This is a genomic window from Ottowia sp. (genome assembly GCF_046348305.1).
In the GTDB taxonomy this organism is placed as follows: domain Bacteria; phylum Pseudomonadota; class Gammaproteobacteria; order Burkholderiales; family Burkholderiaceae_C; genus Ottowia.
Map to the genome: position 1 here is coordinate 1 of NZ_JAXMEM010000013.1, position 55,646 is coordinate 55,646.

Annotated in this window: 52 protein-coding genes and 1 pseudogene (1 of these 53 running past the window's edge); 35 read left to right on the plus strand and 18 right to left on the minus strand. The window is 68.1% G+C overall.

Annotated features, from left to right (window positions below):
- The 11 genes from U1F38_RS15050 to U1F38_RS15100 form a co-directional block, all read left to right on the plus strand.
- Positions 1–923 (plus strand): molybdopterin-dependent oxidoreductase (locus U1F38_RS15050; RefSeq protein ID WP_409987887.1); only part of this gene is annotated, 923 nt, incomplete at its 5' end.
- Positions 920–1,996, plus strand: a complete 1,077-nt coding sequence (nuoH, locus tag U1F38_RS15055) for an NADH-quinone oxidoreductase subunit NuoH (RefSeq protein WP_409987888.1) — start codon at positions 920–922, stop codon at positions 1,994–1,996. The genes U1F38_RS15050 and nuoH, both read left to right, overlap by 4 nt.
- 18 nt (positions 1,997–2,014) lie before the next feature.
- On the plus strand, positions 2,015–2,524 hold the full coding sequence (gene nuoI, locus U1F38_RS15060) for an NADH-quinone oxidoreductase subunit NuoI (protein ID WP_409987889.1): 510 nt from the start codon (positions 2,015–2,017) through the stop codon (positions 2,522–2,524).
- A 24-nt stretch (positions 2,525–2,548) separates the two neighbouring features.
- Positions 2,549–3,220 carry an NADH-quinone oxidoreductase subunit J gene (locus tag U1F38_RS15065; protein WP_409987890.1) on the plus strand — a complete coding sequence of 224 codons (672 nt, stop codon included), beginning with the start codon at positions 2,549–2,551 and terminating at the stop codon, positions 3,218–3,220.
- Positions 3,217–3,525 carry an NADH-quinone oxidoreductase subunit NuoK gene (gene nuoK, locus U1F38_RS15070; protein WP_409987891.1) on the plus strand — a complete coding sequence of 103 codons (309 nt, stop codon included), beginning with the start codon at positions 3,217–3,219 and terminating at the stop codon, positions 3,523–3,525. The genes U1F38_RS15065 and nuoK overlap by 4 nt, the downstream gene beginning before the upstream one ends.
- A gap of 8 nt (positions 3,526–3,533) precedes the next feature.
- On the plus strand, positions 3,534–5,555 hold the full coding sequence (gene nuoL / locus U1F38_RS15075) for an NADH-quinone oxidoreductase subunit L (RefSeq protein WP_409987892.1): 2,022 nt from the start codon (positions 3,534–3,536) through the stop codon (positions 5,553–5,555).
- A gap of 22 nt (positions 5,556–5,577) precedes the next feature.
- Positions 5,578–7,056: an NADH-quinone oxidoreductase subunit M gene (locus tag U1F38_RS15080; RefSeq protein WP_409987893.1), complete on the plus strand. Its 1,479-nt coding sequence runs from the start codon at positions 5,578–5,580 to the stop codon at positions 7,054–7,056.
- A gap of 10 nt (positions 7,057–7,066) precedes the next feature.
- On the plus strand, positions 7,067–8,554 hold the full coding sequence (gene nuoN, locus U1F38_RS15085) for an NADH-quinone oxidoreductase subunit NuoN (RefSeq protein WP_409987894.1): 1,488 nt from the start codon (positions 7,067–7,069) through the stop codon (positions 8,552–8,554).
- Positions 8,554–8,862: a DUF2818 family protein gene (locus U1F38_RS15090; protein ID WP_409987895.1), complete on the plus strand. Its 309-nt coding sequence runs from the start codon at positions 8,554–8,556 to the stop codon at positions 8,860–8,862. Before nuoN ends, U1F38_RS15090 begins: the two co-directional genes overlap by 1 nt.
- A 4-nt stretch (positions 8,863–8,866) precedes the next feature.
- Positions 8,867–9,451, plus strand: a complete 585-nt coding sequence (locus U1F38_RS15095) for an NUDIX domain-containing protein (protein WP_409987896.1) — start codon at positions 8,867–8,869, stop codon at positions 9,449–9,451.
- A gap of 16 nt (positions 9,452–9,467) precedes the next feature.
- On the plus strand, positions 9,468–9,950 hold the full coding sequence (locus U1F38_RS15100; RefSeq protein WP_409987897.1) for a DUF1178 family protein: 483 nt from the start codon (positions 9,468–9,470) through the stop codon (positions 9,948–9,950).
- A gap of 26 nt (positions 9,951–9,976) precedes the next feature.
- Here the strand turns inward: U1F38_RS15100 and fnr are convergent, their stop codons facing one another.
- A complete protein-coding gene (gene fnr, locus U1F38_RS15105; protein ID WP_409987898.1) occupies positions 9,977–10,696 on the minus strand; it encodes a fumarate/nitrate reduction transcriptional regulator Fnr in 720 nt (239 codons plus the stop codon).
- 155 nt (positions 10,697–10,851) lie between these two features.
- On the opposite strand from fnr, the gene hemN reads away from it, so the two are divergent.
- Together hemN and U1F38_RS15115 are read left to right on the plus strand one after the other, a co-directional pair.
- Positions 10,852–12,234: an oxygen-independent coproporphyrinogen III oxidase gene (gene hemN, locus U1F38_RS15110; protein ID WP_409987899.1), complete on the plus strand. Its 1,383-nt coding sequence runs from the start codon at positions 10,852–10,854 to the stop codon at positions 12,232–12,234.
- Positions 12,234–12,917 carry a sulfite exporter TauE/SafE family protein gene (locus U1F38_RS15115; protein WP_409987900.1) on the plus strand — a complete coding sequence of 228 codons (684 nt, stop codon included), beginning with the start codon at positions 12,234–12,236 and terminating at the stop codon, positions 12,915–12,917. The genes hemN and U1F38_RS15115 overlap by 1 nt, the downstream gene beginning before the upstream one ends.
- A 69-nt stretch (positions 12,918–12,986) precedes the next feature.
- Here the strand turns inward: U1F38_RS15115 and fdhD are convergent, their stop codons facing one another.
- Complete coding sequence (gene fdhD / locus U1F38_RS15120; RefSeq protein ID WP_409987901.1) at positions 12,987–13,907, minus strand: formate dehydrogenase accessory sulfurtransferase FdhD; 921 nt, start codon at positions 13,905–13,907, stop codon at positions 12,987–12,989.
- Positions 13,908–14,137: 230 nt separating this feature from the next.
- Here fdhD and pssA point away from each other — a divergent pair, with 230 nt between their 5' ends.
- Complete coding sequence (gene pssA, locus U1F38_RS15125; RefSeq protein ID WP_409987902.1) at positions 14,138–15,004, plus strand: CDP-diacylglycerol--serine O-phosphatidyltransferase; 867 nt, start codon at positions 14,138–14,140, stop codon at positions 15,002–15,004.
- A 208-nt stretch (positions 15,005–15,212) separates the two neighbouring features.
- Positions 15,213–16,751, plus strand: coding sequence for a 2-isopropylmalate synthase (locus U1F38_RS15130; protein ID WP_409987903.1), 1,539 nt, complete (start codon positions 15,213–15,215; stop codon positions 16,749–16,751).
- Here U1F38_RS15130 and U1F38_RS15135 read toward each other — a convergent pair.
- Positions 16,748–16,897, minus strand: a complete 150-nt coding sequence (locus tag U1F38_RS15135; protein ID WP_409987978.1) for a hypothetical protein — start codon at positions 16,895–16,897, stop codon at positions 16,748–16,750. The genes U1F38_RS15130 and U1F38_RS15135 overlap by 4 nt on opposite strands.
- On the opposite strand from U1F38_RS15135, the gene U1F38_RS15140 reads away from it, so the two are divergent.
- Entirely contained in the window at positions 16,872–18,119 is a 1,248-nt protein-coding gene (locus U1F38_RS15140; RefSeq protein WP_409987904.1) for a serine hydrolase, read from the plus strand. The two genes, U1F38_RS15135 and U1F38_RS15140, sit on opposite strands and share 26 nt — an antisense overlap.
- 46 nt (positions 18,120–18,165) lie before the next feature.
- On the opposite strand, the gene U1F38_RS15145 is transcribed toward U1F38_RS15140, so the two are convergent.
- From U1F38_RS15145 to U1F38_RS15160, 4 genes are read right to left on the minus strand one after another with little or no spacing between them, the layout of a single operon-like run.
- Positions 18,166–18,951 (minus strand): IclR family transcriptional regulator, encoded by a 786-nt coding sequence (locus tag U1F38_RS15145; protein ID WP_409987905.1) that lies wholly within the window; start codon positions 18,949–18,951, stop codon positions 18,166–18,168.
- 26 nt (positions 18,952–18,977) lie between these two features.
- Entirely contained in the window at positions 18,978–19,736 is a 759-nt protein-coding gene (locus U1F38_RS15150) for an arginyltransferase (RefSeq protein ID WP_409987906.1), read from the minus strand.
- Positions 19,733–20,500: a leucyl/phenylalanyl-tRNA--protein transferase gene (gene aat / locus U1F38_RS15155; RefSeq protein WP_409987907.1), complete on the minus strand. Its 768-nt coding sequence runs from the start codon at positions 20,498–20,500 to the stop codon at positions 19,733–19,735. Before aat ends, U1F38_RS15150 begins: the two co-directional genes overlap by 4 nt.
- A gap of 58 nt (positions 20,501–20,558) precedes the next feature.
- Positions 20,559–21,122, minus strand: a complete 564-nt coding sequence (locus tag U1F38_RS15160) for an NUDIX hydrolase (protein WP_409987908.1) — start codon at positions 21,120–21,122, stop codon at positions 20,559–20,561.
- Positions 21,123–21,255: 133 nt separating this feature from the next.
- Between U1F38_RS15160 and U1F38_RS15165 the strand changes: the two genes are divergently transcribed.
- The 9 genes from U1F38_RS15165 (at position 21,256) to U1F38_RS15205 (ending at position 30,585) form a co-directional block, all read left to right on the plus strand.
- Complete coding sequence (locus U1F38_RS15165) at positions 21,256–21,915, plus strand: OmpA family protein (protein WP_409987909.1); 660 nt, start codon at positions 21,256–21,258, stop codon at positions 21,913–21,915.
- Between the two features lie 21 nt (positions 21,916–21,936).
- A complete protein-coding gene (gene maiA, locus U1F38_RS15170) occupies positions 21,937–22,572 on the plus strand; it encodes a maleylacetoacetate isomerase (RefSeq protein ID WP_409987910.1) in 636 nt (211 codons plus the stop codon).
- 141 nt (positions 22,573–22,713) lie between these two features.
- The gene (pgeF, locus tag U1F38_RS15175) at positions 22,714–23,523 is read left to right on the plus strand and encodes a peptidoglycan editing factor PgeF (protein WP_409987911.1); all 810 of its coding nucleotides are present in this window, start codon (positions 22,714–22,716) and stop codon (positions 23,521–23,523) included.
- A 167-nt stretch (positions 23,524–23,690) separates the two neighbouring features.
- Entirely contained in the window at positions 23,691–25,442 is a 1,752-nt protein-coding gene (locus U1F38_RS15180) for a PHA/PHB synthase family protein (RefSeq protein ID WP_409987912.1), read from the plus strand.
- Between the two features lie 69 nt (positions 25,443–25,511).
- Entirely contained in the window at positions 25,512–26,693 is a 1,182-nt protein-coding gene (locus U1F38_RS15185; protein WP_409987913.1) for an acetyl-CoA C-acetyltransferase, read from the plus strand.
- A 137-nt stretch (positions 26,694–26,830) separates the two neighbouring features.
- Complete coding sequence (gene phbB, locus U1F38_RS15190; protein ID WP_409987914.1) at positions 26,831–27,571, plus strand: acetoacetyl-CoA reductase; 741 nt, start codon at positions 26,831–26,833, stop codon at positions 27,569–27,571.
- Positions 27,572–27,699: 128 nt separating this feature from the next.
- Positions 27,700–28,701, plus strand: coding sequence for a tRNA dihydrouridine(20/20a) synthase DusA (dusA, locus tag U1F38_RS15195; protein ID WP_409987915.1), 1,002 nt, complete (start codon positions 27,700–27,702; stop codon positions 28,699–28,701).
- Positions 28,702–28,764: 63 nt separating this feature from the next.
- A complete protein-coding gene (locus tag U1F38_RS15200) occupies positions 28,765–29,310 on the plus strand; it encodes a GNAT family N-acetyltransferase (RefSeq protein ID WP_409987916.1) in 546 nt (181 codons plus the stop codon).
- Positions 29,311–29,412: 102 nt separating this feature from the next.
- The gene (locus U1F38_RS15205) at positions 29,413–30,585 is read left to right on the plus strand and encodes a trans-sulfuration enzyme family protein (protein ID WP_409987917.1); all 1,173 of its coding nucleotides are present in this window, start codon (positions 29,413–29,415) and stop codon (positions 30,583–30,585) included.
- 206 nt (positions 30,586–30,791) lie between these two features.
- Here U1F38_RS15205 and U1F38_RS15210 read toward each other — a convergent pair whose 3' ends face one another.
- From U1F38_RS15210 to U1F38_RS15230, 5 genes and pseudogenes are all read right to left on the minus strand, one after another.
- The gene (locus U1F38_RS15210; RefSeq protein ID WP_409987918.1) at positions 30,792–31,178 is read right to left on the minus strand and encodes a hypothetical protein; all 387 of its coding nucleotides are present in this window, start codon (positions 31,176–31,178) and stop codon (positions 30,792–30,794) included.
- Complete coding sequence (locus tag U1F38_RS15215; protein ID WP_409987919.1) at positions 31,153–31,362, minus strand: hypothetical protein; 210 nt, start codon at positions 31,360–31,362, stop codon at positions 31,153–31,155. The genes U1F38_RS15210 and U1F38_RS15215 overlap by 26 nt, the downstream gene beginning before the upstream one ends.
- Before the next feature lie 88 nt (positions 31,363–31,450).
- Positions 31,451–31,972 (minus strand): zinc ribbon domain-containing protein, encoded by a 522-nt coding sequence (locus tag U1F38_RS15220; RefSeq protein ID WP_409987920.1) that lies wholly within the window; start codon positions 31,970–31,972, stop codon positions 31,451–31,453.
- A 13-nt stretch (positions 31,973–31,985) separates the two neighbouring features.
- Positions 31,986–32,192, minus strand: a pseudogene (locus U1F38_RS15225) (IS481 family transposase); the annotation flags it as partial.
- Between the two features lie 67 nt (positions 32,193–32,259).
- A complete protein-coding gene (locus tag U1F38_RS15230; protein WP_409987921.1) occupies positions 32,260–33,423 on the minus strand; it encodes an L-lactate dehydrogenase in 1,164 nt (387 codons plus the stop codon).
- Positions 33,424–33,552: 129 nt separating this feature from the next.
- Here U1F38_RS15230 and U1F38_RS15235 point away from each other — a divergent pair, with 129 nt between their 5' ends.
- Both U1F38_RS15235 and U1F38_RS15240 read left to right on the plus strand, forming a co-directional pair.
- Positions 33,553–34,887, plus strand: a complete 1,335-nt coding sequence (locus tag U1F38_RS15235; protein WP_409987974.1) for an MATE family efflux transporter — start codon at positions 33,553–33,555, stop codon at positions 34,885–34,887.
- Between the two features lie 110 nt (positions 34,888–34,997).
- A complete protein-coding gene (locus tag U1F38_RS15240) occupies positions 34,998–36,659 on the plus strand; it encodes an L-lactate permease (RefSeq protein WP_409987922.1) in 1,662 nt (553 codons plus the stop codon).
- Positions 36,660–36,884: 225 nt separating this feature from the next.
- On the opposite strand, the gene U1F38_RS15245 is transcribed toward U1F38_RS15240, so the two are convergent.
- The 5 genes from U1F38_RS15245 to U1F38_RS15265 all read right to left on the minus strand — a co-directional run bounded on the left by U1F38_RS15245 (position 36,885) and on the right by U1F38_RS15265 (position 47,687).
- On the minus strand, positions 36,885–37,403 hold the full coding sequence (locus U1F38_RS15245; protein WP_409987923.1) for an OsmC family protein: 519 nt from the start codon (positions 37,401–37,403) through the stop codon (positions 36,885–36,887).
- Positions 37,404–37,454: 51 nt separating this feature from the next.
- Positions 37,455–37,595, minus strand: a complete 141-nt coding sequence (locus tag U1F38_RS15250) for a hypothetical protein (protein ID WP_409987924.1) — start codon at positions 37,593–37,595, stop codon at positions 37,455–37,457.
- Between the two features lie 147 nt (positions 37,596–37,742).
- Positions 37,743–39,134 (minus strand): glutathione-disulfide reductase, encoded by a 1,392-nt coding sequence (gene gorA / locus U1F38_RS15255; protein ID WP_409987925.1) that lies wholly within the window; start codon positions 39,132–39,134, stop codon positions 37,743–37,745.
- 84 nt (positions 39,135–39,218) lie between these two features.
- Entirely contained in the window at positions 39,219–41,579 is a 2,361-nt protein-coding gene (locus U1F38_RS15260; RefSeq protein ID WP_409987926.1) for a transglycosylase domain-containing protein, read from the minus strand.
- A 153-nt stretch (positions 41,580–41,732) separates the two neighbouring features.
- Positions 41,733–47,687, minus strand: coding sequence for an alpha-2-macroglobulin family protein (locus U1F38_RS15265; RefSeq protein WP_409987927.1), 5,955 nt, complete (start codon positions 47,685–47,687; stop codon positions 41,733–41,735).
- Positions 47,688–47,817: 130 nt separating this feature from the next.
- On the opposite strand from U1F38_RS15265, the gene U1F38_RS15270 reads away from it, so the two are divergent.
- Positions 47,818–48,093 carry a type II toxin-antitoxin system Phd/YefM family antitoxin gene (locus tag U1F38_RS15270; protein ID WP_409987928.1) on the plus strand — a complete coding sequence of 92 codons (276 nt, stop codon included), beginning with the start codon at positions 47,818–47,820 and terminating at the stop codon, positions 48,091–48,093.
- On the plus strand, positions 48,093–48,434 hold the full coding sequence (locus U1F38_RS15275) for a type II toxin-antitoxin system RelE/ParE family toxin (protein WP_409987929.1): 342 nt from the start codon (positions 48,093–48,095) through the stop codon (positions 48,432–48,434). The genes U1F38_RS15270 and U1F38_RS15275 overlap by 1 nt, the downstream gene beginning before the upstream one ends.
- Before the next feature lie 24 nt (positions 48,435–48,458).
- Here U1F38_RS15275 and argH read toward each other — a convergent pair whose 3' ends face one another.
- Entirely contained in the window at positions 48,459–49,907 is a 1,449-nt protein-coding gene (gene argH / locus U1F38_RS15280; RefSeq protein ID WP_409987930.1) for an argininosuccinate lyase, read from the minus strand.
- Positions 49,908–50,005: 98 nt separating this feature from the next.
- On the opposite strand from argH, the gene U1F38_RS15285 reads away from it, so the two are divergent.
- The 6 genes in view from U1F38_RS15285 to U1F38_RS15310 are tightly spaced (at most 36 nt apart) and all read left to right on the plus strand, a layout consistent with a single transcriptional unit that may run on beyond the window.
- Positions 50,006–51,061 (plus strand): sensor histidine kinase, encoded by a 1,056-nt coding sequence (locus U1F38_RS15285; protein WP_409987931.1) that lies wholly within the window; start codon positions 50,006–50,008, stop codon positions 51,059–51,061.
- Positions 51,058–51,798: a LytR/AlgR family response regulator transcription factor gene (locus U1F38_RS15290; RefSeq protein ID WP_409987932.1), complete on the plus strand. Its 741-nt coding sequence runs from the start codon at positions 51,058–51,060 to the stop codon at positions 51,796–51,798. The genes U1F38_RS15285 and U1F38_RS15290 overlap by 4 nt, the downstream gene beginning before the upstream one ends.
- A gap of 36 nt (positions 51,799–51,834) precedes the next feature.
- Positions 51,835–52,740 carry a hydroxymethylbilane synthase gene (gene hemC, locus U1F38_RS15295; RefSeq protein ID WP_409987933.1) on the plus strand — a complete coding sequence of 302 codons (906 nt, stop codon included), beginning with the start codon at positions 51,835–51,837 and terminating at the stop codon, positions 52,738–52,740.
- 14 nt (positions 52,741–52,754) lie between these two features.
- Positions 52,755–53,570, plus strand: coding sequence for a uroporphyrinogen-III synthase (locus U1F38_RS15300; RefSeq protein ID WP_409987934.1), 816 nt, complete (start codon positions 52,755–52,757; stop codon positions 53,568–53,570).
- Positions 53,567–54,655 carry a uroporphyrinogen-III C-methyltransferase gene (locus U1F38_RS15305; RefSeq protein ID WP_409987935.1) on the plus strand — a complete coding sequence of 363 codons (1,089 nt, stop codon included), beginning with the start codon at positions 53,567–53,569 and terminating at the stop codon, positions 54,653–54,655. Before U1F38_RS15300 ends, U1F38_RS15305 begins: the two co-directional genes overlap by 4 nt.
- A 6-nt stretch (positions 54,656–54,661) precedes the next feature.
- Positions 54,662–55,646: the 5' portion of a heme biosynthesis protein HemY gene (locus tag U1F38_RS15310; RefSeq protein WP_409987936.1), read on the plus strand. 302 nt of this gene lie beyond the right edge of the window; the window shows 985 of its 1,287 coding nt (coding positions 1–985); its start codon is at positions 54,662–54,664; its stop codon lies beyond the right edge, outside the window.

Consider the following 55,646-nt stretch of genomic DNA (forward strand, 5'->3'; position numbering starts at 1 on the left):
CGGCGGTGACGGCCGTCACCTCGCCCGCCTTGTTGCGCCAGCCGGACGCCTGGGCCATGCCGCTGGCAGCTACTGCGTTGGGCGAACCCGGCCAGTGGCCGCAACTGCTGGCTGACGTGGCCGCGGCGGTCGCAGCTGCCAAGGGCGCGGCTGCGCCGGCACCCGGGACGGCCAGCGATACGGCCCAGGCGACCGCCAAGACCCTGTTGTCGGGCGAGCGCAAAGCCGTTCTGCTGGGCAATGCCGCCGCCCAGCACCCCGCGGCCGGCAGCTTGCTGGCGCTGGCGCAGTGGATTGGCGAGCAGACCGGCGCCAGCGTCGGCTACCTCACCGAAGCGGCCAACACCGTGGGCGCCCAGCTGGCGCAAGCGCAGCCGGGCGCGGGTGGGCTGAACGCGCGCCAGATGCTGACAGGCGGCCTGAAGGCGGCGCTGCTGCTGAACTGCGAGCCCGGCCCCGACACGCGCGGGGTTCCGCTGACCGGCTGCGACATGGTGGTCACGCTCAGTCCCTTCAAGGCCAATCTGGACGTCAGCGACGTGCTGTTGCCCATTGCACCCTTTACCGAAACCTCGGGCAGCTTCGTCAACGCCGAAGGTCGTGTGCAGAGCTTCCACGCCGTGGTTCCGCCCTTGGGCGACACGCGCCCGGCCTGGAAGGTGCTGCGCGTGCTGGCCGACATGCTGCAGGTGGTGCAACCGGCCTACCAGACCTCGCAGGAGGTGCTGGCCGAGGCCCTGGGCGGCGCGGTGACGGAGTTCGTCGCCGCCGAGCGTCTGAGCAACCGCACGCAGGCGCCGATCAGCGTCGCCGCGACACCGGTCGATCTGGCGCCGGTGGGCATCTACCAGCTCGATGGCCTGGTGCGCCGCGCCCCATCGCTGCAACAAACCACCGACGCACGTGAAGGAGCGCCGGCATGATTGACGCCATCTACAACGCCGGCCTGGGGCTGTTTGCCAGTGCTGCCTGGTCGGGCATCGTCTGGCCCGTGATCTGGGCGCTGATCAAGATCGTGGTGGTGCTGGTGCCGCTGCTGGTGGCCGTGGCCTACCTGACGCTGTGGGAGCGCAAGCTGCTGGGCTGGATGCAGGTGCGCATCGGCCCCAACCGGGTGGGCCCCTGGGGCTTGCTGCAGCCGATTGCCGACGCCGTCAAGCTGCTGACCAAGGAAATCATCCAGCCCACGGCGGCCGCCAAGGGCTTGTTCCTGCTCGGCCCCGTGCTGGCCATCATGCCGGCACTGGCCGCCTGGGTGGTCATCCCGTTCGGGCCCGAACTGGCGCTGGCCAACGTCAACGCCGGCCTGCTGCTGGTGATGGCCATCACCTCGATCGAGATCTACGGCGTCATCATCGGCGGCTGGGCGTCCAACTCCAAGTATCCGTTCCTGGGCGCGCTGCGCGCCTCGGCGCAGATGGTCAGCTACGAGATCGCCATGGGCTTTTGCTTCGTGATCGTGCTGATGGTCTCCGGCAGTCTGAACCTGACCGACATCGTGATGGGGCAGGGCAAGGGCATGGCCGCCAGTGCCGGCTGGACCTTCCTGTCCTGGAACTGGCTGCCGCTGCTGCCCATCTTCGTCGTCTACCTGATCTCGGGCGTGGCCGAGGTCAACCGCCACCCCTTCGACATGGCCGAGGGTGAGTCCGAGATCGTCGCCGGCCACATGGTCGAGTATTCGGGCATGGGCTTTGCCATCTATTTCCTGGCCGAATACGCCAGCATGTGGCTGGTGTCCATCCTGGCCGTGATCATGTTCCTGGGCGGCTGGATGGCGCCGGTGGTGTGGCTGGACTTCATCCCCGGCTGGATCTGGCTGGGCGCCAAGACCTGCGTGGTGGTGTCCATGTTCATCTGGTTCCGCGCCACCTTTCCGCGCTTTCGCTACGACCAGATCATGCGCCTGGGCTGGAAGGTGTTCATTCCCGTGACCCTGGTCTGGCTGCTGCTGGTGGGCGCGTGGCTGCACAGCCCGCTCAACATCTGGCATTGAGCGGGGGAGATTCGAATCATGGCTTCCGTTACCGCATCCCCGTTTTCCGTTCGCGATTTCTTGCGCAGCTTCATGCTCGTGGAGCTGTTCAAGGGCATGGTCCTGACCGGGCGCTACGCCTTGGCGCGCAAGGTGACCATCGAGTATCCCGAAGAGAAGACACCGTTGTCCCCGCGCTTTCGCGGACTGCACGCGCTGCGCCGCTACGACAACGGCGAAGAGCGCTGCATCGCCTGCAAGCTGTGCGAGGCGATCTGCCCGGCCATGGCCATCACCATCGAGTCGGCCGAGCGCGAAGACGGCTCGCGCCGCACCACGCGCTACGACATCGACCTGGCCAAGTGCATTTTCTGCGGCTTCTGCGAAGAAAGCTGCCCGGTTGATTCGATCGTCGAGACGCACATTCTCGAATACCACGGCGAAAAGCGTGGCGACCTGTACTACACCAAGGACATGTTGCTGGCCATTGGCGATCGCTACGAACCCGAGATCGCTGCCGCCCGCGCGGCCGACGCCCCCTACCGCTGAAGGCGCCCAACCCCGCACAAGACCATGGACGTCCCAACCGCTTTTTTCTACCTGTTCTCGCTGGTGATGCTGTTTTCGGCATTCCGCGTGATCACCGCGCGCAACCCCGTGCATGCGGTGCTGTTTCTGATGCTGGCCTTCTCGCAGGCGGCTGGCGTGTGGCTGCTGCTGCAGGCCGAATTTCTGGCCATCACGCTGGTGCTGGTTTACCTGGGCGCGGTGATGGTGCTGTTCCTGTTCGTGGTGATGATGCTGGACATCCACATCGACAGCCTGCGTCAGGGCTTCTGGCGCCACTTTCCGCTGGCGCTGGTGATCGGCGCGGTCATTTCGCTGGAGATGGCGGCGGTGCTGTTTGGCGGCTTCCGTGCCAGCGACGCGCGTCCGATGCCCGAGTTGCCCGCGGTGGCCGGCCAGGTCGCGCAATACTCCAACACCAAGGCGCTGGGTGTGCTGATGTACACCAAGTACCTCTATCCGCTGGAGATCGCCGCCGTCATCCTGCTGATTGCCATGATCGCGGCCATCGCGCTGACCCTGCGCGAAAAACGCAAGGACAACAAGGCCATCGATCCTTCGCTGGCCGTGCGCGTGCACGCGCGTGATCGCGTGCAGCTCGTCAAGTTGGCCCCCACCCAGGCGCCGGTTGCCGCGCCCGCGCCCGCTGCGGCGCCTGCCGAGGAGGTGAAGAAATGACCTTGTCACTGGCTCACTATCTGACCTTGGGCGCCATCCTGTTTGCGCTGGCCATGGTCGGCATCTTTCTCAATCGCAAGAACCTGATCGTGCTGCTGATGTCCATCGAGCTGATGCTGCTGGCCGTCAACATGAACTTCGTCGCCTTCTCGCACTACCTGGGCGACATGAACGGACAGGTCTTCGTGTTCTTCATCATGACCGTCGCGGCGGCCGAGTCGGCCATCGGCCTGGCCATCCTGGTGCTGCTGTTCCGTGCGCGCAGCACCATCAACGTCGACGAGCTCAACTCGCTGAAAGGGTGATGCAAGCCATGAGTCAAACCCTTTCCGCGTCCACCCTGCTGATCGTGCCGCTCGCGCCGCTGGCGGGTTCGCTGATCGCAGGCATTCTGGGCACCGCCTTCGGCGGCAACCGCATCGGCCGTACCGGCTCGCACAGCGTCACCATCCTGGGCGTGCTGATCGCCTTCATCGTCTCGGCCTTCGTGCTGCGCGATGTGGTGAATGGCGCCAGCTTCAACGCCACCCTCTACGAATGGATGACGGTGGGCAAGCTGAAGATGGAGATCGGCTTTCTCATCGACAGCCTGACGGCCACCATGATGTGCGTGGTCACCTTCGTGTCGCTGATGGTGCACATCTACACCATCGGCTACATGGCCGACGATGACGGCTACAACCGCTTCTTCTCCTACATCTCGCTGTTTACCTTCTCGATGCTGATGCTCGTCATGAGCAACAACTTCCTGCAGCTGTTCTTTGGCTGGGAGGCGGTGGGCCTGGTGTCCTATCTGCTGATCGGCTTCTGGTACCAAAGACCCACGGCCATCTTCGCCAATCTCAAGGCCTTCATGATCAACCGGGTGGGTGACTTCGGCTTCATCCTCGGCATCGGTCTGGTGGTGGCCTATGCCGGCACGCTCAACTACGGTGAGACCTTTGCCCAGGCCAAGGCCCTGGGGACCATCATCTTTCCGGGCACCGACTGGCTGATGATCACCGTGATGTGCATCTGCCTGTTCATCGGTGCCATGGGCAAGTCGGCGCAGTTTCCGCTGCACGTGTGGCTGCCGGACTCGATGGAAGGCCCCACGCCGATCTCGGCACTGATCCACGCGGCCACCATGGTGACGGCGGGCATCTTCATGGTGGCGCGCATGTCGCCGCTGTTCGAGCTGTCGGACACGGCGCTCAACTTCGTTCTGGTCATCGGCTCCATCACGGCTCTCTTCATGGGCATCCTGGGCATCGTCCAGAACGACATCAAGCGCGTGATTGCGTATTCCACGCTTTCGCAATTGGGCTACATGACGGTGGCGCTGGGCGCATCGGCCTATTCCGCCGCCATCTTCCACCTGATGACACACGCGTTCTACAAGGCGCTGCTGTTCCTGGGCGCCGGCTCGGTCATCCTGTCCATGCACCACAACCAGGACATCCGCTGGATGGGCGGCCTGCGCAAGTACATGCCCTGGACCTGGATCACCTTCCTGGTCGGCACGCTGGCGCTGATCGGCACGCCGTTCTTCTCGGGCTTCTACTCCAAGGAATCGATCATCGACGCGGTGCACGCCAGCAATCTGCCGGCCTCGGGCTTTGCCTACTTCGCGGTGATGGCGGGCGTGTTCGTGACCTCGCTGTACTCGTTCCGCCTGTACTTCCTGGTGTTCCACGGCCCCGAACGCTACGACCAGAACCCGGACGCCCACCACGACGACCACGGACACGACCATGGCCACGGACACGACGCCAAGCCCAAGGAGCAACCCTGGGTGGTGTGGGTGCCGCTGGTCTTGCTGGCCATTCCGTCGGTGGTGATCGGTGCCATGACGATGATGCCGATGCTGTTTGGCGACTTTTTTGCCAAGGCGATCGCCGTGGATGGCGCGCGTCACCCGGCCATGGCCGAACTGGCCCACGAAATCCATGGCTGGATGGACATGGGCCTGCACGGGTTCCTGGCGGTGCCGACCTGGCTGGCGCTGGCCGCAGCGGCACTGGCCTACTACCTGTACATCATCAACCCGGCCATGCCGGCGCGCATCAAGGCCCTGTTCGGCCCGATCTACACGTTGCTGGACAACAAGTACTACATGGACTGGGTGTGGATCAAGGCGATCGCCGGCAGCTTGCGCGGTCTGGGCGTCGGCCTGTGGAAGGGCGCCGACGCGGGCCTGATCGACGGCGCGGTGGTCAACGGCTCCTGGCGCCTGGTCGGCTGGAGCGCGGGGGCGTTGCGCTGGTTGCAGTCGGGCTATCTGTATCACTACGCCCTGGCCATGATCGTGGGCATCTTCGTGCTGATGACGTACTTCGTCTGGCTCGCCCAATAAAAGCAGGAACGGGAAAAGAAACATGGGTTGGTTGAGCCTCTCCATCTGGACGCCCATCGTCATCGGTGCGCTGCTGCTGCTGTTTGGCAAGGACAGTCAGGCCACGCTGGTGCGCTGGCTGGCGCTGATCGGCTCGGTGATCAGCTTTCTGGTCACGCTGCCGCTGTACAGCGGCTTCAAGCTGGGCACGGCCGAGATGCAGTTCGTCGAGAACGTGCCCTGGATCGAGCGCTTCAACGTCAACTACCACCTGGGCGTCGATGGCCTGTCGGTGTGGTTCGTGCTGCTGACGGCCTTCATCACCATCATCGTGGTGATCGCCGGCTGGGAGGTGATCCAGCGCAAGGTCAACCAGTACATGGCGTCCTTCCTGATCCTGTCGGGCATCATGATCGGCGTGTTCTGCGCCCTCGACGGCATCCTGTTTTACTTCTTCTTCGAGGCCACGCTGATCCCGATGTACCTGATCATCGGCGTCTGGGGCGGGCCCAACAAGATCTACGCGGCGTTCAAGTTCTTCCTGTACACGCTGATGGGCTCGTTCTTCATGCTGGTGGGCTTCATCTACATGTACGCCAAGTCGGGCGGCAGCTTTGACCTGGCCACCTGGCAGCAGTTGCCGCTGTCCGGCACGGCGCAGACCCTGCTGTTCTTCGCGCTGTTTGCTGCCTTTGCCGTCAAGGTGCCGATGTGGCCGGTGCACACCTGGCTGCCGGATGCCCACGTGGAGGCGCCCACTGGCGGCTCCATCGTGCTGGCGGCCATCATGCTGAAGCTGGGCGCTTATGGCTTCGTGCGCTTTTCGCTGCCCATCCTGCCCGACGCCTCGCGCCAGTGGGCCTGGTTCATGATCGCGCTGTCGTTGATCGCGGTGATCTACGTCGGCCTGGTGGCGCTGGTGCAAAAGGACATGAAAAAGCTCGTCGCCTACTCATCGGTGGCGCACATGGGCTTTGTCACCATGGGTTTTTTCCTCTTCAACGACCTGGGGATCTCCGGCGGGCTGGTGCAGATGATCGCGCACGGCTTCGTCTCGGGCGCCATGTTCCTGTGCATCGGCGTGCTGTACGACCGTTTGCACACCCGCGAAATATCGGCCTACGGCGGCGTCATCAACGTCATGCCGCGCTTTGGCGCCTTTGCGCTGCTGTTCTTCATGGCCAACTGCGGCTTGCCGGGCACGGCCGGCTTCGTGGGCGAGTGGATGGTGATCCTGGCCAGTGTGCGCACCAATTTCTGGCTGGGCTTGCTACTGGCCACGGCCCTGATCTCGGGCGCGGGCTACAGCCTGTGGATGTTCAAGCGCGTGTATTTCGGCGCCGTCGGCAACGACAACGTGCGCACCAAGATGCCCGACATCAACTGGCGCGAATGCACCGCGCTGGCGCTGCTGGCCATCGCCGTGCTGTGGATGGGCGTCTACCCAAAACCCTTTACCGACGTCATGGACGCTTCGGTGGCCAACCTGGTCAAGCAGGTGGCGATTTCCAAGCTGAACTGAGACCCCGAACATGATTGACCGATTCAGTTGGATGGCCATCTATCCGGAGATCGTGCTGCTGGCCATGGCCTGCGTGATCACGCTGGTGGACCTGCTCGACCGAGGCCAGCGCCGCATGGCCGCCTATTGGCTGTCGTGCCTCACCCTGGTGGTGCTGGTGGTGCTGACCGCGATGTATGCGATGAACGGCCAGACCGTGTACGGCTTTGGCGGCATGGTGGTGAGCGACGTGATGGCCAACTGGCTCAAGTGCTTCTCCGCCGTTGCGGTGCTGGTGATCTTCATCTACAGCCGCACTTACGTCACCGAGCGCGGCATGCTGCGCGGCGCCGAGTGGTACGTGCTGAGCCTGACCTCGCTGCTGGGCGTGTTCATCATGTGTTCGGCCAACAACTTCCTGCTGATCTTCCTCGGCCTCGAATGCATGGCGCTGTCGGCGTATGCGCTGATCGCCCTGCGGCGCGACCACCCGGTGTCGATCGAGGCGGCCATGAAGTACTTCGTGCTCAGCGCCATGGCCTCGGGCTTTTTGCTCTACGGCCTGTCCATGCTTTACGGCGCCACCGGCACGCTGGATATCGGCGGCGTCTTCAAGGCCGTCGCCTCGGGGCAGATCAAGCACCAGGTGCTGGTGTTCGGCGTGGTGTTCCTGGTGTCCGGCATGGCCTTCAAGTTCGGCGCCGTGCCGTTCCACATGTGGATTCCCGACGTCTACCAGGGCGCGCCCACCTCGGTCACGCTGATCATCGGCAGCGCGCCCAAGCTGGCCGCCTTTGCCATGGCCATCCGCCTGCTGGTGGAGGGCCTGCTGCCACTGGCGGGAGACTGGCAACCCATGCTGGCGGTGCTGGCGGTGGCCTCGCTCATCATCGGCAACGTGGCGGCCATCGCGCAGACCAACCTCAAGCGCATGCTGGCGTACTCCACCATCTCGCACATGGGCTTCGTGCTGATGGGCCTGCTGGCGGGGGTGGTCAATGGCAATGCGCAGCTGGCGGCCAACGCCTACAGTTCGGCCATGTTCTACGCCGTCATCTACGTGCTGACCAACCTGGTGAGCTTCGGCATCATCTTGCTGCTGGCGCGCGAAGGTTTCGAGGCCGAAGAGATCACCGACTTGGCTGGCCTGAACCAGCGCAGCCCGTTCTATGCCGGCCTGATGGCGATCTGCCTGTTCTCGCTGGCCGGCATTCCGCCGCTGGTGGGGTTTCAGGCCAAGCTGTCAATTTTGCAGGCGCTGATCAGCACGCAGTTGCCGGCCCTCATCGGTCTGGCGGTGTTTGCCGTCATCATGGCCCTGGTGGGCGCCTTCTACTACATCCGCGTGGTCAAGGTCATGTACTTCGACGCGCCGGCCAGCACCGAGCCCATCCGCGCGCCGCTGGACATGCGCGCTACGCTTTCGGTCAACGGCGCCTTGCTGCTGGTGCTGGGCCTGGTGCCCGGTGCGCTGATGGCCTTGTGCGCGCAGGCCATCGTGCAGATGCTCAGCACCTGATGTCGCCGGATGTCAGCATCTGGCTGCTGATCGCCTTGGCGTTCGTGGCAGCCAACCTGCCGTTTGCCAACAACCGCCTGCTGGCCGTGGCGCCACTGCGCGGCGGGCACAAGGGGTTGGGCCTGCGCCTGCTCGAGCTGGTGCTGTGGTACTTCGTGGTGGGCGGCATCGGTCTGGCGATGGAAAAATCGGCCGGGCAGATTTACCCGCAAGGCTGGGAGTTCTATGCCGTCACCGGCGCGCTGTTCCTGACGTTCGCGTTTCCCGGCTTCGTCTATCGCTATCTGGTGTTGCGCCACCGCGGATGAGGCCATGGACCTGACCGAACACCGGGTGGATGGCCGCGAGCTGTTCAAGGGCCATTTCCTGCACGCGCTGTGCGATCAGGTCCGACTGCCCGACGGACGTGTGGCCGAACGCGAATACGTGGTGCATCCCGGCGCCGTCATGGTCGTCCCGCTGCTGGAGCGTGCGGGCGGGGTGCTGGAGGTGGTGCTCGAGCGCCAGTACCGCTACCCCGTGCAGCGCACGCTGATCGAGTTTCCGGCCGGCAAGCTGGACGCGGGCGAGTCGCCCCTGGATTGCGCGCGCCGCGAGTTGCGCGAAGAGACGGGCTACACGGCACGCCAGTGGGCGCGCGCCGGGCTCTTGCACCCGGTGGTCGCGTATTCGACCGAGGTGATCGAAATCTGGTTTGCCCGGGAACTCCGCGGTGGCGCACGCCAGCTCGACGAAGGCGAGTTTCTGGAGGTTTTCAGCGCCACGCCGGCGCAGCTGCACGACTGGTGCCGCAGCGGCGCGGTGACCGACGCCAAGACCCTGGTGGGCGCGCTTTGGCTGCACAATGTGCTCGGTGGCGCCTGGACACTGGACTGGCGCGCCGATTCCGACACCTGATGCACAAGGCCGATTCATGAAAGTCCTCAACCTCGAATGCATGCATGGCCATGCCTTTGAAGGCTGGTTTGCGTCCGAGGATGAGTTCCAGAGCCAGCGTGAAGGCAGTTTGATCGCCTGTCCGCTGTGCAGCGACACGGCGGTGACCAAGCGGCTGAGCGCGCCGCGCCTGAACCTGGGGCGCGGCGGAGGCGCGCCGGAGCGGGCGAATTCGGGAGTGGCGCCCGAGTCCGATGGCGGCGCGGCATCCGAGGTGGCCGCCCTGCCGCGCCAAGCCATGCAGGCTGCCTGGATGCAGATGGTGCGCCGCGTGATGGCACAGACCGAGGACGTGGGCGAGCGCTTTGCCGAGGAAGCGCGCCGCATTCACTATGGCGAAGCCACCGAGCGCGGCATTCGCGGCCAAGCCACGGCCGAGCAAACCGAGGCCTTGCTGGACGAGGGCATTGCCGTCATGCCACTGCCCATCCCCGATGGAATGAAAAACACGCTGCAATGAGCCCGCGGGTCACCCGCGGATCGACATCAATTGCAATTGGGCGCGTTGACCAGGGCTTGCAGCGCCTCGATGTCGAGGATTCGCACGTGGCGGTGCTTGACCTCGATCAGCCCGTCCTCGGCAAACTTGGAGAAGGTGCGGCTCACGGTCTCCAGCTTCAGGCCCAGGTAGCTGCCGATCTCCTCGCGCGTCATGCGCAACACCAGCTCCGAGCGCGAGAAGCCCCGCGCATGCAGGCGCTGCACCAGGTTCAGCAGGAAGGCTGCCAGGCGCTCCTCGGCGCGCATGCTGCCCAGCAGCAGCATCACGCCGTGCTCGCGCACGATCTCGCGGCTCATGATCTTGTGCACGTGCGTTTGCAAGGCCGGCACCTCGCGCGAGAGTTCCTCGATGCGCCCGTAGGGCATCTCGCACACCTCGGCATCTTCCAGCGCCACCGCGTCGCAGCTGTGGCGATCGCCCACGATGCCGTCCAGGCCGATGATCTCGCCGGCCATCTGAAAGCCCGTCACCTGATCGCGTCCGTCCTCGGTGGTGATGCGCGTCTTGAAAAAGCCCGTGCGGATCGCATACAGCGCGTCAAAGCGGTCGCCGTTGGAAAACAGCGCATCGCCGCGCTTGATCTTGCGGCGCGTGGCCACCAGCGTGTCGATCTTGTCCATGTCGGAATCGTCGAGATCGACCGGCATGCACAGCTCGCGCAGATTGCAGTTGGAGCAGGCGACTTTGATGGCTTTGGGCGTCATTGGGTAGGGATATCCAACGTCATAGCGTCGTTCGGGTTAATACTGAATTCTAGGCGACGCCCCAATCCTTGCAGTCTCCTTGATGATCGTCAAGGACAATTTTGCATGCACGCCGGACAGTACAGCCTGCTGTCTTGTTTTTGTTTGCTCTCGAAATGCCTGCCATCACCCCCGAGTTGCTGACCCGATTTGACGTTGCCGGGCCGCGCTACACCTCTTATCCAACGGCCGATCGTTTCGTCGAGGCGTTTGGCGAGGCGCAATACGTGAGCGCGCTGCAGCAACGGGGTGCCGGCTCGGTGCAGGCCAGCAAGCCGCTGTCGCTGTACGTTCACCTGCCGTTTTGCGAGTCGCTGTGCTACTACTGCGCCTGCAACAAGATCATCACCAAACACCACGACCGCACCGGGCCGTACCTGCGCTACCTCAGCCGCGAGGTCGATCTGCACGTGCAGCACCTGGGCAGCCAACAGGTGGTCAGCCAGCTGCATCTGGGCGGGGGCACGCCGACGTTTTTGAGCGACGGCGAGTTGGGCGAGCTGATGGCGATGCTCCAGCGCAACTTCAGCTTTGTGCCCGGCGGTGAGTACTCCATCGAGATCGATCCGCGCACCATTGACGCCACCCGTCTGGGCACGCTCAAGCGCCTGGGCTTCAACCGCCTGAGCTTTGGCGTGCAGGACTTCGACCCGCTGGTGCAGAAGGCGGTGCATCGCGTGCAGCCGGCCGAGCAGGTGTTTGCGCTGGTGGCCGCGGCACGCCAGATTGGCTTCGACTCCATCAACGTCGATCTCATCTACGGCCTGCCGCAGCAAACGCCCGAGTCGTTCGATCGCACGCTGGCGCAGGTGGTTGAGCTGCGCCCCGACCGCATCGCGCTGTATGGCTACGCGCACCTGCCCGAGCGCTTCAAGCCGCAGCGGCGCATCAACGCCGTTGACCTGCCCCAGGCCGGCGGCAAGGTGGCCATGCTGGCGCGCTCGCTGGCGGCTTTCGAGCAGGCGGGCTATGTCTACATCGGCATGGACCACTTTGCGCTGCCCGAGGACGCGCTGGCGGTGGCCAAGCGCCAGGGCCGCTTGCACCGCAACTTCCAGGGCTACAGCACCCAGCCCGATGCCGACCTGATTGCCCTGGGCGTATCGGCGATCGGCAAGGTGGGGGCCACCTACAGCCAGAACGCCAAGGACCTGATCGAATACCAGGATCGGCTCGACCACGGTCAACTGCCCGTGGTGCGCGGCCTGGCGGTGTCGCGCGACGACCTGTTGCGCCGCGCCGTCATCATGTCGCTCATGTGCCAGGGCCGCGTGCAATTCGAAGCAGTCGAGCTGTCGCATCTGATCGATTTCAAGCGCTACTTCGCCGGCGAGCTGCAGCGCCTGGCGGCGATGCAGGATGACGGCCTGGTGACGGTAACCGACAGCAGCATCGAGGTGAGCGCGATGGGCTGGTTCTTCGTGCGTGGCGTGGCCATGGTGTTCGACAAATACCTGCAGGCCGACCGCACGCGCGCGCGCTTTTCTAAAATCCTCTGATGACCTTGTCATTGGCCGCCACCGCCGTGCTCATGGGGCTGGCGGGCGGCCCGCACTGCATTGCCATGTGTGGGGCCGCCTGCGCCGGCATGGGGCAGGCCGCGGCGCCGCGCAGCGGCCTCGGCATCGGTCTGTTTTTGCTCGGCCGGCTGGCGGGGTACACGCTGCTGGGCGCGCTGGCAGCCGCGTCCATGCAGGGCCTGGGTTGGCTCACCGTGCAGTCGGCCGCACTGCGCCCGGTGTGGACCATGGTGCATGTGGCGGCGTTGCTGCTGGGGGCGATGCTGTTGCTGTGGGCGCGCCAGCCGCTGTGGCTCGATGTCGGCGCGCGCCGCGTGTGGGCGCGCGTGCGCTCGGCCACGCAACGCCTGGGCCTGGTGGCGCCGCTGGGCGTGGGCGTGGCCTGGGCGCTGCTGCCCTGCGGGTTGCTGTATTCGGCTGCGATGGTGGCGGCCCTGGCCGGCAGCGTGGCCGGCGGGGCGGCCGTGATGGCGCTGTTTGCCCTGGGGTCGGGCGCCACGTTGTGGCTGGGCCCCTGGCTGCTGTTGCGCCTGGGCCGCAGCGGGCAGGGCGCATGGGGCATGCGGCTGGCCGGCTTGGCGCTGCTGCTGACCTCGGCCTGGGGCCTGTGGATGGGCCTGATGCACGACCAGGCGCCCTGGTGCGTGGTGCCCGCAGCCTAGACAACTATCAAAATGATAGCGATTTTCGCCCGTCCATAAAGCGTTTCGACCGATTTGATCAAGATGTTGTCAAATCGACACCGGCTTGTCGATGCGATCGACCAAGCCGTCCGTGGGCGCGTTGCCACCGGCATACAGCACGCCGCGCGGCGTGCGGCACAGGCCCCACAGACGAATGCCCGACAGCTCGGCCATGCGCACGCCCATGACCGTCGGGGCCGACACGGTGGCCAGCGCTCCGATGCCGACGCGCGCGCACTTGCGCACCAGCTCGTGGCTGCCGCGGCTGGTCATCACGACAAAGCCGCTCTCGTGCAGGCGGCCATTGCGGGCGCGCGCGCCAATCAGCTTGTCGAGCGCGTTGTGGCGGCCCACGTCTTCCGTCACCTCGGTGACGTCGCCGTCGATGTTGGCCCATGCGGCGGCGTGCAGCGAGCCGGCCTTGGCGTTGATCTGCTGGCGCGGCGCCATTTGCGCCAGCGCCTTGAGCACGGTGGGCAGGTCGATGCGCTCGATCCAGTCGCGGTGCATTGCGGGCGGCGGCGACAGGTCGAGTGCGGCCATGCTTTCGACGCCGCATACGCCGCAGCCCGTGCGCCCCGTGAGACTGCGGCGGCGGCCCTTGAGGCGCTCGAAGCAGGCGCTGGCGATGTCCAGTTGCACCTCAACGCCTTGCACGCCCTCCGGCAGGCCCGCCGCTGCGTCGCTGATCATCGCCACGTCAATGCCATAGCAGTCGTCAGCGCTGTCCACAATGCCTTCGGACAGTGCGAAGCCGAGGGCAAAGTCCTCCAGCTCCTGCGGTGTTGCCATCATCACCGCGTGCGAGATGCCGTTGAAGACCAGCGCCACCGGCACCTCGGTTGCCACAAGGTCGTCACGCACCCTTCCGTGGGGCGGCGCACCCGCCTCGCCGACCACGCGCACCTGCAGTTCATGCAGCGGTGCCAGCACCTCGGCAGCGGTGGTGTTGGCCGTGTTGTCGGACATGCGCATGCAGGAAGTCTATGCCACGCGCCGCGCGAGGGGAGCCGGCCGCTTGCGCTTGGCCATCAGTCGCCGAGTGCCGGCGATGCATCCTTCGGGCTGACAATGGCATTGCAAAATCGGTGCATGCCCTGGGCGGCTTGCAGGTTCCGGCCCGATTCAGGAAGGGCAGCCGTTACACTGGCCGTGACCGACCGCTGATTTGTCGCCGGGTGTCGGTTGGATTTGCATTGATGTCCGATCACGATCTTTCTCCCAATACGCCTGTGGCCCGAGCGCGCCGCAAGGGCATCTATGCGCTGCCCAACATGATCACGCTGGCGGCGCTGTTCGGCGGGTTCTACGCCATCGTCATGGCCATGAACGGGCAATTCGGCCTGGCCACCGCGGGCATCTTTGCCGCCATGGTGCTCGATGGCCTGGACGGGCGCGTGGCACGCATGACGAACACCCAAAGCGCATTTGGCGAGCAGATGGATTCGCTGTCGGACATGGTCAGCTTTGGCGCCGCCCCCGCGCTGGTCGCCTACATGTGGGCTCTGCAGCCGCTGGGCCGCGCCGGCTGGCTGGCCGCCTTCGTGTACTGCTCGTGCGCGGCGCTGCGCCTGGCACGCTTCAACGTCAATACCAGTGTGGTCGACAAGCGCTACTTTCAAGGCTTGCCGTCGCCGGCGGCAGCGGCACTGGTGGCGGGCTTCATCTGGCTCACCAGCGCCATGTTCGAGGCGCACCGCGACGTGTCCCTGTTTCGGCAGCTGATCTCGGCGCTGGGCGGGCAGCGCGTGGCGCGCGGCGATTTTTCATGGCTGATGTTCGGCATCACGCTGTTTGCCGGCCTGTCGATGGTCACCAACACGCCGTTCTACAGCTTCAAGGACATGCGCGGGCGGCGCAGCGTGCCCTTCGTGGTGCTGGTGGCGGCCGCGCTGCTGATCGCCGTCATCAGCATCGAGCCGGCCACCATGCTGTTTCTGGTGTTCGTGGGTTACGCGCTGTCGGGCTATGTCATCTACATCTGGCGCCGCGCCAAGGGTGAGCCCGTGAGCATCGTCAGCACCTCGACCGACGAGCCCGAAGAGCGCGGCTTGCATCGCGATTGACCACCGCCGGGCGCTGGCTATGCTATATTTTGTGTCCATGAACCAATCGCTTGCGCTACGACTACTGGCCGTGTCCAACGGGCAGGTGCGATAGCGCACGCGATTTTTCCAGCAAAGGCCCGTTTGCACCCGCAGCGGGCCTTTTTGTTTGGCGCAGACATTTTGCTCGCGGGTGCTCCCACCCAGTCCCCGACCCGGAGAATCTTCTATGACCGACAAACTCATCATTTTCGACACCACCTTGCGCGACGGCGAGCAGTCGCCCGGCGCCAGCATGACCCGGGACGAGAAGCTGCGCATCGCGCGCCAGCTCGAGCGCCTGAAGGTGGACGTGATCGAGGCCGGCTTTGCCGCCAGCAGCAACGGTGACTTCGAGTGCGTGCAGGCGATTGCGCGCGCCATCAAGGACTCCACGGTCTGCTCGCTGGCGCGCGCCAACGACCGCGACATCGCCCGCGCCGCCGAGGCCCTGAAAGACAGCGGCAACGCGCGCATCCACCTGTTCATCGCGACCAGCCCGCTGCACATGGAGAAAAAACTGCGCATGACGCCCGACGAGGTGTTCGAGCAGTCCGTGCTGGCCACGCGCTTTGCCCGCAATCTGCGTGACAACGTGGAGTTCAGCGCCGAGGACGGCTACCGCAGCGACATCGACTTCCTGGCGCGCGTGTGCGAGGCGGTGATCAAGGAGGGCGCCACCACCATCAACATCCCCGACACCGTGGGCTACGCCATTCCCGAGCTGTACGGCCAATTCATCAAGACCTTGCGCGAGAAGGTGCCCAACAGCGACAAGGCCATCTGGTCGGTGCACTGCCACAACGACCTGGGCATGGCCGTGGCCAACAGCCTGACGGGCGTGAAGATCGGCGGCGCGCGGCAGGTGGAGTGCACCATCAACGGCCTGGGCGAGCGCGCAGGCAACTGCTCGCTCGAAGAGGTGGTGATGGCCGTGAAGACCCGCAAGGACTATTTCGGCCTGGAGTTGGGGATCGACACCACGCAAATCCTGGCGGCCAGCAAGATGGTGAGCTCCACCACCGGCTTCGTGGTGCAGCCCAACAAGGCCGTCGTCGGCGCCAACGCCTTTGCGCACGCCAGCGGCATCCACCAGGACGGCGTGCTCAAGGCGCGCGACACCTACGAGATCATGCGCGCCGAGGACGTGGGCTGGAGCACCAACAAGATCGTGCTGGGCAAGCTCTCGGGCCGCAACGCCTTCAAGCAGCGCCTGCAGGAGCTGGGCGTGGAGCTGGAGTCCGAGGGCGAGGTGATGGCGGCGTTTGCCAAGTTCAAGGAGTTGGCCGACCGCAAGAGCGAAATTTTCGACGAGGACATCCTGGCCCTGGTCAGTGACGAAAGCGTAACCGCCGAGAAAGAGCACTACGGCTTCCTCTCGCTGGCGCAGCGCAGCGAAACCGGCGAAATGCCGCACGCCGAGATCGTCTTTACCGTCGCCGGCAAAGAAGTGCGCAGCCAGGCCGACGGCAACGGGCCGGTCGATGCCTCGCTCAAGGCCATCGAGTCGCACGTCAAGAGCGGCGCCGAGATGGTGCTCTACTCGGTCAACGCCATCACCGGCAGCACCGATGCGCAGGGCGAGGTCACGGTGCGCCTGCAAAACGCCGGGCGGGTGGTCAACGGCGTGGGCGCCGACCCCGACATCATCGTCGCGTCGGCCAAAGCATATCTGAGTGCTCTCAACAAGTTGCACAGCAAATCGGATCGAATTGCAGCGCAAGGCTAGGGTTTTTGCCGAGCATTTTTCTTCACTTCAACAAAGAGACGCAAGCCAATGATATTGCGTCTCTTTTTTTGTTTTTGTACACTTGCGCCCGGTTTTGCTTTTTTAGTCAGGGGTTCAACGATGCGTGCATGGGTGGCGAGCGGCAAGGCGGCAAGATGGCTGCGCGGTTTGACGGGGGCCGCGGCGCTTGCCTTGCTGGCCCTGCAACCATTTGCAACCGCACACGCGACCGCGGCAAAAAAGGGTTCGGCCGCTGCGCATCGGCCGGCTCCGGCGGCGCAACGTGCCAAGGCCCATGCTCCCAAGGCCGCAGCCCGCAAGGCCGACACCAAGTCCGTGACCGCCAAGGCCACCGCGCGCAAGAGCGAGAAGCAGGCCAGCCGCAACGGCCGCCGCGTCACGGCCCAGTTGCCCGCGCGTGAGAAGGTGGCGCAAGGCCGAGGGGCCGCCCGGATGCACGGCGCGGCCAGGGTACAGACGGCGTCCCGGGGCAACCGGCTGTCTCCGCACCGCCTGGTGCAAGCGGTGCAGCACGAGGCACCCGTGCGCCTGTCCTTCGGACAGATGGCCGGCTTGCACGCGGCGGCCGACCCGCTCGAGCTGAAGTCCAGCGTCGCGCTGGTGCTTGACCAGGACACGCGGCAGGTGCTGTTCTCCAAGAACGATCACGCCGTGCTGCCGATCGCCTCGCTCACCAAGCTGATGACCGGGATGATCGTGTCCGAGGCGAACCTGCCCCTGGACGAGAGGATCACCATCACCGACGAGGACGTGGACACCGAGAAGAACAGCCGCTCGCGCCTGACGGTCGGCACGGAGCTGACGCGCGGCGAGCTGCTGCACCTGGCCCTGATGTCCAGCGAAAACCGCGCTGCGCATGCCCTGGGACGCACCTTTCCGGGCGGGCTCAACCGCTTTGTCGCCCTGATGAACGCCCGCGCCCAGCAGCTGGGCATGCACGACACGCGCTATGTGGAGCCCACGGGCCTGTCCAGCGCCAACCAGTCCAGCGCGCAAGACCTGGCGGTGCTGGTGGGGGCGGCCTATCAAAACCCGCAGCTGCGCCAGTTGACGACTTCGCCCAGCCATGAGGTGGAAATCGGCCGGCGCACCCTGCAGTTCAACAACACCAATGGCCTGGTCAAGAGCCCCGAATGGAACATCGGCCTGCAAAAGACGGGCTACATCTCCGAGGCCGGGCGTTGCCTGGTGATGCAGGCGCGCGTGGCCGGGCGCAAGCTGATCATGGTGTTCCTCGATTCCGCCGGCAAGTACAGCCGCATTGCCGATGCCGAGCGCGTTCGCCGCTGGGTCGAGACCCTGCCGCACGTGAGCACGGTGGCGGGGCACGGAACCTATCCGGGATGAACCGGCCAGAGCGCGAGCGGGGCGCGCAGCCCCGCCCGCGCGTCGCTCAAGCGCGATGATTGGCGAAACCCAGGGCGGTTGAAATTTCCTGCGCCGTCTGCTTGAGCCTGGACAGCCAGGCTTCGTCCAGGCGGTCGGCCGGCGCCGAGATGGACAGGCCGGCAATCAGGTTGCCCTGGTCGTCGTGAATGCCGGCCGCCATGCAGCGCACGCCCAGCTCCAGCTCTTCGTTGTCGTAGGCCACGCCTAGCTGGCGTGCCTTGCCGAGCTCGCGCTCGAGCTGGGGCAGTTGCGTGATGCTGTTGCGCGTGTGGCCCGGCAGCCCCGTGCGGGTGGCGTAGGCCCGCACGCGCTGCGCGTCCTCGGTGGCCAGGAACAGCTTGCCGGTGGAGGTCAGGTGCAGCGGCGCGTGGCCGCCGATGGCGCGCACCACCTGCATGCCCGAACGCTCGCTGAGCGCGCGCTCCACATACACGATCTCGTCGCCCTGGCGCACGCTCAGGTTCACCGGTTGCTGCGTCAGGCGGTGCAGCTCGCGCATGGGGCCCAGGGCCGCGTCGCGCACCGACAGACGCGCCTTGACCAGGTTGCCCAGCTCCAGCAGGCGCATGCCCAGGCGGTAGGTGCCGGCTTCGGGGCGATCGACGAAACGCCCGCAGGTCAGGTCGTTCAGGATGCGGTGCGTGGTGGACGGGTGCAGGCCGGCGCGTTCGCTGATGTCCTTCAGCTGCATGGCTTCCTCGCGCGAGGCCAGCACATCGATCAGCGTGAACATCCGCTCGATCACCTGGATCGTCGGGGTCTGGTGGGCATCGAGCTTGGGTTTGCGCATGGGGCCGGTGGGATGGAGGCCGCAGCTTACACCGCGCGCGGCGCCGGCGCGGCCGGCTCGCGCCAGCGGCCGTCCACCCGGTGCTCGAGCGGGCGAAAGCGCGCCTTGTAGGCCATCTTGGGACTGCCGGCGATCCAGTAGCCCAGGTACACGTAGGGCAGGCCCAGGCGCGCGGCCTGCTCGATCTGCCACAGCACGCCCCAGGTGCCGTAGCTGGCGCGGGCATCGGGGTCGAAGAAGGTGTAGACGGCCGACAGCCCGTCGCCGAGCAGATCGACGATGGAGACCATGCGCAGCACGCCCGGCTGTCCGCCGGCGCCCGGCTCGCGGAACTCGACGAGCCGCGTGTTCACGTGGCTTTGCAGCAGAAACTGGGTGTACTGTTCAATGCTGTCGTGGTCCATGCCGCCGCCGGTGTGGCGGCGCATCTGGTAGCGCAGGTACAGCTGGTAGTGGTCGGACACGTAGCCCAGCGGCAGCACGCGTGCCTGCAGGCCGGCGTGGCGCGCACGGGCGCGGCGCTGGCTGCGGTCGGGCCGGAAGTCGGCCACGCGCACGCGCACCGGCACGCAGGCGTTGCACGCGTCGCAATACGGGCGGTAGGTGAACAGGCCGCTGCGGCGAAAGCCCTGGCGCACCAGGTCGGAATAGGTCTGGCTGCTGATCAGGTGGCTGGGCGTGGCCACCTGCGAGCGTGCTTGCCGGCCTGGCAGGTAGCTGCACGGATAGGGGGCCGTGGCATAAAACTGCAGCGTCTGCAGCGGCAGATCCTTGAGGTGCGTCACCGTTGTTCGCAGCCGGAATTCATCAGTTCGGTCCAGTATACGGGCTCGAAGCGCCAGGGCGGGGGCGCTTGCCCGACCAGCGCTTTCAGCGCGTGCAGGAACCCGGCGCGCGGGATCGGCGCGGCGCCCAGCGAGGCCAGGTGCTCGGTTTGCTGCTGGCAATCGATCAGCGGAAGCTGGTGGTGGCGGCACCAGGCGACCAGCGCGGCCAGCGCAATCTTGGAGCCGTCGGTCACGGTGGTGAACATGGATTCGCCGAACACCGCGCGCCCGATGCCTACGCAGTACAGGCCGGCCACCAGGCGCTTGTCCACCCAGACCTCCACGCTGTGCGCCTGGCCCGCGGCGTGCAGCGCTTCGTAGGCCGCGCGCATGGACGGGCCGATCCAGGTGCCCGCCTGGTCGCGCCGCGGCGTACTGGCGCAGGCCGCCATGACCTGGGCAAAGGCGTGGTCCATGCGGATTTCGCAGCGCGGATCGCGCATGAACTGCTGCACCCGCCGGCGCAGCGAGCGGTGCAGGCGAAACCGCGCCACCGGCAGCACCATGCGCGGGTCGGTGCTCCACCACAGGATGGGCTCGCCCGCACTGAACCACGGGAAGATGCCGGCGCTGTAGGCCGCGCGCAGGGTGGGCACGTCCAGCGCGCCGCCGACGGCCACCAGGCCGGGCGCGGGCGACTGCTCGGGCCAGGCCTGATCGGCCGGCGGAAAGGGCGCGCCCGGCGCCAGCAGGGGCAGCGCCGGTGCCGGTGGCCGGGTCACGCGGCGGGCCCCCGCGCAGCGCGCTGCGGGATTCGTGCTGATGAGGAGCCCAACCCGCTCATGCCTTGGGCGGCCAGGGAATGCTGGACTCGTGCACGCCGAAATGGCCTTGCCTGAGGTCGGCAAAGAAGTGCTCCAGCGTCTGGCGCACCGTCAGGAAGGCCATTTCCTCCCACGGGATTTCGGATTCGGCAAACATCCGCGTCTCCAGCGTCTCGCTGCCGGGGTCGAAGCGCTCGTCCAGCAGGCGCGCAAGATAGAAAAAATGCACCTGGCCCACGCGCGGAATGCTGATGGCGCTGAAGAAGGCTCCCATCTCGATGTGCGCGCCGGCTTCTTCGTCGGTCTCGCGCGCCGCGCCCTCGGCCATGGTTTCGCCCAGCTCCATGAAGCCCGCCGGCAGCGTCCAGAAACCCAGGCGCGGCTCGATGGCGCGCTTGCACAGCAGAACCCTATCGCCGACGTAAGGCACGGTGCCCACCACGATCAGCGGGTTGACGTAGTGGATCTTGCCGCAGGCAGGGCAGACGGCGCGCTCGCGCGTGTCGCCGTCATCGGGAATGCGGTAGACCACGGCGGTGCCGCAGCGCTGGCAGTGCTTGATGGGTTCGACGTTTTTCACCCGATCAGTGTAGCCATGGTGCGGTGCGGGGCATCGAGGCAACCGGCGCGGCTTTCGTGTCTAATCGAATGGCATCGACCGCCCCGGCGGCGTGCGGTTTCAACGCAGGACCAACATCAAAAAGGACACTTCCATGAATCCAGTTCATTCTTCATTCACGCGCGGTGCGTTGCTGTCGGCCACGGCGGCCGCCTTGCTGTTGACGGGTTGCGCCAACATGAGTGAAACCCAGCGCAACACGGCCATCGGCGCGGGCGTCGGGGCCGTGGCCGGCGGGTTGATTGGCGGCAATGGCACCGGCGCCGTGGTGGGCGCGGGCGTGGGCGCCCTGGGCGGCTATGCCTGGTCGCACTACATGGAAAACAAGCGCGCGCAGATGCAGCAGGCCACCGCCGGCACGGGCGTGCAGGTGACGCAGACGGCGGACAACCAGCTCAAGCTGAACGTGCCCAACGACATTTCCTTTGCCACCAACAGCGCCGCCATCGAGCCGCGCCTGCGCCCCATTCTCGACCAGTTCGCGCAGGGCCTGGGCCAACAGCCGGGCATGCAGGTGTCGATCGTGGGCTACACCGACTCCACCGGCAACGACGCCATCAACAACCCGCTGTCGCTGGAGCGCGCCAACAGCGTGCGCGACTACCTGGCCGGGCGCGGCGTGAACCCCGGCATCGTCCGCACCGAGGGGCGCGGCTCGCATGATCCCATCGCCAGCAACGCCACCGAGGCGGGGCGCGCGCAGAACCGGCGCGTCGAGATCTATCTGGCGGAGCGCGCCACGGCCAATCGCTGACCACCCAGCCCGGGTGCCCGCATGAAGCTCTACAACTACTTTCGCTCCTCGGCGTCGTTTCGGGTACGCATCGCCTTGCAGCTCAAGGGCCTGGCCTACGAGTACGTGCCCGTGCACCTGGTCAAGGGCGAGCAGCGCAGCGCCGATCTGGCGGCGCTGGCGGCCGAGCACCTGGTGCCGGTGCTGGAGCTTGAGGACGGCCGGCGTCTGACGCAGTCGATGGCCATCATCGAGTACCTGGACGAGACGCACCCGCAACCCGCCCTGCTGCCCGGCGATGCGATCGGCCGGGCGCGGGTGCGCGCGCTGGCGCAGATCGTCGCCTGCGAGGTGCATCCGCTCAACAACCTGCGCGTGCTCAAGTACCTGGTGCACGAGCTGAAGGCCGACGAACCGGCCAAGAACGCCTGGTACCGCCATTGGGTGGGCGTGGGCCTGCAAGCCTACGAGGCGCACCTGGCCGAGCAGCCCGGCGCGTTCAGCCACGGCGACGCGCCGACGCTGGCCGACTGCTGCCTGGTGCCGCAGATCTTCAATGCCCAACGCTTCGACTGCGACCTGTCGGGCCTGCCGCGCACCATGGCCGTGTTCGACGCCTGCATGAAGCTGCCCGCCTTCCAGCAGGCCCAGCCTTCGGCTTGCCCTGATGCCGCGTGAAGTGAAACACCCCCAGTCTTCACTCGCTGCGCGATGTTTCGACCGGGAGGATCCCGGCCACGGCGCTCGCGCGCTTGGCCTGCCCCGCGGCCGTTCGGCTCTTTGGGTGGCATGGCCTGCGGACGGCTCGCAGGATTGCGGATGAGTGAGATCGCGCTGCTCACGCCCGACTGGCCCGCGCCGCCCGGCGTGCACGCCCTGTTCACCCTGCGCGGGCAGGGCGCGGGCGAGGGTGCTTCGCGCGGCGCGCACGGGGCTTTCAACCTGGGCGATCACGTGGGCGACGAGCCGGCCGCCGTTCAGGCCAACCGCGCGCGGCTGACCGAGCAATTGCAGGCGCGCCCGGTGTTCCTGCGCCAGGTCCATGGCTCGCAAGCCATCGAGCTGGACGCAGGCACGCCGGACGGCGCCAGCGCCGACGCCGCGCTGACCGACGCGCCGGGCCTGGCCTGCACCGTGCTGGTGGCCGACTGCCTGCCGATCCTGCTGACCGACACGGCGGGCCGCCGCGTGGCCGCTGTGCATGCCGGCTGGCGCGGACTGGCCGGCGGTGTGCTCGAGCGGTGTCTGGAGCAATTTGAGGCTCCAGCGCTTGATGGGTGTGCGCAAGATGCTCCTCAAATCAGAGCAGACGAAGTGATGGCCTGGCTTGGCCCCTGCATCGGCCCGCAGGCGTTTGAAGTGGGCGACGAGGTTCTGGCGGCCTTTACGGCGGTCGATGCCCGGGCCGGCATGTGCTTTGTCCCGCTGGGCGCGGGCAAGCATCGCGCGGACCTGGCTGCCCTGGCGCGCCAGCGGCTGGAGCGGCTGGGCGTGGCGCGCGTGTACGGCAACGACAGCAGCGCCGCTTGGTGCACCGTCGGCAACCCGCAGCGGTATTTTTCCTTTCGGCGCGACCAGCAGCGACTGGGCGGCAGCGGCCGCATGGCCGCGTGCATCTGGCGCACGTAAAAAAGTTTGGCGGATCGGTTGCAGATCAACCCGCACGCTTATATTGGTGGTCCGTCCTGTGCCATGATGGCGCCGGGCGCCCCGCAAAACCCTTCGTGCGCTCAAGGGCGCGTGAGCGGGTGCTTGTTCGAACCAGACGAATCAACGGCGATGCAAGGAGACAAGTCATGACCCCCGATCAGCCATTTGCCGCGTGGCAGCAATGGATGGGCTCCAGCCCCTTCCCCGGCGTGCCCGGCATGGAAGCCAGCCTGCGCGAAGGCTGGAGCAAGGCGCTGGAGCAGTTGCAGAACTTCGATGCCACGGAGCTCGGTGTGACAGGCGCCGCGATGCGGCAAGCCCCGCAAATCCGCTTTGCGCCCGAGAAATTGCAGCAATTGCAGCAAGACTACCTGCGTGAGGCCACCGAGCTGTGGAACCAGTCGCTGCAGTCCAGCCTGAGCCTGGCCGACAAGCGCTTCAAGGACGACGCCTGGGAGCGCAACCCCATGTCGGCGTTTGCCGCGGCCGTCTACCTGCTCAACGCCCGCACCCTGCTGACGCTGGCCGAGGCCGCCGAGAGCGACCCCAAGACCAAGGCACGCCTGGTGTTTGCCGTCGAGCAGTGGATGGCCGCCAGCGCGCCCAGCAACTTCCTGGCCTTCAACCCCGAGGCCATCAAGAAGGCCGTGGCCACCAAGGGCGAATCGCTGGCCCGCGGCGTGCAGAACATGCTGACCGACATGCGCCAGGGCCACGTGTCGATGACCGACGAGAGCCTGTTCGAGGTCGGCAAGAACGTGGCCACCACCGAGGGCGCGGTGGTGTTCGAGAACGACTTTTTCCAGCTCATCGAATACAAGCCGCTCACCGCCAAGGTGCACGAGCGGCCCTTCCTGCTGGTGCCCCCGTGCATCAACAAGTTCTACATCCTCGACCTGCAGCCCACCAACTCCTTCATCCGCTACGCCGTCAGCCAGGGCATGCGCACCTTCGTGGTGAGCTGGCGCAATCCCGACGCGTCGATGGAAAAGGCCACCTGGGACGACTACATCGATAAAGCCGCCATCACCGCCATCGCCACCGTGCAGGACATCACGGGCGCCAAGCAGATCAACGCGCTGGGCTTTTGCGTGGGCGGCACCATCCTGACCACCGCGCTGGCGGTGCTGGCCGCGCGCGGCGAAAAGCCGGTCGCGTCCCTCACCCTGCTGACCACGCTGATCGACTTCACCGACACCGGCATCCTGGACGTGTTCATCGACGAGGGCGTGGTCAAGTTCCGCGAGATGCAGATGGGCAAGGGCGGACTGATGAAGGGCCAGGACATGGCCAGCACCTTCAGCTTCTTGCGGCCCAACGACCTGGTGTGGAACTACGTCGTCGGCAACTACCTCAAGGGCGAGACGCCGCCGCCGTTCGACCTGCTGTACTGGAACAGCGACTCGACCAACCTGCCCGGGCCGTTTTTCACTTGGTATCTGCGCCACACCTACCTGCAAAACGACCTGATCAAGCCCAACAAGGTCACGGTGTGCGGCGAGAAGATCGACCTGCGCAAGCTCGACATCCCGGTGTACGTGTACGGCTCGCGCGAAGACCACATCGTGCCCATCGGCGGCGCCTATGCGTCCACCCAGCACCTGCCGGGCAAGAAGCGCTTCGCCATGGGCTCGTCGGGCCACATCGCCGGCGTCATCAACCCGCCAGCGGCCAACAAGCGCAGCCACTGGCTGCGCGAGGACGGCAAGTTCCCGAAAGACGTCAAGGACTGGATCGCCGGCGCCACCGAAAAGCCCGGCAGCTGGTGGACCGACTGGTCTGCCTGGCTCGCCAGCCACGCCGGCAAGCAGGTGCCCGCGCCCAAGGCCTATGGCAAGGCGCCCAAGTACAAGGCCATCGAGCCGGCGCCGGGGAGCTACGTGCAGGCCAAGGCCTGATTTTTAGTCAAATGGGCCGCCAGGCCGCATTGATCAAGCGCAAACAGCTATCAAAAGGAGAGTATCGTCATGGAAGACATCGTCATCGTTTCCGCCGTACGCACGGCCGTCGGCAAGTTCGGCGGCTCGCTGGCCAAGGTGCCCGCCACCGAGCTGGGCGCCATTGCCATCAAGGCCGCGCTGGAGCGCGCCAAAGTCGCGCCCGACCAGGTGGGTGAGGTCATCATGGGCCAGGTGCTGTGCGCCGGCAGCGGGCAGAACCCGGCGCGCCAGGCGCTGATGAAGGCCGGCATCGCCAAGGAAACGCCGGCGCTCACCATCAACGCCGTCTGCGGCTCGGGCCTGAAGGCGGTGATGCTGGCGGCGCAGGCTGTAGCCACGGGCGACAGCGAGATCGTGGTGGCCGGCGGTCAGGAGAACATGAGCGCCAGCCCGCACGTGCTGCCCGGCAGCCGCGACGGCCAGCGCATGGGCGACTGGAAAATGGTGGACACCATGATCGTCGATGGCCTCTGGGACGTGTACAACAAGTACCACATGGGCATCACGGCCGAGAACGTGGCCAAGCAAGAGGGCATCACGCGCGAGATGCAGGACGCGCTGGCGCTGGGCAGCCAGCAGAAGGCCGCCGCCGCGCAGGCCGCGGGCAAGTTCAAAGACGAGATCACGCCCGTCAGCATCCCGCAGCGCAAGGGCGATCCGATCGTCTTCGACAGCGACGAGTTCATCAACAAGAAGACCAACGCCGAGGCGCTGGCCGGCCTCAAGCCCGCCTTCGACAAGGCCGGCAGCGTGACGGCCGGCAACGCCAGCGGCATCAACGACGGCGCCGCCGCGGTGGTCGTCATGACGGCCAAGAAGGCGGCGTCGCTGGGGCTCAAGCCGCTGGCGCGCATCGTGTCGTATGCCACCAGCGGGCTGGACCCGGCGACCATGGGCCTGGGCCCCGTGCCGGCCACGCAAAAGGCGCTCAAGCGCGCCGGCTGGGCGGTGGGCGACGTCGATCTGTTCGAGCTGAACGAGGCCTTTGCCGCGCAGGCCTGCGCCGTCAACAAGCTGCTGGGCGTGGACCCCAAGAAGGTCAACGTCAACGGCGGCGCGATCGCCATCGGCCACCCCATCGGCGCCAGCGGCTGCCGCATCCTGGTGTCCCTGCTGTACGAGATGCAGCGCAGCGGCGCCAGGAAGGGCGTGGCCGGGCTGTGCATCGGCGGCGGCATGGGCGTGGCGATGGCGCTCGAGCGCGTCTGACGGATGGATACAAACAAATGGGCGACTGGCGCAAGCCCTTGCGGCCCGGCCGCCTGTTTTTGATGTAGATTGGCCTTCTTGCCGCGCGAAAAGGGCGCAAGAAGCTATTATTTTTGTAGTTCAACGAGGAGACAGTCATGAGTCAGAAAGTTGCATACGTCACCGGCGGCATGGGCGGCATCGGCACCGCCATCTGCCATCGCCTGCACAAGGCTGGCTTCAAGGTCATTGCCGGCTGCGGGCCCACGCGCGACGCCGAAAAGTGGCTGGGCGAGCAAAAAGCCCAGGGCTTCACCTTTCACGCCAGCGTGGGCAACGTGAGCGACTGGCAGTCCACCGCTGACGCCTTTGCCAAGGCCAAGGCCGAGCACGGCCCCATCGACGTGCTGGTCAACAACGCCGGCATCACGCGCGACCGCATGTTCCTGAAGATGTCGCGCGAAGACTGGGACGCGGTGATCGACACCAACCTCAACAGCATGTTCAACGTCACCAAGCAGGTGGTGCCCGACATGGTCGAGCGCGGCTTTGGCCGCATCATCCAGATCAGCTCGGTCAACGGCCAGAAGGGCCAGGCCGGCCAGACCAACTACTCGGCCGCCAAGGCCGGCATGCACGGCTTTTCGATGGCGCTGGCGCAGGAGCTGGCGGGCAAGGGCGTCACGGTCAACACCGTCAGCCCCGGCTACATCGGCACCGACATGGTCAAGGCCATCCGCCCCGACGTGCTTGAAAAGATCGTCGCCACCATCCCGGTCAAGCGCCTGGGCACGCCCGAGGAAATCGGCTCCATCGTCGCCTGGCTGGCCAGCGATGACGGTGGCTTCACCACCGGCGCCAACTTTGCCTGCAACGGCGGTTTGCACATGGAAGGATGAGGGTCCGTCCCTGATCGCCATCCACCCCGCTTCGGCGGGGTTTTTTGCGTCCTGCGTGGATCCGCTGCCGTGCGATCCGTGTGCAAGCCGTGTGCACCGGCGCCGCGCCGGGCTGGGATAATCGCCCCATGCCCGAGCTCATTTCTCCGTGGCGCTTGTCGGTGGCGCCGATGCTCGACTGGACCGACAAGCACTGCCGCTTTTTCCATCGCCTGCTCACCCAAAAGACCCGCCTGTACACCGAGATGGTGACCACCGGCGGCCTGCTGCATGGCAGCGAGCGGCGGCACCTGCGCATGGATGAATGCGAGCACCCGGTCGCTCTGCAACTGGGCGGCAGCGAGCTGCAGGATTTGGCGCGCTGCGCACAGATCGGCGCGCGCTGGGGCTATGACGAGATCAACCTCAACTGCGGCTGCCCCAGCGAGCGCGTGCAGCGCGGCGCCTTCGGCGCCTGCCTGATGGCCGAGCCGCACCTGGTGGCCGACGGCGTGAAGGCGATGGTCGATGTGGTGGATGTTCCCGTCACCGTCAAGCACCGCATCGGCATCGACCGCGAGGAGAGCTATGCCTTCGTGCGCGACTTTGTCGGCACCGTGGCCGAGGCCGGCTGCCAAGTCTTCATCGTGCATGCGCGCAACGCTTGGCTCAAGGGCCTGAGCCCGAAGGAAAACCGCGAGATCCCGCCGCTGCGCTACGAAAGCGTGTATCAGCTCAAGCGCGACTTTCCGCAGCTCACCATCGTGCTCAACGGCGGCGTGACCAGCGACGAGCAGATTGCCCAGCACCTGCAGCACGTGGACGGCGTGATGCTGGGGCGCGAGGCCTATCACCACCCCTGGCTGATGACCGGCTGGGACGCGCGCTTTTGGGGCGGCGCGCCCAACCCGCGCACCCGCGCCGAGGTCGAGGCCGCCATGGTGGCCTACATGCAGCGCGAGGCGCTGGAGGACGGCACGCCCTGGTCGGCCATTGCCCGCCACATGCTGGGCCTGCACCACGGCGAGCGCGGCGCCCGCCTGTGGCGCCAGATCTGGAGCGACCACCGGCGCAAGCCGCTGCCGGCCGCCGAGGTGGCGGCGCAGGCCGCGGCGGTGCTGGCCGACGGGCAGGCTGAAGCGCTTGCTTGAAGCCAAATGCGCCTCTTGCCCGCACCAGGCCAGCGCAAGCAGCTATCGAATCAGGAATGACCGGTGAGCTTGCCGCCTGACGCCGACGCGCTGACGCTGGCGCCCCTGCGCGCCGCCGACCTGCCGGCCGTCATGCGCATTCAGGCTCAGTGCTACAGCGCCATCGTGCCCGAGTCCCTGCAAAGCATGTCGGCCAAGCAGCAGGCCGCGCCGCACACCTGCCATGGCGCGTGGCAGGGTGGCGAGCTGGTGGGCTATCTGCTGGCGCTACCGGTGCGCGGCCTGGGGCTGCCGGCGCTGGATAGCCCCGCCTGCACCATCGACCCGGCCGCCGACGCGCTGTATCTGCACGACCTGGCCCTGGCACCCGCGGCGCGCGGCAGCGGCGCCGGGCAGGCCCTGGTTGCGCGCGCACTGGCCGTCGGCGCGCAGCTGGGCCTGCGCCGCGCGCTGCTGGTGGCCATCCAGGGCTCGGCGCCTTACTGGGCGCGCCAGGGTTTTGATGGCATCGACCCCACGACGGAGGCCGTGCGCGCCAAACTGGCCAGCTACGGCGCCGACGCCCGGCTGATGCAACGGCCCTTGACCGGGTCGGCCAGCCCGGGCTGATGGCCGATGCTCATCAAACAATAGCTGCTTGCGCAGCAGGGATGCGCGCCAGAGGCCAAAATGGCTTTGAATCTTGCATCCCGCCCCAGTTCAGGAGACCCCATGACCCACCTGCGCACCCGCGCCGTCCACGCCGGCCAGCACCCCGACGCGGCCACCGGCGCCATCAGCACGCCGACCTATCAGACCACCGCCTTTGGCTACGGCACGCTGGAGCAGGGCGCGGCGCTGTTCGCGGGCCAGGCCGAGGGCTACCGCTACAGCCGCTTTGCCAACCCCACCGTGGCCGCGCTGGAGGCCAAGCTGGCCGACCTGGAAGGCGCCGAGGCGGCGGTGGCCTTTGCCAGCGGCACGGCAGCCTGCTCGTCGGTGCTGCTGGGTTTGCTCAAGCCCGGTGACGAACTGGTCTTTTTGGGCCCCCTGTACGGCGGCACCGAAGGCCTGCTGCGGGCATTCAGCGATCGTTGGGGCATCCGCGTGCAAGACGCCACGGCCAGCGGCCTGGCGGCAGCCATGACCCCCGCCACCCGCATGGTCTGGGTCGAGACGCTGACCAACCCCACGCTGCGCGTCAACGACCTGGCCGAAGTGGCGCGCCTGGCGCGTGCGCACGGGGCGATCAGCGTGGCCGACAACACCTTCTGCACGCCCGTGTTGGCGCGCCCGCTGGAGTTGGGGATCGACGTGGTGCTGCACTCCATGACCAAGTACCTGGGCGGCCACGGCGACGCCACCGGCGGCATCGTGGCCGGCCGTGCGGGCCTGGTCACGCCCGTGCGCCAGACCGGCCTGGGCCACGTCGGCGGCAACCTGGCCCCGGCCGAGGCTTATTTGTTCTTGCGCGGCATCAAAACCCTGCCGCTGCGCATGGCCGCGCACTGCGAAGGCGCGCTGGCGGTGGCGCAATTCCTGGCCCAGCACCCCGCCGTGCGCACCGTGCACTACCCCGGCCTGCCCACGCACCCGCAGCACGATCTGGCGCGCCGCCAGCTGCACGGCGGCTTTGGCGGCATGGTCACGTTTGAGCTGGCGCGCGCCGAGCGCGCCGAGGCGGCCCGCGTGCTGAATCGCCTGCACCTGTTCACCCAGGCCGTATCACTGGGCGACGTGGACAGCCTGGCCTGCCACCCGGCCAGCACCACGCACAGCTTTGTGTCGCAGCAGGCGCGCGAGGCGGCCGGAGTGGGCGAGGGCATGATCCGCCTGAGCGTGGGGATCGAGCATCCGGATGATTTGGTGGCGGATTTGGGGCAGGCCCTTCAGACCGGAGGCTGACTACGGGCTACGACTTGACGTGCTTTCGGATCAATCTTGCCAAGATTGCCAGGTCATTCCGTCGAAATCTGCATTCTTGTGTGAGCGGCCAGGGGAAATCTTCATCTGACCCCAATTCCCCCAATTCCCTGTAAGTGTTTACCATAGCCCGTGGCGCAGGCGCAAAAAAAACCGCCCTGGGGCGGTTGGTGTCGGGGTGGGTGGGCCTACTTTGGCGGCGCGCGGTTTCTGGCGACAAAGGCCGTCACCAAGCCGACAAGTGTTGCCCCGCCTATGATTGAGGCCACCAGGTCGTGGCCGTGCATGGCGAGGTAGGCGGCCACGCCAAGGCCGCCGATGGCGACCAGCAGGGCGAAGACCAGGCCGGCCAAGCGCTCGACGAAGATCAGCGTGTTGACGCGGCGGTTTTCGGCGCGGCGGGCGTCGGATTCAAGGGCTGTTTGATTGAATATCCAGTCCACACGCTCAGGCGCAAGCTCCTTGATGCGGCTGATTTGCTCAACCGGCAACAGGGGTGCGTCGGTGGTGGTTTGCGAGAGCGTGACCTCCGCGTCACGCGAGCGGGCACTAGCGTTTGTATGTCTGCTGGCCATCGGTGGTCAGTTGATGGGCGGCGCAGCGGCGAAAGTCGGCATCTACACGGCGCATGTCGCCAGCGATGGCAGAAAAGTCGCCTCGCGCATCGCCATGCTTGGGGCGGCGATAGCGCCGGTCAGGCTGGAACGGGTTGCCCACCGCGATCCCAGACCGGGCCAGCATTTTGAGCAATGCAGTCATGTTGGTCTCCTTGGGTGGTACTTTATATGGTAGCACGCGAGAGCTTGCTGCGAAAAGAAGGCCGTAGGCGGTTTGGTGTGTGGTTGGCTTAGATGGCTAGCTTTGCGCCGCGATAGCTGTTTCCGGTCTTGCCGCCGCACAGCTTATTCCAGTCGCCGCTCTTGCCGTCCTTGCCTATGGCGGCGTTGTCCGTCACGATGGCGTTGAACGAGTTCGTGGCGCGGTAGGTGATGCATACCGCGCCGCTGGGCATGTAGAGCGCGTCAACCAGCTCGAATGAGGCCGGGTTCTTCGCGCTGGCTTTCAGGGCGCGCGCCACCGTCACGACGCGCTGAAATTCGGCCTCTGACTTGGCTTTTGCTTCGGCTTCTGCGGCGCGCTGTTCGGGCGTCTTCGCGGCTTCCGTCGCAGCTTGTTCTTCGGCGCGCTTGGTTCCGGCTTTTTGTCCATCCATGATGGCCGGTGCGACAGAAACCACGACCAACGCAAGAAACCCTGTGACGATCCATGTCAGCTTGCTGGTGCGTTTGATCTTCGCGCCGCAGCTGGGGCACGCCGTGGCCTTGGTGCTGATCTGCGCTCCGCATTCGCTGCATTTTGTCATTGCCATGAGTATTCCTTTGCTACATGTCGCATCCCGGACGATCATAAGGTCGCCGATGGAACAAATGCGGATGGGTTTTATACCACTGCTTCATGGCCTGCAGCGGCGTGAAGCTCTTGAGGGCTGACTGGTGGTTGTACAAGGCCACGTAACGCAGCAGTGTGCTGTCCAGATCTTCCTGGCTGTTGAATCGATGCGTGTTCAGGACGTCGGCAATACGGCCATGGCGAAAAATGGGGTCAGATCAGAATTAGTTTCTTCCTGCAAAAGCTGAACCTGCTTGACCGACCTGGTCAAGCCACCGGAAACGTCCCCGCCCGCAGAATGCCCCGATCCACATTCCCAATCTGCGTATGCCCGCAAAAGGCCATGGTGGTGTCCAGCTCCTTGTGGATGATCTCCAGCGCCTTGGCCACGCCCGCTTCGCCCGCCGCGCCCAGGCCCCACAGAAAGGCGCGGCCGATGTAGGTGCCGCGCGCGCCCAAGGCCCAGGCTTTCAGCACGTCCTGGCCGCTGCGGATGCCGCTGTCCATGTGCACTTCGATCTGGCTGCCGACCGCATCGACGATGGCGGGTAGGGCGTGGATGGCGGAGGGCGCGCCGTCCAGCTGGCGACCGCCGTGGTTGCTGACGATCAGCGCGTCGGCGCCGCTGTCCACGGCCAGGCGGGCGTCCTCGGGCTCCATGATGCCCTTGATGATGATCTTGCCGCCCCAGCGCTTCTTGATCCATTCCACGTCGCCCCAGTTCAGGCGCGGGTCGAACTGGCCGGCCGTCCAGGCGCCCAGGTTGCTCATGTCGGTCACGCCCTTGACATGGCCGTGGATGTTGCCGAACTGGCGCCGTTTGGTGCCCGCCATGCCCAGGCACCAGCGCGGCTTGGTCGCCAGGTTCAGCAGGTTCATCAGCGTGGGCTTGGGCGGGGTTGAAAGGCCGTTCTTGATGTCCTTGTGGCGCTGGCCGAGGATCTGCAAGTCCAGCGTGATCATCAGCGCGCCGCAGCCGGCCGCCTTGGCGCGGTCGATCAGGCGCTCGATGAAGTCGCGGTCGCGCATCACGTACAGCTGAAACCAGAAGCCCGGCCCGGCGTGCTGGGCCACGTCCTCGATGGAGCAGATGCTCATGGTCGAGAGGGTGAAGGGAATGCCGAACGCCCGGGCCGCGCGCGCCGCCAGGATTTCGCCGTCGGCGTGCTGCATGCCGGTCAGGCCCGTGGGCGCGATCGCCACCGGCATGGCCACGCTTTCGCCGATCATGGTGGCGGCGGTGCTGCGGCCTTCCATGTTGATGGCTACGCGCTGGCGCAGCTGAATGGGCGCAAAGTCGGCCTGGTTGGCGCGGTAGGTGCCCTCGGTCCAGCTGCCTGAATCCGCGTAGTCGTAGAACATGCGCGGCACGCGGCGCTTGGCGATGACGCGCAGGTCTTCGATGCAGGTGATCTTGCTCAGGTCGGTCATGGTGGCTCCTCGGATGCCGCTATCGTATTCGCTTTCAGGCGCCCCGCCGCGCACCGCGGGCTTGGCACAATGCGCGCCGTGACCGCCGCCATACCCGCCGCTTCCTCCTCCCGCGCCGAGCTCAAGACCATGGTGGGCCACGCCGGATCGGTGTGGATCGGGCAGGTCGCCGTCATGGCCTTTGGGGTGGTGGACACCATCGTGGCCGGGCGCCATTCCGACCTGTCGCTGGCGGCGCTGGCCGTGGGCTCGGCCGTGTTCATCACGGTCTATGTGTCGCTGTTCGGCCTGCTCAGCGCGCTGCTGCCCATCTGGGCCGAGTTGCATGGCGCGCGCCGGCTGCCCGATCTGGGCCGCTCGGTGCGCCAGTCGCTGTACCTGTGCGCGGTGGCCAGCGCGCTGGGCATGGCGGTGCTGCTGTTTTCCACGCCCTTGCTGCAATTGGCCGAGGTGCCGCCCGACTTGCAGCCCGTGGCCGCCAGCTATCTGGCCGTGGTGGGCTGGAGCCTGCCGGCGGCCCTGCTGTTTCGCGCCTTCAGCAACCTGTGCCAGTCGCTGGGCAAGCCGCAACTGGTGAGCTGGCTGCAGGTGGTGTCGCTGTTCGTCAAGGTGCCGCTGTCGGTGTGGCTGACCTTTGGCGGCGCGGGCGTGCCCGGGATGGGCGTGGTGGGCTGCGCCTGGGGCACGTTCATCGTCAACTACGTGCTGCTGGGCCTGGCGCTGTGGCTGCTGCGCAAACAGAGCCTGTTTGCGCCGCTGGGCCTGTGGCAGCGACTGGAGCGCCCGCACGCGCCCACGCAGGCCGCCTTTGCGCGCCTGGGCCTGCCGGCGGCGCTGACGGTGCTGGTGGAGATCACCTCGTTCACGCTGATGGCGCTGTTCGTCGCCCGGCTGGGCACCACCGCCACGGCCGCGCACCAGATCGCCGCCAACGTGACCGCGCTGCTGTACATGACGCCGCTGTCGCTGGCCATTGCCACCAGCGCGCGGGTGAGCTATTGGCGCGGCGCGGGCGACGAGGCGCGGGCGCGCAAGGTGGCACTGCAGGGCTCGGCGCTGGCGCTGGTGCTGGCCGCGCTGGCGGCCCTGGCGGTGCTGGCCCTGCGCCCCGGCATTGCCGCCGTCTACACCGCGCACGCCGGCGTGGCGCTGCTGGCCACGCGCCTGCTGGCCTGGGTGGCGCTGCTGCACCTGGCCGACGCCGTGCAGACGCTGGCCATCTTCGTGCTGCGCTGCTACCGCGTCACGCTGGCGCCGTTTGTGGCCTATGGCGTGCTGCTGTGGGGCTTTGGCCTGGGCGGCGGCTATGTGCTGGCCTATCGCGGCCTGGGCCCGTGGCCGGCGCAGCAGTCACCCGCCGCCTTCTGGCAGGCCGCCGCCGGTGCCCTGCTGGTGACGGCGCTGCTGGTGCAGGCAATGCTGCGGCGCGTGAGCCGGCGGGCGGTGGCGCTGCAAGTGGGCTGAGGCGGGCCCAAAAATGTTGATCTGACCCCAATTTATTTTTTCGGCGGCAGGGGCGTCCTCTGCCATGATCGAGCGCTTTTGATTTTTCAATTCAAGGAAGAGGAGAGGCCATGGTTTGGCAACAAATTTACGACCCGTTCGGGAACATGGTTGTGTCCACGCTGCTCGCGGCCATTCCGGTCGTGGTGATGCTGGGGGCGCTGGGGCTGTTTCACATCAAGGCGCACATCGCCGCCGGCATGGGCCTGGTGGCGGCGGTGCTGGTGGCCATCTTTGCCTATGGCATGCCGGCCGACATGGCGGGGCGCGCGGCCATGCTGGGGGCGTTCACGGGGTTGCTGCCGATCGGCTGGATCGTGCTCAACATCATCTTTTTGCACCAGCTGACCGAGCAGAACGGCAGCTTTGCCGTGCTGCAGGATTCGCTCTCGGGCATCACCGAGGACCGGCGCATCCAGCTGCTGCTGATCGCCTTTTGCTTCGGCGCCTTCTTCGAGGGCGCGGCGGGCTTTGGCACGCCGGTGGCGGTGACGGCGGCCATCCTGATCGGCCTGGGTTTTTCGCCTTTGGCGGCCTCGGGCCTGTCGCTGATTGCCAACACCGCGCCGGTCGCCTTTGGCGCTTTGGGCACGCCGGTGCTGACGCTGGCCAAGGTGCATGGCTACGACCTGATGGAGGTCACCGCCATGATCGGGCGCCAGCTGCCGTTCTTCTCGCTGCTGGTGCCGTTCTGGCTGATCTGGGCCTTTGCCGGGCGCAAGGGCATGCTGGAGATCTGGCCGGCCATTCTGGTGACCGGCGTGTCGTTTGCCGTGCCGCAATACCTGGTGTCCAACTTCATCGGGCCGGAGCTGGTGGACATCATCGCCGCCATCGTCTCGATGGCCTGCCTGGTGGGCTTTTTGCGCGTGTGGCAGCCCAAGAAAATCTGGACCTCGCCCTCGCTGCGCGGCCATGACCCCAGCGCCGCCGAGGCCAAGCCGGCCAAGCCCATCACGCGCCACAGCACCGAGGCCCTGGTGGCGGCTTGGACGCCGTGGGTCATCCTCTCGGTGTGCGTCTTCATCTGGGGCCTGCCCTCGGTCAAGACCTGGCTCAACGGCCTGTTCGCGCCCGCCTTCCCGATCGAGGGCCTGCACAACATGATCGAGAAGGTGCCGCCCGTGGTCTCCAAGCCCACCAAGGAGGGCGCGGTCTACACGCTGAACCTGCTGTCGGCCACCGGCACCGGCATCCTGCTGTCGGCCATCATCAGCGCCTTTGTCATGAAGTACAACCCGGTGGGCATCGTGCGCACCTTCTTCAAGACGCTGTGGCTGGTCAAGTACTCGCTGCTGACCATCGCGCTGATGCTGGCGCTGGGCACGCTCACGCGCTACTCGGGCACCGACACCACGCTGGGCCTGGCCTTTGCCAACACCGGCGTGCTCTACCCCTTCTTCGGCACGCTGATGGGCTGGCTGGGCGTGGCGCTGACGGGCTCGGACACGGCATCCAACGTGCTCTTCGGCGGCATGCAGAAGGTGGCCGCCGACCAGCTGGGCCTGTCGCCCAACCTGATGGGCGCGGCCAACAGCTCGGGCGGCGTGATGGGCAAGATGATCGACGCCCAGTCCATCGTTGTCGCATCCACCGCCACGCGCTGGTTCGACCACGAGGGCGACATCCTGCGCTACGTGTTCTTCCACTCCATCGCGCTGGCCTGCCTGGTCGGCCTGTACGTGACCATGCAGGCCTATGTGTGGCCGTTCACGCTGATGGTGGTGCACTGATCTTGTGATGTTTTCGGGGTGCAGCGCTTGTATGACAAGCGCTGGCAGCTCTTGTAAAAATAGCAACGGGCGCCTTGGGCGCCCGTTGTCTTTGGGACTTCGAGACGGGCGGATCGTCGAACGAAACGCCGAGCGAAGAACGTTGATCCGGCCGTCTTGTCCAAGCCTAGACTGATGAGGACGTCGGCCAGCAGCCCGCCATGGGCTCAGGCTCGACTGGCCGGCTCAGGAGGGCAGCCTGATTTCAAGCTGCGTCGGGATCGCCCGGCGAATCGCGTCGCCCACGGGGGAATGCGCCTCGGCCCATTCGACGATTTCGCGCAGTTGCTGCGCCGACGCGCCCTTGCCTTCAATGGTCACGCGGACACGCATCGCCTGCGGCCCCGGCGGCACCCCGTTGCCCAGCCCGAAAATGCCGCGATCATCGGACGTGCTGTCGACTGCCACCTCGATGTGGGCAAGCTCCACGCCAAGCTGCGCGGCCCGCATGGCGATGACGGTCGCATCGCAGTTGGCCAGGGCCGCACGCAAAAACCAGCCCGGCGTGGGCGCGCTCCCACCGCCGCCGACGGTTTTGGGCATGTCGGAGATCAGCGTCGCGCCGTTGGGCCCCTCGGCCCGGCACACCAGGCCGCCCTGGACCGTCGCCACGGCGGCTTTGTCGGATACGGCGCCCTTGTCCGGGTTGTCCGCGAAATACTGCGTGACGCGGGCGATCGCCTCTTGAATCCGTGTGTCGCTCATGATGCTTCCCTGTCGAAAAAAATGGGGTCAGATGAACATTAATTCCCTGACTCACTGCTTGTTTTTCGTCTTCCCCTTGGGCAGCACGGCCGTGACGGGCGCCTGCGGGCGGTCCGACGGGACGTCGGTCTTCGGCGGTGATTTGTCCTTCTTCGGCTTTTTCACCATTTTTTCTCGGCGTTGCTCACCCATGGTCGGCTCCTTGTGTGCGGTTGCGTGAGGCAGCGATGGTAGCCGGGTCCGGGCGGGTGCGGGCAGCCGGTGCGGACAAAAATGCCGTGCGCCTTGCGGCCCATCGGTCAACGGCGCGCGTCGGCCCCGGGGCCTGCGCTCAGGCGCTCAGGTCCGGCTGATTTGGCGCAGCGTGACGAACTCCTCGGCGCTGGTCGGGTGAATGCCGATGGTGGCGTCGAGCTGCGCCTTGGTGGCGCCGCACTTCAGCGCCACGGCAAAGCCCTGCACGATTTCGCCCGCGTCGGCGCCCACCATGTGCAGGCCCAGCACGCGGTCGGTTTGGGCGTCGACGATCAGCTTGGTCAAGGTGCGCTCAGTGTTGCCGCTCAGCGTGTGCTTGAGCGGCTTGAAGTCGCTGCGAAACACCTGGATGGCGCCGACCTGCTCGCGCGCCTGCTGCTCGGTGAGGCCCACGGTGCCGATGGGCGGGTGGGTGAAGACGGCGGTGGGGATGCCCGCATAGTCCATGGTGCGCGCGGGCTGGCCCGGCGGGGGGCCGAACAAGTGGTCGACCAGCGCCATGCCCTCGGCCAGGGCGACGGGCGTCAGCTCCATGCGGCCCACCACGTCGCCGATGGCGTAGATGCCGGGCACGCTGGTGGCAAAGCGCGCGTCCACCTCGATCGCGCCGTTGTCGGACTGTCGCACGCCCAGCGCGTCCAGCCCCAGGCCCGCCGTGTTGGCGCGGCGGCCCGTGGCGTAGAGCACCACGTCGGCGTCGATGGCAGAGCCATCCTTCAGGTGCACGCGCCGCGCGTCGCCCAGCGCCTCGATGCGCGCCACGTCGGCGTGGGTGCGGATGTCGACGCCGTGCTTGCGCATCTCGCCGGCGGCGAAGTCGCGCACTTCGTCGTCAAAGCCGCGAAGGATCTGCGCGCCCCGGTACAGCAGCGTGACCTGCGCGCCCAGGCCGTGAAAGATGCTGGCCATCTCGCAGGCGATGTAGCCGCCTCCCACCACCACCAGCCGCCGGGGAAACCGCGGCAGGTCGAACATGTCGTCGGACGTGACGATCCACTCGCGCCCCGGCACATCGGGCACGAAGGGCGTGCCGCCGGTGGCGATCAGGATGTGGCGCGCGCTGTGGCGCTGGGTGCCGCCGCCCTCCAGCGTGACCTCGACCGTGTGGGCGTCAAGCAGGCGCGCGTGGCCTTGCAGGCGCAGCACCTTGGCGCCGGTCATCAGGCCTTCGTAGATGCCGTTCAGGCGCGCGATCTCCTGGGCGCGGTTGGCCTTGAGCGTGTCCCAGTCCAGCGTGGGCGCGCCGGGCAGGCGCCAGCCAAAACCCGCGCTTTCGGCAAAGGCCTCGGCGTAGTGCGCACCGTAGCTGTAGAGCTTCTTGGGGATGCAGCCCACGTTGACGCAGGTGCCGCCCATGCGTCCGCTTTCGGCCATGGCCACGCGCGCGCCGCGCTGCGCCGCAAAGCGCGCCGCGCGCACGCCGCCCGAGCCGCCGCCGATGACGAAGAGGTCGTGGTCGAAGGAAGGGGTTGCCATGGTCTTGAATCAATGATGCGTGTTGCGCGATGCACTTGAGTGTAGGCAGCCGCCGCAGCCTGGGTGCGGCAAAGGCCTTGTCAGTTATTCATGGCGCTGCGTCATGGCGCTGCGCGTTCCCGGCGGTTTGATTTGGGCCCCGCGCACCTCGATGCGCCGCTCGTCCTGCACCGCGCCGCGGCCGTCGCGCAGCTGAACCACGTGCCGGCCCGGCCAAGGCAGCCACTGAGCTTCGCGGCCGCGGCCGATCTCGTGCGCGCCGATCCACCAGTGCAGGTTTTGCGGCTTGGCCGATCCGGCGTCGGCCTGCAGCAGCAGACGCTGGTTGGCCGGCGGGATGTCGGGGTCGAGCGCCAGGATGGTGCCGTCCTGCGGGCGCGTGATGCGCGGAGGCACGTCGCTGCCGGGCTGGGCGGGTTTCAAGCCTTTTTGGCTTGCAGCGCTTGCCGGCTCTGCGCTGGCAGCTTCCGATTCAATAGCAAATACGGATTGAGCGGTGCCGGGCAGAAACCATTCGTCGCGCGCCGCCTCGGGCGCGCCGCCAAAGCGCACGCCAGTGTGCACCAGGGTGGCGGGGGCGGGCGGAGGGTGCGAGGGCCGGCCCTCGTGCAGCGCGCGCATCAGCTCGGCCCACACCGGCGCGGCGCCGTAGGTGCCGCTCACGTCCCACATGGGCGCGCCGCTGGCGTTGCCCACCCACACGCCCACGGTGTAGCGCTGCGAGAAGCCCACGACCCAGTTGTCGCGCATGTCCTTGCTGGTGCCGGTCTTGACCGCGGACCAGAAGCGCGTCGCCAGGATCGAATCGAGCCCGAAGGTGAGGGCGCGCGCGTTGCGGTCGGCCAGGATGTCGGCCACGATGAAGGCGGCGGCGGGGTCGATGGCTTGATGGCAGGAGGGGGCGCCACCCTCACCCCGGCCCTCTCCCGCAAGCGGGAGAGGGAGTGGACGGCCCGCTGCGCGGGAAGAGACGGGCGTCTCACCCCGGCCCTCTCCCGCAAGCGGGAGAGGGGGTGAGGATTTGGCTTCCTCGCCCCTTTGGGGAGAGGGTTGGGGTGAGGGGCGCGGCGCGTCGGGCAAAAGCCGAGGCGGGCAATACCGCCCGCCGTTGGCCAGCGCCCGGTAGGCGTTGGTCAATTGCAGCAAATTGACCTCGGCGCTGCCCAGCGCCAGGCTGTAGCCGTAGTAGTCGCCGCCCTCCGGCAGCGCGATGCCCAGCGCGCCCAGTTGCGCGTGAAAAGCGCGCGGCGACACCATGACCAGCGCGCGCACCGCCGGCACGTTGAGCGAGGAGGCCAGTGCCGTGCGCACCGACACCCAGCCCTTGAAATGGCGGTCGTAGTTTTGCGGGATGTACAGGCCGCTGGCGGTTTGCAGCTGGGCGGGCGAGTCGTGCAGCAGCGAGGCGGCGGTGAGGCGCCGCTCGGCAATGGCCTGCGCGTACAGGAAGGGCTTGAGTGCGCTGCCGGGCTGGCGCGGCGCGGTGACGGCATCGACCTCGGCGGCGCGGCTCAAGTCACCGCTGGAACCCACCCAGGCCAGCACCTGGCCGCTGGCGTTGTCCAGCACCACGGCGGCGCCGTCTTCCACGTGGCGGCCGCGCAGCTCCTGAAGCTGCTGCCGCAGCGATGCAAGCGCCAGGCGCTGCACGCGCGCATCGAGCGTCGTGCGGATGGTGCGCGGCACGGGCGCGCCCGCCGGCAGCGCGGCCAGCAGCCGGCGGGCGAAGTGCGGCGCGATGCCTTCGGCCGGCGCCCAGGCGCGGCGCGCCAGGGCCAGCTCGGCCTGCATGTCCAGGGCCACGCAGTCGCTGGCCGCGCCCGCGGGCCGCATCGCCTTGAGCACGCCGCAGGCGCGCTGCGCCACGCGCGCCGCGCTGGCGTTGGGCGCGCGCACCAGCGCGGCAGCAATCGCCGATTCGCTGTCGGTCAGGCCATGCGGGGCCTTGGCAAACAGGGTGCGCGACAGCGCGTCGATGCCCACCAGCTCGCCGCGAAAGGGCACCAGGTTGAGGTAGGCCTCCAGGATCTGGTCCTTGCGCCAGCCGGATTCGAGCCGGGTCGCCATCAGGGCCTGGCCGATCTTCTGGCGCAGGCTGCGCCCGCCCGTGCCCAGGCGCAGGTCCTCGTCCAGCAGGCCGGCCAGTTGCATGGTCAGCGTGCTGGCGCCGCGCGTCTTGGTGTTCCACAGGTTGGCCCAGGCGGCGGCGGAGACGGCGCGCCAGTCCACGCCGCTGTGCTCGTAGAAGCGCTGGTCCTCGGACAGCACCAGAGCATGGCGCAGCGCGGGCGAGACGTCGGCCAGCGGCACCCAGTCGCCGCGGCGCACGCCACGGTCGGTGCGCAGGCGCTCGATCGGCTCGCCGTGGCGGTCCACGAACACCGTCTCCGACGGCCGATGCTCGGCGCGCACGTCGTCGAATTTCTGGGCATGCGCATGGCCCATGAAAAACAGGACGCAGAGGACGCAGAAAAAACGCAGAGGACGCGAAAAAAACATCATTTCAATGGGGGCAGCCGCCATCTCGATCCATTCGGGAAATCGATTCTTCTTGCGTCCTTTGCGTCCTTTGCGGCCTCTGCGTTCGGCGGTTGGTATTCAAGGCTGCTTCACGTCCACCGTCGCATTGGGCAGCTCGCCGAACATCTCGGGCGCGTACAGGGCCTCGACGCGGCTGGGCGGCAGCTGGAAGTGGCCGGCGTTGTTCAGGCGCAGCGTGTATTCCATCTTGATGCTGCCCTTGGGCAGATAGGCGTAGTAGCTGCGGAAGGACTCGAAGCTGCGCTCCTCGAAGGCGGCCCAGCCGTAGCCGTCGCGCTTTTCGCCCTGCGTGGCAATGGCCGAGTCGCGCCCCAGGCCGCTGCCCAGGATGGTGGCGCCGGCGGGCACGGGGTCGGTCACGGCCACCCAGGTCATGGGGGCGCTGCCGGTCACCTCCAGCGTCACGCGCAGGATGTCGCCGCGCGTGTAGTGCGCGGCGGGCAGGTTCTTGTCCGCCTGCTCGACGGGGGTGATGGTCTTGCGGATCTGGTAGCCGGCGGCCATGGGCGCCTTCAGATCGACGGCGGCGAGCGCCTGCAGCGTGAGCCAGGGCTTGCCGCTGCCGCTGTGGGTGACCGTGAGCGCTTGCGCTCCGCTCGCATCGGGCCAGGGCAGCATCAGGGTGTTGCCCGTCAGTTGCCCCGGCTCGGCCGGCGCGCCGAAGAAGCGCCTGCCCGTCGCGGGCTCGCCGGCCTTCAGGCGCTTGACCTGCTTCCAGTCCACCTCGCCGCCGGCGCCGTCCAGCGTGGCGCGCGTGATGCCGGCCACGGGCTGCGCTTCTTGCGTGCGCGAGAACTGGCGCAGCGCCAGCGACCCCCACAGGTTGGCGGTGGTGGTGGTCCAGGCGCCACCCTTCTGGCGCGCGATGAAGCCCGAGACCAGGCGGCCCAGATCGTCCTTCCAGTCCGCGTCGTTCATCACCGTGAGCAGCAGGCGCGCGGCGTTGACGTCGCCGCCGGCCATCAGCCACCACCAGGCGTCGTCTTGCTCGGTGGCAAAGATCAGGCGCGTGCCCTGCACCGACAGGCGCGCGCGCAGGATTTGCAGGGCCTCGGCCAGCCGTTGGGGCTGCTCGGGGATGCCCTTGACGCGCCGCAGCACGCTCACCCAGTCAATCACGGCGCTGGTGGGCCACTGGTTGGGCGCGATGGTGATGCTGGTCAGCATGGCCGGCTGCGCGGCGCCGTAGCGCGACAGCGCCTCGATGGCGGCCAGCTTGCGCACGTCCAGGTCGGCGCGCGGCGACCAGTGCTTGCGCTCGATGCGGCCGGCCACGAAGTCCGTCAGGCCCTGGGCCATGCGCTGGCGCGCGTCCTCGGGCAGGCGGTACGCGGGGTTCAGGCGCGCGGCCTCGTCGGTGGCGGCCAGCAGCCAGGCGGTGAGGGTGTCGCTGCCGCTGTCGGGCTGACCCGCCTGCGGCGGAAAGTACGACGCCAGGCCGTTGCCGTCCAGGTAGGCCGGCAGTTGCGCGACGGTGCGCTGCCAGGCCTGGGTGTCGTCCATGCCGATGGCCTTGCTGGTCTGCTGCTCCAGGCATGAATAGGGGTAGCGCGCCAGCCAGTCGCGGATGGCGGGCAGGCCCTCGGCCAGGCTGGGCTGCAGCGACAGCTTGAGGCCGCCGCGCTTGGCGCCCTGGGCGGGCAGGGCGCCCTCCGGCGGGGCCACGGGCAGGCTGTAGGGGCCGTCCAGCTGCACCAGCGTGGCCTGCTGCACCGTCAGCGGCACGGCGGGCACGATGCGCTGGCTGATCTTGAGCGCGTCGCGCGCGCCGCCGTTGAGGTCGCGCGCCTGCACTTCCCACAGCAGGGCCTCGGCGCGGGTGGCGGCCAGCGGCACGGGCGCGGTCACGTCCCAGTGCGCCTCGCGCGCCTCACCGGCGGGAATGTCCAGGGTTTGCGCCGCCAGGTCGAGCAAGGTGGCGCGCGGCGTGACCTGCACCTTCATCGGCTTGGCCGTGGTGTTGCGCAGCGTGAGCATGGCGGTGAACGCATCGCCCTCGCGCACCAGCGGCGGCAGGCCGCTGATGATCTGCAAGTCCTGCGTGGCGCGGATGCTGGTCTGGCCGGTGCCGAACTGGGCCAGGCCCATGTCCGCCACGGCGACGATCTGGAAGGTGGTGAGCGCGTCGTTCAGCGGCACCTCGATGCGCGCCTGGCCCTGCGCGTCGAGCTGCAGGCGCGGCTGCCACAGCAGCAGGGTGTCCAGCAGCTCGCGCGTGGGGCTGGCGCCGCCGTCGCCGCCCGCGGGCACGGCCTTGCGGCCGTAGTGGCGCCGGCCGATGATTTCCATCTGCGCGGTGGCCGTCTCCACGCCCCAGGCGCGGCGCGTGAGCATGGCGTCCAGCAGGTCCCAGCTGTGGTTGGGCATTAGCTCCAGCAGGGCCTGGTCCACCGCGGCCAGCGCCACTTCGGCGTGGGCGGCGGGCTGGCCGTTGGCTTGGCGGGCCGTGATGGTGACCTGCGCCTTGCCGCGCACGGGGTAGGTGGCCTGGTCGGCCTTGACCTCGACGGCGAGCTGGTTGGCGCGCGTGGCTACCTTGAGCTCGGCCATGCCCAGACGAAAGGCCGGCTTGCTCAAATCCACCAGCGCCGTCGGCGGGGCGTAGTCCTTGCTGTCGTGCCAGAAGGCCTGCCACCACTCGCGCGGCGCCTGGTAGCCCCAGGTGAAGAAGCTGTACCACGGCACCTCGTGCACGCGCCCGCGCAGGGCCAGCACGCTGACGTACACGTTGGGGCCCCAGCCGTCCTGGATCTTGACGTGCACCGTGGGGTCGCTGCCCTGCAGTTGCACCACCTCGGTGTGCAGGATGCCTTCGCGCTCCACCGCCACCAGGGCCGTGGCGTGGCGAAACGGCATGCGCACCTGCAGGCGCGCGGTGTCGCCGCTCTGGTAAGTCTTTTTCTCGGCCAGCACGTCCATGCGGTCGTCGTTGCGCCCGCCAAACCACAGCTCGCCCTGGCCCGTGACCCACACCGAGCTGGCCGCGACCGAGCTGCGGCCCTGGTCGTCGCGCGCGCTGGCCACCAGTTCGATCTCGCCGGGCTGGGTCAGCTTGACGCTGCACGCCAGCAGGCCGCTGGCATTGCTGGTGCCGGTGCAGACGGTGCCCAGGTCCTTGGTCTCGGTGCGGCTGTCGTAGGCGTAAAACCCGCCGACCATGCGCTTGCGGCTGGTGACGGTGGTGCGCGCGATGGCACGCACGTCCAGCGGCACGCCGGCCTTGGGCTTGCCCTCCAGGTCCAGCGCCAGCGCCTGCACCTGCGCCGACTGGCTGACCGAGGCCCAGCTCTCGGTCTTGATGCCGGCCAGCACCGCGGCCGGCCACAGCGTGCGCGTGCCGCGCAGGGTTTGCAGCTCGCCGTTGGGGTCGGCATAGGTGGCCTCCAGCACCAGCTGGCGCGGGGCGGGCGCGGCGGCGAGGGGCTCGATCACGACCTGGCCCAGGCCGTCGCGACCCAGCGTGGCGGGCAGCTTGTCGGCCACGCCCCGCGTGTCGTCGCTGGGGCTGTTGTCGGTGTCGTCCGCGCCCGACTTGCGCGGCGCGCTGAAGCTGAAGGCGTCGTAGTCGGCAAAGGAGGGCGTGTAGCCGCGCGTGAGCGCCGACACCCGCACCGGCAGGTTGGCGGCCGGCCCGCCGCCGACGTAGCCGACCTGCACCTGCACCGGCACGCGCGTGGCCGCGACCAGCGGCGCCTTGTCCAGCGGCGCCACGCTGCCCTTGAACACCGGCAGGCGAAACTCCTCGACGCGGAACGTGCCCGATTCGAGGTAGGTGCCGCCATCGTCCGTGCCTTGCCGGCGCAGCACCACCTGATAGACGCCCAGCTTGGCGGCGGGCGGAATGGCGAACTGGCTCTCGGCGCTGCGCCCGCCGGTGGCCGTCTGGCGCCAGGTGAGCGGCTGGGTGTATTCCTGCCCGCTGCCCAGATGGGTGATGACCAGGGTGTCCGGGTTCTTGCCGGGCAGGCCGAAGCCGGCGCGCGTCTCGGTGCGGATCAGGTGCTTCATCGACACCGTCTCGCCCGCGCGCAGCAGCGTGCGGTCGAACACCGTGTGGGCGCGCACGTCGGGCTGCGCCGCCATGCTGGTGGGCACGTTGAAGCGCCAGGGCTCGATGCCGCGCTGCCAGGACGACCAGGTAAAGGCCATGTCGGGCGCGCCGCGGTTGTTGGTGCGCGCGCTGACGAAGTAGGCGCGCTGGAAGTCGCCCAGGTACTCGCCCTCGCCCATGCAGTCGGGCGGCTGCGAGGGCAGGCCCTTGAATTGCGCCAGGCCCTGGGCGTCGGTGCTGGCCTGGGCCACGGGCTTGCCGCGGCAGTCGCTCACCTGCACCGTGGCGCCGGCCACCGGCGCGCCCTTGTCCAGCGTGGTGACCCAGGCCAGCGCGTTTTCGCGCCCCAGCTTGAAGTGCACGCCCAGATTGGTGACCAGCACCGAGCTGCGCACCACCATGCGGCGCCGGGCGCCATAGCCGGCGTCGAGCAGGGCCTGGCCCAGCAGCTGCGAGCTGACCTCGAGCACGTGAAAGCCCGGCGCCAGCGGCACGCCCACCACCTCGAACGGGCGCTCGCCCGTGGCGGGCGCCGCCGGCAGGGCGATCGACTTGACGCCGCCCTGGCCGGCCAGCAGCGACAGGGTGCGCGATTCGACCGCGTCCTTGGTCGAATCGCCCACGGCCGGCGGCAGCGCGGCCGCGCCGAAGTCGTCCCGCGCCTGATCGCGCGGCACCAGCCAGCGGTCGTAGCGCTGCACGCGGGTGAACCAGTGGATGATCTCGGCGTCGCTTTGCGGCTGCAAGTCGCCCAGTTGCAGGTCGCTGGCCTGCAGCTGGGGCTCCACGCGGCGCACCGTCAGCGGCAGCAGCGCCGGGCCATCCGGCCCCTCGGCAAAGCGCTCGACGATGCCGAAGGGCGCGGCGGCAAACTTGACCAGCGGCGGCAGCGGCCCGGTGTCGATCTTGAGCGGAAAGCTGGCCGCATTGGCCAGCGCGCGGCCGCTGGCGTCCTTCAGCTCGGCCGGCAGGCTGAGCGTGAGCGTGGCGCGTTCGGGAAAGGGGCCGTCGAAGCGGATGCGCTCCAGCAGGTCGTCGCCCTGGCTGTCTTCGTCGAAATGGGGCGATATCTCGGTCTTGTCCGAGCGCAGCCGCACCGCGCCCAGCAGCTTGCGCGCCACGGGCGCACTGAAGACCAGCTCGATCGGCCGGATCGGCATGCAGGCAGCCTGGGCGTTCTCGCGCTCGCAAGTGGTGCTGGCGGTAAAGGGCTCGCGCACCTTGAAGGCAAAGCGCCGCTCGATGCGGTTGGCCACGCCGCTGGGCGTGGCCACGCCGGCGCCGTAGATCAGCTGCACGCGGGTGGCGGGCGTCAGGCGCCGGTTGCAGGCCAGGGTGACGAAGCGCAGCGGATCGGCCTGCGCCGCCTTGTCATCGCCCAGCGCCTTCAGCAGCGCGTCGCGCGGCGCGCCCTCGATCAGGCGCACCGGCACGCGCTCGCCCAGGCCATCGACGGCGCAGCTGATGTGCGCGGTGGCGCTTTCGAGCGTGGCCGGCCCGTTCAGGCGCAGCACGAAGGCCTGCTCTTCCTCGATCGGCGTGGAGGGACTGGGCCGGATCGATTGAACAAACGGGCCGCCGCTATTGAATGAATAGCTGCTCGCGCTCTTCAGCAGTGCGCCAGAAGGCGATTTGAAGCCTGAAACCGGCTCGACGCGGCAGCGCACGCCCGGCGGCAGATCGGCCGCGAAGTCGAACACCCACTGCCGCGCGCTGACCCAGCGGCCCTGGCCGCGCCCGGCCGCGGCATCGTCGCAACTGACCGTGAGCGGCGCCGGCGCCCCGGCGTCGCCAAAGTTGACGGCGTTGTCGTCGAACTGCGCCGCCACCTGGCGCACGCGCGCCACCTCGCCCTGGGGCGTGAGTGCGGTGAGGGTCAGGGCCTGGGCGGGCAGGGCCAGCACGCACGCGGTCAGCGCGAGCCAGCGAAAGCGGTGGTGGGCGAAGGCGGGGGGGTGCATGCGGCCAGCATAGCGCACGCTTTGGGGTCGAACCGGTCTTTGTCCGAGTCCCGCGGGAAATTCCCAAATGCGGTAAGGCAAGACCATAAAATATCCATATTTGGTCTTTCACGTTCCCAGGGGGCCCCGCATGCACTACTCATCCCAGGTCAAGCCGATCAGCTACCTGAAAGCCAATGCCGCCGAGGTGCTGGCGGTTTTGACCGCGCAGCGCCAGCCTCTGGTCATCACGCAGAACGGGGAGGCCAAGGCCGTGTTGCAGGACGTGGCCTCGTACGAGGAAACGCAGGAGACCCTGGCCTTGCTGAAAATCCTGGCCTTGGGTCAGCAGCAGGTGGCTGCAGGCAAGCTGCAAGCCGTGGGCCAGGTGGTGGCGCGGCTGCGCGCCAAGGGCGCCCCGCGTTGATGGCCGAGGCGGCCCACGGCTTCGAGGTTTTGCTGACCGAGGGGGCGCAGCAGGACCTGGAGGCGATTTTTGACTACATCGCCGAGTTCGACAGCCTGGCCCACGCGCATCACGTGCTGGACGAATTGATGAAGGTGGCCCAGGGTCTTTCGCGATTTCCACACCGGGGCAGCTACCCCAGGGAGCTGGTTGGACTGGGCATCAAGGCCTATCGCCAGACTTTTTTCAAACCCTATCGCGTGATTTATCAGGTGTCCGAACGACAGGTGATCGTTCATCTGATTGCCGATGGTCGGCGTGACATGGTGTCGGTGCTGGCCCGGCGCCTGCTGGGAGCGTAAGGGAACGGCCCAAGCGCGGCGCGCTCAGGGCCTGGGCTCGCCCACCAGCCGCGTGCGGTGGCGTGCGATCTGGTGGCGCACCTGCGCCGGCGCGGTGCCGCCCAGCGTGCCCCGCGCATTCAGGCTGCCGCGCAGCGAGAGCACGTCGAACACGTCTTTTTCGATGGCGGGGTGAAAGCCCTGCAGCGTGGCCAGCGGCAGCTCGGACAAATCGCAGCCGTGCGACTGCGCGGCCTTGACGGCGTGGGCCACCGTTTCGTGCGCGTCGCGAAAGGGCAGGCCCTTCTTGACCAGGTAGTCGGCCAGGTCGGTGGCGGTGGCGTAGCCCTTTTGCGCGGCGGCCTGCATGGCGGCGGCATTCACCGTGATGCCGCCTTCCTTGGCGCCGGTCTGCGCGTTGCGCTGGCCGCCGATCATCTCGACGAAGATGCGCAGCGTGTCGCGCAGCGTGTCCACCGTGTCGAACAGCGGCTCCTTGTCTTCCTGGTTGTCCTTGTTGTAGGCCAGGGGCTGGCCTTTCATCAGCGTGATCAGGCCCATCAGGTGGCCGACCACGCGGCCGGTCTTGCCGCGCGCCAGCTCGGGCACGTCGGGGTTCTTCTTCTGCGGCATGATCGATGAGCCGGTGGTGAAGCGGTCGGCGATGCGGATGAAGGCGTAGTTCTGGCTCATCCATAAGATGAGTTCCTCGCTCATGCGGCTGACGTGCACCATCACCAGGCTGGCGGCGGCGGCAAATTCGATGGCGAAGTCGCGGTCGCTCACGGCGTCCAGGCTGTTCTGGCACACGCCTTCCATGCCCAGGGTGCGTGCCACGCGGGCGCGGTCCAGCGGGTAGGTGGTGCCGGCCAGGGCGGCGGCGCCCAGCGGCAGCTGGTTGACGCGCCGGCGCACGTCGCGCAGGCGCTCCTCGTCGCGGCTGAACATCTCCACGTAGGCCAGCAGGTGGTGCGCAAAGCTGACGGGCTGCGCCACCTGCAGGTGCGTGAAGCCGGGCAGGATGACCTCGACGTTGGGCTCGGCGACTTCCAGCAGCGCGCCTTGCAGCTCGCGCAGCAGGCCGATCAGCAGATCGATCTCGCCGCGCAGCCACAGGCGGATGTCGGTGGCCACCTGGTCGTTGCGGCTGCGGCCGGTGTGCAGGCGCTTGCCGGCATCGCCCACCAGCGTGGTCAGGCGCGCCTCGATGTTCAGGTGCACGTCCTCCAGCGCCAGCTTCCAGTCGAACTCGCCGCGCTCGATCTCGCCGCGGATTTGCGTGAGGCCCCGCTCGATGTCGGCCCGGTCCTGCGCGCTGATGATGCCTTGCGCGGCCAGCATCTCGGCGTGCGCCAGGCTGCCGGCGATGTCGGCCGCGGCCAGGCGCTGGTCGAAGAACACGCTGGCGGTGTAGCGCTGCACCAGCTCGCTCATCGGTTCGGAAAACAGCGCGGACCAGGCTTGGGATTTGGTGTCGAGTTGGTTGGCGGACATGGTGGGTGGAAAAGGGTTGCGGGCACGCATCGGCGCCGCATGAACGGCAGCTTGCGCCCGATCAATGGCGCTGGCGGGGCCCTACACTGGGCGGACTCATGAAGGACTCGCAAATTCTATCGACCCTGACCGACCGCTGGGTTCCGCCGCCGGCGCCGGTGCCCGCGCCGGTGCTGGTGTTCGACGCCTGCGAGGTCGGCGTGATCCTGCGCGCCGTGCTGTATGTGGAGGCGGTGCTGGCCGTGGCCCTGATGTACGGCGCCGGCGGGCCCGCCGACTGGATTGCCGCCGTGGCGCTGGCCACCGGCGCCGCGCTGCCGGCCACGCTGCTGTGGCTGGTGGTGGGCTGCGCGCTCAAGCGCCCGTTGGCCCGATTGGGGGCCGCGGCGCAGATGAGCGCCGGCGTGGCGCTGGGGGCGCTGGCGGGCGTTTATGCGGCCGGCATGCTGGCGTTGACGGGCCTGCTGGCCTCGCCCGCATGGCTGGCCAGCGCCTGCACCGGCGCGCTGCTGGCGGCGGGGCTGGTGGCGGGCCTCATGTGGCGCGCGCGCGGGCGCCTGCCGGCGGCCACCACGGCGCGCCTGGCCGAGCTGCAGGCGCGCATCCGCCCGCACTTTCTGTTCAACACGCTCAACAGCGCGATTGCCCTGGTGCGCGAAGAACCGGCCAAGGCCGAGGAGGTGCTGGCCGATTTGTCCGACCTGTTTCGCCACGCGCTGGCCGACCAGCAGGGCGCCTCCACCGTGGGGCAGGAGATCGAGCTGGCGCGCCGCTACCTGGCCATCGAGCAGGTGCGTTTTGGCGAGCGCCTGCGCGTGGAATGGGCGCTGGACCCGCGCGTGCGCGCCGCCCGGCTGCCGCCGCTGATCCTGCAGCCGCTGGTGGAAAACGCCGTCATCCACGGCGTGGAGCCCAGCACGCGCGGCGCGCAGTTGCGCGTCTCCACCCAGCTGCGCGGCGGGCGAGCGCTGATCAAGGTGACCAACAGCGTGCCGGCCGGGCAGGGCCGCGCCGGCCACGGCATTGCGCTTGCCAACGTGCGCGACCGCCTGCGCCTGCTGCACGACCTGCAAGGCAGCTTTCGCACCGCGCTGGTGGACGACGTCTATCAGGCGCGCATCGAGGTGCCGATGCCGGCGCCGGAGCGCTCATGACGCTGCGCGTGCTGATCGTCGATGACGAAGCCCTGGCGCGCGCGCGCCTGCGCACGCTGCTGGGCGAGTGCCGCGAGCCGCCGGCCCTGGTGGCGGGCGAGGCGGCCAACGCCGCCGACGCCATGAGCCTGCTGGCGCGCCAGCGCTTTGACGTGGCGCTGCTGGACATCCACCTGCCCGGTGCCGACGGCATGCAGCTGGCCGCGGCCCTGCGCGATGTGCCCGCGCCGCCGGCGGTGGTGTTCGTCACCGCCCACACCGACTACGCGGTGCAGGCCTTCGACATCGCCGCGGCGGACTATCTGACCAAGCCCGTGCGCCTGGAGCGACTGCAAGCGGCACTACAAAAAGTGAAGCGTCTTGCGCCCGTGGATCAAGCGCCAGAGCCCGATTTCGATCAAAAATGGCTGCTCATCAGCGAACGCGGGCGCACCCTGCGCGTGCCGGTGGCGGACGTGCTGTACCTGCGCGCCGAGCTCAAGTACGTCACGGTGCGAACGGCCGCGGCCAGCCACGTGCTGGACGGCAGCCTGAGCCAGCTGGAGGAACGCTTTGCCGAGCGCTTCGTGCGCATCCACCGCAACGCCCTGGTGGCGCGCCACGCCATGCGCGCGCTGGTGCGCCACGTCGATGTGGAAGAGGGCGAGGGCTGGGCCGTGCAACTGGCCGGCGTGGACGAGGTGCTGGCGGTCTCGCGCCGGCAGCTGTCGGCGGTGCGGGCGGCGCTGGGGCAGTGACCGGGGCAGCGACGGCGCTCCTGTAGCATCGGCGTCATGTCGATTCCGATCACCATCGCCACCCGTGAAAGCCGCCTGGCCCTGTGGCAGGCCGAGCACGTCAAGGCGCTGCTCGAGCAGCGCGGCCACCCCGTCACCCTGCTGGGCATGACCACCCGCGGCGACCAGATCCTGGACCGCAGCCTGTCCAAGGTGGGCGGCAAGGGGCTGTTCGTCAAGGAGCTCGAAACCGCGCTGGAAGAAGGCCGCGCCGACATCGCCGTGCATTCGCTCAAGGACGTGCCCATGGAGCTGCCCGCGGGCTTTGCGCTGGCCTGCGTGATGGCGCGCGAAGACCCGCGCGACGCCTGGGTGTCGCCCCAATACGCTCGCCTGGAGGACTTGCCCCAGGGCGCCGTCGTCGGCACCTCCAGCCTGCGCCGCACCGTGCTGCTTCGCGCGCTGCGGCCCGACCTGCGCATCGAGCCCCTGCGCGGCAACCTGGACACCCGTCTGCGCAAGCTGGACGAAGGGCAGTACGCCGGCATCGTGCTGGCGGCCGCCGGCCTGAAGCGCCTGGGCCTGGCCGCGCGTATTCGCCACACTTTCGACACCGCGCAGATGCTGCCGGCCGCCGGGCAGGGCGCCCTGGGCATCGAAGTGCGCGCCGGCCGTGCTGATCTGCTGGCAGCGCTGGCGCCCCTGGCCGATGCGCACGCGTGGCTGACGACCGCCGCCGAGCGCGCCGTCAGCCGCGCCATGGGCGGCAGCTGCTCCATGCCGCTGGCCGCGCACGCCACGCTGGAGGCCGGCCAGATGCACCTGCGCGCCGCCTGGGGCGAGCCCGAGGGCGCGCCGCAGCTGGTGCGCACCGACGAGCGCGCCACGATTCGCAGCCCGGCCGATGCCCAGGCCCTGGGCGAGCGCGTTGCCGCCGCCTTGCGCGCCGCCGGCGCGCATTGACCCGGGCTGATCCCGTGGCCAGCGTGCGCGTGCTCGTCACCCGCCCGGCGCACGACGCCGCCGAATGGGTGCGCCGCCTGAGCGAGCACGGCATCGCCGCCGAGGCGCTGCCCCTGATCGACATCGCGCCAGAGCCCCCCAGCCCGGCCCTGCGCGCCGCCCGCCAGCACCTGGCCGACTACGACGCCGCCATGTTCGTCAGCGGCAATGCCGTCACCCACTTCAAATTGGGGTCAGATCAGCTTTTTTTTGAGACAAAATCTGCGGTTGCGCAATTGGATCAAGCGCGAGCAGCTATCAAAACGAGAGCTTGGTCGCCGGGCCCCGGCACCACGGCGGCGCTGCTGCGCGCCGGTTGGCCGGCCGCGCGCGTCGACGCGCCGGCGCCGGATGCCGGCCAGTTCGACTCGGAAGCGCTGTGGGCGCGCGTGGCCCCGCAGGTGCATGCCGGCGTGCGCGTGCTGCTGGTGCGCGGCGGCGATGCCGAGGGACGCGCCGCCGGCCGCGACTGGTTGCGCGAGCGCCTGGCCGAAGCGGCGGCGCAGGTGGACACCGTGGTGGTCTATCGCCGGCGCGCGCCCGTGCTCGATGGGGCGCAGGCGCAGCGTGCCCGCGCCGCCGCGGCCGACGGCACGATCTGGCTGTTCAGCAGCGCCGAGGCGATCGCCAACCTGCGGCAATGCCTGGCGGATGTCGACTGGCGCGCCGCGCGCGCGCTGGCCACGCACCCGCGCATCGGCGCGGCGGCGCGCGCGGCCGGTTTTGGCGTGGTGCTGGACACCCGCCCAAGCCTCGACGACGTGAGGGCGTCGATAGAATCGCTGGCATGAATCCCGAGCCCGCGCCCGCCGCCCCAGCCGCCGATGCCGCGCTGCCCGTGGCGCCGGGGCCCATGCCGGCGCCGCCGGTGCGCCCGCATGCGGCGCTGCCGGGGCCCGGCTTGCTGCTGGCCTGGGCTTTGGCGGCGCTGGCGCTGGTGGTCGTGGCGCTGCTGTGGCAGAAGGTGTCGTCCATGCAAGAGCAACTGGCGCGCCAGAGCGCCGAGGCCAGCAGCGGTGCGGTGGAGGCGCGCACCCTGGCGCGCCAGGCCGACACCGACGTGCGCGACGCGCTCGGCAAGCTGGCGGCGCTGGACGGCCGCGTGAGCGACCTGGCCGCGTATCGCGCGCAGATGGAAGAGCTGGTGCAAAGCGTGGCGCGTGCGCGCGACGAAAACCTGGCGGTCGATCTGGAGTCGGCCGTGCGCGTGGCGCAGGACCAGGCCCAGCTCACCGGCAGCGTGCAGCCCTTGCTGGCGGCCCTGCGCACCGCCGAGCGCCGCCTGGCGCGCAGCAGCGACCCGCGCCTGGCGCCGGTGGCGCGAGCGGTGGCGCGCGACCTGGAGCGCGTCAAGAAAGCCAACCTCGCCGACACCGCCGGCCTGCTGGCGCGCATCGACCAGTTGCTGCGCGAGGTCGATGAACTGCCGATGGCCAACGCCGTCGGCCCGCAACGCAGTGGCGCCACCAGCCGCGAGCGCGCGGCGCCGGCAGAGGCCGCGCCCAGCTGGTGGGAGCGCCTGGGCCGCATCTTCTGGGACGAAACCCGCGACCTGCTGCGCGTCAGCCGCATCGAGCGCCCCGACGCCGCCCTGCTCAGCCCCGACCAGGCCTTCTTCGTGCGCGAGAACCTCAAGCTGCGCCTGCAGGGCGCGCGCCTGGCCATTCTGGCGCGCCAGTACGAGGCCGCGCGCGCCGACCTGGCCGCGGCCGCCACGTCGCTGGGCACCTGGTTCGACCCGAGCGCGCGCCGCACGCAGGCCGCCGCCACGCTGCTGCAGCGCATCCGCGCCGAGACGCGCGACGCCGACCTGCCGCGCGTGGACGACACCCTCGTCGCACTGGGCCAGGCCGCCGCCGTGGCGTCGCCGCGCTGACCGCCCATGCGTGCCACCCTCTGGTTGATTGGCCTGTTTGCCGCGGCGGTCGCGCTGGCCCTGTTCGCGGGCGGCAACCCGGGCACGGTCACGGTGTTCTGGCCGCCGCACCGGATCGATCTGTCGGTCAACCTGGTGCTGCTGCTGGCGCTGTTGCTGTTTGCGCTGCTGTACGGCGCGCTGCGCACCGTGGCGGCGCTGCTGGAGCTGCCCCGCCAGGCGCGGCGCTGGCGCGTGCAGCAGCGCGAACGCGCCACCAACGCCCTGCTGCTCGACGCGCGCGTGCAGTTCACCGCCGGGCGCTACCTGCGCGCGCGCAAGGCCGCCGAATCGGTGCTGGCGCGCACGCAGGCCGCGAGCGCGCAGCGGCCCGACAACCCCGCGCTGATCGGGCTGCGCACGCTGGCCAACCTGACGGCCGCCGAAAGCGCGCACGCCCTGCAGGACGAGTCCAACCGCAACCGCTTTCTGGATGCCGCCCTGGCCACCGCCACCACCCCCGGCGCCCACGCCGAGCTGCGCGAGGCCGTGCTGCTGCGCGCGGCGCAATGGGCCGTCAGCACCCAGGATCCTGCCGGCGCGCTGGCGCGGCTGGCCGAGCTGCCCACGGGCGCCCAGCGCCGCACGGCCGCGCTGCGCATCAAGCTCAAGGCCGCGCGCCAGGCCGGGCACATCACCGACGCGATGGAAACCGCACGCCTGCTGGCCAAGCACCGCGCCTTTTCTGCGCAAGCCGCCGCCAGCCTGATGCGCGGCCTGGCCGGTGAGCAAATCGCCCGCGCCTACGACGCCCCCGAGCTGCAAGCCATCTGGGCCGCGCTCAGCCCCACCGAGCGCGCCATGCCCGAGCTGGCCCTGCGCGCCGCGCAGCGCCTGCTGGACCTGAACGGCAGCGCCGCGCTGGCCCGCAACTGGCTGACGCCCGTTTGGGAGCAAGCCCTGGCCGGCCCCGGCACGTTGACCGATGCCCAGCAGGTGCGCCTGGCCCATG

Excerpts from the sequence above, each read along its gene's own strand:
- nuoH (WP_409987888.1), top strand. The coding sequence starts at position 920 with ATGATTGACGCCATCTACAACGCCGGCCTGGGGCTGTTTGCCAGTGCT.
- nuoI (WP_409987889.1), top strand. The coding sequence starts at position 2,015 with ATGGCTTCCGTTACCGCATCCCCGTTTTCCGTTCGCGATTTCTTGCGC.
- U1F38_RS15065 (WP_409987890.1), top strand. The coding sequence starts at position 2,549 with ATGGACGTCCCAACCGCTTTTTTCTACCTGTTCTCGCTGGTGATGCTG.
- nuoK (WP_409987891.1), top strand. The coding sequence starts at position 3,217 with ATGACCTTGTCACTGGCTCACTATCTGACCTTGGGCGCCATCCTGTTT.
- nuoL (WP_409987892.1), top strand. The coding sequence starts at position 3,534 with ATGAGTCAAACCCTTTCCGCGTCCACCCTGCTGATCGTGCCGCTCGCG.
- U1F38_RS15080 (WP_409987893.1), top strand. The coding sequence starts at position 5,578 with ATGGGTTGGTTGAGCCTCTCCATCTGGACGCCCATCGTCATCGGTGCG.
- nuoN (WP_409987894.1), top strand. The coding sequence starts at position 7,067 with ATGATTGACCGATTCAGTTGGATGGCCATCTATCCGGAGATCGTGCTG.
- U1F38_RS15090 (WP_409987895.1), top strand. The coding sequence starts at position 8,554 with ATGTCGCCGGATGTCAGCATCTGGCTGCTGATCGCCTTGGCGTTCGTG.
- U1F38_RS15095 (WP_409987896.1), top strand. The coding sequence starts at position 8,867 with ATGGACCTGACCGAACACCGGGTGGATGGCCGCGAGCTGTTCAAGGGC.
- U1F38_RS15100 (WP_409987897.1), top strand. The coding sequence starts at position 9,468 with ATGAAAGTCCTCAACCTCGAATGCATGCATGGCCATGCCTTTGAAGGC.
- fnr (WP_409987898.1), bottom strand. The coding sequence starts at position 10,696 with ATGACGCCCAAAGCCATCAAAGTCGCCTGCTCCAACTGCAATCTGCGC.
- hemN (WP_409987899.1), top strand. The coding sequence starts at position 10,852 with ATGCCTGCCATCACCCCCGAGTTGCTGACCCGATTTGACGTTGCCGGG.
- U1F38_RS15115 (WP_409987900.1), top strand. The coding sequence starts at position 12,234 with ATGACCTTGTCATTGGCCGCCACCGCCGTGCTCATGGGGCTGGCGGGC.
- fdhD (WP_409987901.1), bottom strand. The coding sequence starts at position 13,907 with ATGTCCGACAACACGGCCAACACCACCGCTGCCGAGGTGCTGGCACCG.
- pssA (WP_409987902.1), top strand. The coding sequence starts at position 14,138 with ATGTCCGATCACGATCTTTCTCCCAATACGCCTGTGGCCCGAGCGCGC.
- U1F38_RS15130 (WP_409987903.1), top strand. The coding sequence starts at position 15,213 with ATGACCGACAAACTCATCATTTTCGACACCACCTTGCGCGACGGCGAG.
- U1F38_RS15140 (WP_409987904.1), top strand. The coding sequence starts at position 16,872 with ATGCGTGCATGGGTGGCGAGCGGCAAGGCGGCAAGATGGCTGCGCGGT.
- U1F38_RS15145 (WP_409987905.1), bottom strand. The coding sequence starts at position 18,951 with ATGCGCAAACCCAAGCTCGATGCCCACCAGACCCCGACGATCCAGGTG.
- U1F38_RS15165 (WP_409987909.1), top strand. The coding sequence starts at position 21,256 with ATGAATCCAGTTCATTCTTCATTCACGCGCGGTGCGTTGCTGTCGGCC.
- maiA (WP_409987910.1), top strand. The coding sequence starts at position 21,937 with ATGAAGCTCTACAACTACTTTCGCTCCTCGGCGTCGTTTCGGGTACGC.
- pgeF (WP_409987911.1), top strand. The coding sequence starts at position 22,714 with ATGAGTGAGATCGCGCTGCTCACGCCCGACTGGCCCGCGCCGCCCGGC.
- U1F38_RS15180 (WP_409987912.1), top strand. The coding sequence starts at position 23,691 with ATGACCCCCGATCAGCCATTTGCCGCGTGGCAGCAATGGATGGGCTCC.
- U1F38_RS15185 (WP_409987913.1), top strand. The coding sequence starts at position 25,512 with ATGGAAGACATCGTCATCGTTTCCGCCGTACGCACGGCCGTCGGCAAG.
- phbB (WP_409987914.1), top strand. The coding sequence starts at position 26,831 with ATGAGTCAGAAAGTTGCATACGTCACCGGCGGCATGGGCGGCATCGGC.
- dusA (WP_409987915.1), top strand. The coding sequence starts at position 27,700 with ATGCCCGAGCTCATTTCTCCGTGGCGCTTGTCGGTGGCGCCGATGCTC.
- U1F38_RS15205 (WP_409987917.1), top strand. The coding sequence starts at position 29,413 with ATGACCCACCTGCGCACCCGCGCCGTCCACGCCGGCCAGCACCCCGAC.
- U1F38_RS15210 (WP_409987918.1), bottom strand. The coding sequence starts at position 31,178 with ATGGCCAGCAGACATACAAACGCTAGTGCCCGCTCGCGTGACGCGGAG.
- U1F38_RS15215 (WP_409987919.1), bottom strand. The coding sequence starts at position 31,362 with ATGACTGCATTGCTCAAAATGCTGGCCCGGTCTGGGATCGCGGTGGGC.
- U1F38_RS15220 (WP_409987920.1), bottom strand. The coding sequence starts at position 31,972 with ATGGCAATGACAAAATGCAGCGAATGCGGAGCGCAGATCAGCACCAAG.
- U1F38_RS15230 (WP_409987921.1), bottom strand. The coding sequence starts at position 33,423 with ATGACCGACCTGAGCAAGATCACCTGCATCGAAGACCTGCGCGTCATC.
- U1F38_RS15235 (WP_409987974.1), top strand. The coding sequence starts at position 33,553 with ATGGTGGGCCACGCCGGATCGGTGTGGATCGGGCAGGTCGCCGTCATG.
- U1F38_RS15240 (WP_409987922.1), top strand. The coding sequence starts at position 34,998 with ATGGTTTGGCAACAAATTTACGACCCGTTCGGGAACATGGTTGTGTCC.
- U1F38_RS15245 (WP_409987923.1), bottom strand. The coding sequence starts at position 37,403 with ATGAGCGACACACGGATTCAAGAGGCGATCGCCCGCGTCACGCAGTAT.
- U1F38_RS15250 (WP_409987924.1), bottom strand. The coding sequence starts at position 37,595 with ATGGGTGAGCAACGCCGAGAAAAAATGGTGAAAAAGCCGAAGAAGGAC.
- gorA (WP_409987925.1), bottom strand. The coding sequence starts at position 39,134 with ATGGCAACCCCTTCCTTCGACCACGACCTCTTCGTCATCGGCGGCGGC.
- U1F38_RS15260 (WP_409987926.1), bottom strand. The coding sequence starts at position 41,579 with ATGGGCCATGCGCATGCCCAGAAATTCGACGACGTGCGCGCCGAGCAT.
- U1F38_RS15265 (WP_409987927.1), bottom strand. The coding sequence starts at position 47,687 with ATGCACCCCCCCGCCTTCGCCCACCACCGCTTTCGCTGGCTCGCGCTG.
- U1F38_RS15270 (WP_409987928.1), top strand. The coding sequence starts at position 47,818 with ATGCACTACTCATCCCAGGTCAAGCCGATCAGCTACCTGAAAGCCAAT.
- U1F38_RS15275 (WP_409987929.1), top strand. The coding sequence starts at position 48,093 with ATGGCCGAGGCGGCCCACGGCTTCGAGGTTTTGCTGACCGAGGGGGCG.
- argH (WP_409987930.1), bottom strand. The coding sequence starts at position 49,907 with ATGTCCGCCAACCAACTCGACACCAAATCCCAAGCCTGGTCCGCGCTG.
- U1F38_RS15285 (WP_409987931.1), top strand. The coding sequence starts at position 50,006 with ATGAAGGACTCGCAAATTCTATCGACCCTGACCGACCGCTGGGTTCCG.
- U1F38_RS15290 (WP_409987932.1), top strand. The coding sequence starts at position 51,058 with ATGACGCTGCGCGTGCTGATCGTCGATGACGAAGCCCTGGCGCGCGCG.
- hemC (WP_409987933.1), top strand. The coding sequence starts at position 51,835 with ATGTCGATTCCGATCACCATCGCCACCCGTGAAAGCCGCCTGGCCCTG.
- U1F38_RS15305 (WP_409987935.1), top strand. The coding sequence starts at position 53,567 with ATGAATCCCGAGCCCGCGCCCGCCGCCCCAGCCGCCGATGCCGCGCTG.